Below are 57,335 nucleotides of genomic sequence, written 5' to 3'. Positions count from 1 at the left end.
GAGACGGGCGCGGCGACGGGAATAACGACACCCGCCATGGCGAGCGCTAGCAGAAGCTTGTTCATGACACTGTCCTCGTTGGAATTGTGTATCTTAGGACTAAACGTCTTTATGGCGATTGGCTGCGCAACACGGAATGAACCGTAAGACCTATCGCTTCCGGGTGCGACGAGGCGACGCTCAGTTGCGGTGAATGGAAAGTGCGGAATTGACGATGACGGCGATGAAACTCGATCTGGTGGATGTTTTCGCGGGAAGCCCGCTGCGCGGCAATCCGCTGGCCGTGGTGCGGGGTGGGGAAGCCCTCGATACCGAGCAGATGCAGTCGCTTACACGCTGGCTGGGGTTTTCGGAGACGACGTTCCTGCTGCCGCCGACCGATCCGGATGCCGATTATCGCGTTCGCATCTTCTACCCGGCCGGCGAACTGCCTTTCGCCGGGCATCCGACGCTGGGCACGGCGCATGCCTGGCTGGCAGCGGGCGGGGAGCCGAAGGTGCCAGGCAAGATCGTGCAGGAATGTGGGATCGGTCTTGTCGACGTGCGGCAGGAGGACGGCCTGCTGGCCTTCCGCGCCCCGCCGCTGCTGCGCGAGGGGCCGCTGGACGTGGCCGATCTGGCCGAAACGATCCGGCTGACCGGCGCGGACCCGGCCACGGTGATCTCCGCCGTTCACGCCGCGAACGGGCCGGGCTGGAAGCTGCTTCACCTGTCTAGCGCGGAGGCGGTGCTGGCGGCCGAGCCGGTGGCCAAGGCGCCCAAGGGCACCGACGTCGCGCTGTTGGGGCCTTGCGCGCCGGGCGGTCCGGCGCAGTTCGAGGTGCGCGCCTTCTTCGCCGATCCGCAGGGCCGCATGTGCGAGGATCCGGTTACCGGCAGCCTGAACGCGGCGGTGGCGCAGTATCTGTTCGGCGCCGGACTGGCCGAGGACAGCTACATCGCCGCGCAGGGCCGCAAGGTGGGCGCGGACGGTCTGGTCCACTGCACCCACGCGGCCGACGGATCGATCTGGATCGCCGGCCGCGTGGATACGGTGTCTTCGGGCGGTGCGCTGAGCGTTTAAAGCCGTTTTACGCACCGGCCGACCACCCATCAGGATACACTCGTGGGTGGTCGGGTGGGGGCGTGAGCCGGCGCCGCTTCCCGCCGTCAGGCGGGATTAGACGCCTTCTTTAAACCGCTTTCTTCGGCAGCGCGATTTCGGCGGTGCCGAGGCACATCTTCACGCCGCGCTGGTTGGTCATCAGGTGCTTGACGTGGACGAGGTGGCGCCCTTCGGCATCGACCGATTTTTCGACCACTTCGGCGGTCTGGATCGTCACGTCGCCGGTCAGCGCCGGGCCGCGATAGTTGGAGACCGAATGGACCAGCATGCCATGCTCGCCCGCCCAGCCGGAGAGGTAGTCGGTCACCCACGAACCCATCGACGCGCCGTAGCCATAGCCGCGCGGCATGCCGATGCGGCGGGCGTACTTGGGGAACAGATGCCCGCGTGAAGGGCCGTAGTAGGCGCCGTCGGTGAGGAAGGGGTTCACCTTCATCATGTCCGGATCGTTCTCGTACCCCGCCATCTCGCGCGTGAAGCCAAGGGCTTCCAGATCGTTCTTGCGCAAGTTCATCGTCCCCCAGGTGTTGACGATGTAGGCGCGCCATTCGGTGGCGAAGCTGGCCAGCGAATGGGGGCCGAACACGCGCTCCGGCAGCTGGTCGCCCACCTGCACGTCATCCCACCAGCGTTCCTTGTGGCCAAGATCGTGCAGCATCTGCACCCAGGCGAAGACGCGCGCCTCGATGTCTGCGATCGCCTCGTCCGACCAGTCGGGATCGGCGAAATCGTCCGGGTTTACCGCGGCGCCGCCGGCATGGGCATTGTAGCGCAAGGCGGTGGAGCGCTGCTTGGCGATCGGTTCGCCATTCTGATTGGTGTAGTTGTTGTCGCCGCGCTGAAAGCAGGTGGGGCCGAAGCCGGTTTCCTTGACGACGTAGTCGAACGGAATGCGCGTGTTGGTGATCACGTCGCCGGCCTTCACGCGGGTGTCGTGGAACCACCATTCGTCGCCCGCGAACAGCAGGTGCGAATTGGGAATGCAGCCGACGCAGGCCGGCGCGGCGCCGTGGCCGTCGTCCGTGGCGATCGCGAAGCTCTGCGGGGCGACAAGGGCGCCCCAGCGGCTGGCCGCCGCAAAGTCCGGATCGAAATGGACGAGGTTGGGGTAGTGCATCGCATGGACCCAGCGCCGGATGTCGTTGGCGGCGATCGGCTCGCGCAGGGGCGAGAAGTCCATGACTTTGCCGAGGTACTGGTCGATGTCCGAACAGTCGAGTGTGGCGGGGGCGGTAGTGGTGGCGTTCATTGGATATGTGTCCTCACGCAGCAGTTTGCCTGCCGCAGTTTTCCGGGATGGGTAAGCGGATCAGGTCGTGCGCAGGCCGGTCGCGTCGTCGGGCTTGAACACCGGGATTTCCGTATCGGCCTTCAGCATGACCAGCGGCAGCACCCGTTCGGTCGACTTCTGATAGTCGGCATAGAAAGGGTGGCAGTCGATGAAGAAGTCCCACACCTTCTGGCGCTCTGCACCCTCGGGCTCGCGCCAGGTGCCGCGGAAGGCCTGAGTGGCGATCTGGAATTCGATCTCCGGCGTGGCGACGATGTTGAGATACCACTGCGGGTGCGCATCGGCGCCGCCCTTGGATCCGCAGATCACCACTTCGCCGCCGATATCGGCGTAGCAGAGCGGGGTGATGAAGACCTTGCCGCTCTTGCGGCCGGTGTACTTGACCAGGCAGTGCGTTGCGAACTTGCGCCCGCCGACGGGGGTGATGTCCATGATATGGCCCTGCACGCCGCCGGAGCCGAGATACATGTCGCGATGCTCGGTCACCCAATCGCGCCTGACGGCGCTGATCGCCGCTGCCGTTTCGTCGCTCATGATGTGCTCCTCTCCACGATTTTCGGGCGGGAGGATCGCTAAGGTCGGGCGGCGGGTCCAGAAGCTATGCATTCTGGCCGGGAAGTATCACCGGGGCGTCGTTGAGGAGCAGGGCGTTGCGTTGGCCCACCCTGCTGCGACTAGGCAGCAAGCTGCCAAGTCTCGCTGCCCCTCCCGCTTGCGGGAGGGGAGGAAAGCGCATCAATTCGTGCGAGGCGCGATTACGCCCTCCGGCAAGCGGGAGGGCCGTGAGGCTTGGTGAGCCGCAGCGGGGTGGTCAGTCGCAACCTTCGCGTGAACCGCTAGAAGTGGAGCCCCGAAGCTTCGTCGGTGCCCGGCTCGCCCCTTCGACAAGCCGGGCGGCGTGTCAGGCATTCATCTGGCGGATCGGCGTGTTTTCATGCCAGTCGTCCATCCAGTCCAGCACGTCTTCATAGGGCATCGGGCGGCAGATGCCGTAGCCCTGGCCGTTGTGGCACCCCAGCGAGACCAGCAGGTCGCGGATTTCCTCGTTCTCCACGCCTTCGGCCACGAGCGGAATGCCCAGGCTGTCGCAGAGCACCACCAGGCTGTTGACCAGCGACTGGTCGAAGCGGCTTTCGGTGAAGCGCTGGATGAACGAGCGGTCGATCTTGATCTCGCTGATCGCGAAGTCCCGCAAGTAGCCGAACGAGGTGAAGCCGGCGCCGAAGTCGTCGATGGCCAGGGCGATGCCGTTGTCGCGCAGGCGCTCGACCACGCGGCGCGCTTGCGAGGGATTGGTGATCAGCGCCGTTTCGGTCAGTTCCAGCGTCACGCGCTTAGCGTCGATGCGGTGGCAGTCGACCATGTCCACCAGATCGTCGACGAAGCTGGGTCGTTCCAGCATCCGTGCGGAGAGGTTGATGGAGATAGAGGCGCCGTCCACCTTGTCCTGGATCTGCGCGAACTGCTCCAGCACCTTGTCGATGCACTGGTGGGTGAAGGTTTCCAGCAAGGGGCTGTGCTCCACCGCGCGGATCAGCTGATCGGCAGGGATATTGCCGATGCGCGGGTGATTCCAACGCACCAGCGCCTCGAACCCGAGCACGCGGCCGTCGCGCATGTCCACCTTGGGCTGCCAGTGCCATTGCAGGGTATCGTGGGCGATGGCGGCTTCCAGCTCGTCCAGCATGATCTTGGGATCGACCGGCGGGTGAGAGGGCATGCCTTCCTGCCAGGTGGCCAGCTTGGCAAGGCCGCGCTTGGCCTCGTACATGGCATCGTCCGCCGCCGAGAGCAGGCCGGCTGGCGAGAAGCCGCGCTGCGGGCAGAGCGCGATCCCCAGCGAGGCGCCGACGTGCATGACGCGGCTTTCGTGGACGATCGGCTGTTCGATCAGGCGCACCAGCTTGGCGGCGAGCGCGGCAGCGTTCTCCTCGTCATCCACGTCCTGAAGCAGCAGCGCGAACTCGTCTCCGCCCAGGCGTGCCACGGTGTCCACCTCGCGCAAGTGGCCGCGGAGGCGGCGGGCGACGGTGGTGAGGACGACATCGCCCACGGCATGGCCGAAGCTGTCGTTGATCTCCTTGAAGCGGTCGAGGTCGATCATCATCACCGCGAAGCTGTCGCCGGTGCGGCGGGCGCGGGCGCAGGACTGGCCGAGCCGGTCGAACAGCAGCGTGCGGTTGGGCAGGTCGGTCAGCGGATCGTGGAGGCTGCGATGGGTCAGCTCCTCCTCGGCGCGGCGCAGGTCCTGCCGGTACTTGCGCCAGGCGATCCCTTCCTCGACCGAGGCGGCGACGCGTTCGGGCGAAAGCGCGCGCTTGGTCAGGAACTCGGTCATGCCGGACTTGATGGAATCGGCGGCGATCTGCTCGTCCGAATTGCCGGTGACGGCCACGATCGGGCAGTCCGGATCGACTTCGGCGCGGATCGTCGGCACCAGGTCGCGCCCGTCGCCATCGCCCAGGCCGAAGTCCAGGAACACGATGTCGAACTGCGGTTCCGCCAGGCGGATCAGTTGCAGCGCTTCGGCCTGAGAGGCCGCCTCCATCACGTTGATGCGGCGCGGGCAGCGTTCCAGCATGCGGATCAGGCGTTCGCGATCCACGTCGTCGTCATCGATGACAAGGGCCTGAATGTCGTTCGTGCCGTTGTGCAGGTATTCCATGCGGATATGCCCTTCGGCCGGAGTGTTCTGGGAGGGAATCGGCAAGGAAGAGGAAGAAGGCTGATAAGTCATGACAATAGGGCCTCTCGTCAGGGGAGGTTCTGGGTGCAGGCGTATTTGGAAATGAACTGGGCAAGCTGGGAAAACTGCGGGCCGACCGCCGATTTCACCATGTAGCCGGCAACATGTTCGTCGTAGGCGCGCGACCGGTCCTGATCGCGGGCGCTGGTGGTCAGGATGAAGACCACCGTACGGGCAAGCGCGGGATCTCCGCGCAAGGCGTGAAGAAACTGGAAACCATCCATGTTAGGCATGTTCAGGTCCAGCAGGACGATCACCGGCGTCTCGACGTGCTTGGACGGGTGGCGGCCCTGCAGGATCAGCAGTGCCTCCGCCCCGTCACCGGCGGTCACTTGCGGGCAGGGCACCTGATGCCGTGCGAAGCTACGCAGCACGGCTTCCAGCGCGACGTCGTCGTCATCGACAACCATCACGGTGCAGTTCATGTCCTGCTCGGCGGGCTGCGCGGCCTCATTCATCGTCCATCTCCTTCAGGAGGACGCGCGGCCAGTGGATTTCGAAGCAGGCGCCGCCCAGTTCGCCGGGCGAGCGCACCGTGATCATACCGCCGTGGGCATTGATCATGCGCCGTGTGAAGGCGAGGCCCAGGCCTTCGCCGCTGGTACCGGGCGAGGCGCGGTGGAACAGCTTGAAGATGCGTTCCTCGTTGCCTTTCGCGATGCCGGGGCCGTCGTCGTCCACGGTGAACACGGTGTAGCGGCCGTTCTCGCCCACGGAGATGCGGATGTGGCCGTTCTCGCCGCCGTGATGCTTCACGGCATTGCCGATCAGGTTGCGCAGCGATGTCGCCAGCGGCGCGCGGGGCGCGCGGAACGGGCTGCCGCCTTCCTCGATTTCGACCTCCACCGTGAAGGATTCCGGCACAAGGGCAAGGCTGAGCGCCTCGTCCACCAGGTCGCAGGGGGTGACGATCTCGGTTTCCAGATCGCGGTTGCCGGCGCGGGCGTAGCTCAGCAGGTCGTCGATCATCTGCTCCGCCCGGTTGATGCGCAGGGCGATGCGGTCGAAATTGTGCTTCACTTCGGGCGTCATGTTCTCGTCGCCCAGATCCTCCCGGATCCAGGTCACGAGATCGGCGATCCCGCGCAAGGGGGAGCGCAAGTCGTGGCTGGCGACGTAGGTGAATTCTTCCAGCTGCGCGTTGGTCTGCTGCAGCGCTTCCTGCCCGCGCTTTCGCACGGTGATGTCGGTGACGATCGCCATGTAGAGCGGCTGTGCCATCGTCTCCAACCGCGTCAGCGCCACTTCCACGGGGATCTCGCGGCCCAGCCGGTGCAGCCCGGTCAGGTCGCTGCCCAGGCCCATCGATCGGGCGACCGGCGCGCGGGTATAGGCATCAATGTGGTGCTGGTGTTCGGTGCGGTAGCGCGGCGGCAGCAGCACATCGAGCGAGCGGCCCACCAGTTCCTCCCGCGAATAGCCGAACTGGTTGGCCAGCGCCTGGTTGAGCTGGACGATGCGCTGGCCCCCGTCGATGACGATCAGGCCCAGCGGCAGGTTCTCGAAGATCTGCGAAAAGCGCTTCTCCGCCGTGGCAAGGCGGACCAGATTGCGCACGTGCAGGATCGCGAACTGGTCGAACGCACCGGAGCAGGGGGCAAGGGTGATCTCGCCGGGCTGCTCGGCCCCGTCGATCCGCTTGAAGGTGGTCGGGCGGGTCCATGGCAGCCGTGCCTCGCCCGGCGTGGCGAAGTGGGACTGCAGCATCTGCAGCAAAGCCTCGCCGTCTTCCGGGTCCATCCAGAGGGTGACCAGCGCCAGGCGCAAGGCCGCAGGATCGGCTTCTCCCACGATCGAGGCGAAGGCGGGATTGGCCCAGGAGATAACCCCGGCGCGGTCCACCACCACCGCACCGATCGGTGCGTGCTGCAGCGCCGCATGAACTTCGGCAAGGCTATCGACTACGATCGACACGCAACCTCCCAGTACAGATGCAGGCCGCCTTCCCGGAATGGGAAAGGGTCCGGCGGGGCGACCGGGAGGGTCGTTTCGCGTTCATTCAATGACGCGGGTGGCGAACCTCCTGCGTCATACTTGGGCCATGGGGCGTTTGCGGCTTAACAAGGCGCCGCTCCGTCGAACCCCTTAGGAATGATCGACATTCAGTCCATAAAGGGCCGCAGAGCGCGATTTAGTCCGCTTTGGCGGCAAAGAACGGCCATGTCAGCCGCGCTTGCATGCGCGCAAATCATGCGTTTCGAGGGGGCGGTTCGCTTCCAGGAGCTGCCGGGAAGGAACACTCCCCGGCCAGCAAAAGTCAGATTTCCACGAACTTGCCGGCTTCGCGATCCTTGCGGACTTTCAGGCCGTTGAACACCGATCCGCTCATCGTGATCCACACGCCGGGCTGGGCAGCCTGGCAGCAGGCGAAGGCCATGCCGAGGTTGAACGTGGCGTCGCTTTCGGCAAAGCGGGCGGGGGCGAGGGCGCCGGTCAGCACCACGGTCTTGCCTTCCAGCCCGTCCAGCGCCTTGGCCGTTTCGGTCATGGTGTCGGTGCCGTGGGTGATAACGACGTGCGTTTCGGGCGCGGCGGCGATGGTGGCGCGGATCAGCGCGCGATCCTCGTCCGTGAGTTCGAGGCTGTCCTTGCGCAGTAGTTCCACCACGCGGAACGGATGGGCGACGCGCGAGGTCTTCAGCAGCTTTTCGATCACGCTTTCGGCGATCTGGTATTCGCTGAGGGCGTCGAAGTACTGCTTGTCGAAAGTGCCGCCAGTGGTGACGACGAGGATCGGGGGGAGGCTCATGCCCCGCCCTTTAAACCGGCGGGGGTGGTGCGGCAACTGTCAGCCGTTCTACGCCATCCGCTCCCACCACATCCTCCGGCATCAAACCCCGTCATCCCCGCGAAGGCGGGGATCCCGCTTCCTTCTGCAACGTCGTTAAGAAAAGCGGGGCCCCCGCCTGCGCGGGGGCGACGAGGTTGTTGTTGCGGATGCTATGCTTCGTCGATCTGAAGGTTGAGGCGACGGGGATTTACCTCTTCGCCATCTCGTTCAGCGTCACATAGTCCAGCTTGCCGGTGCCGAGCACGGGTAGGGCGTCCAGCACGCGGATATCGCGCGGGATCATCAGTTCGGCGATGCCGTTGGCGCGGCCCCATTCCTGAAGCGCCTTGTGATCGGCGCCCTTGGCAGTGGTGTAGAGCACCAGTTGCTCACCCTTCTTGGCATCGGGCCGGGTGACCACGGCGCTTTCCGCATCGGGCCAGACCTTGGCCGCATAGCCCTCCACCGCCGGTAGCGAGACCATCTCGCCCGCGATCTTGGCGAAGCGCTTGGCTCGGCCACGGATGGTGACGAAGCCGATATCATCGATGGTGACGATATCGCCGGTGTCGTGCCAACCCTCGACGGGCGGTTGGAGCACGCCGGGCTCGCTCGCCAGCAGGTAGCCGGCCATGACGTTCGGCCCGCGCACATAGAGGCGCCCGCCCTCGGTGATGCCGGGCATGTCCTCAAGCCGCGCTTCCATCGCCGGCAGCATGCGGCCGACGGTGCCCGCCTTGAAGTGCATCGGCGTGTTCACCGCGATCACCGGCGCGCACTCGGTGGCGCCATAGCCTTCCAGGATGCGCAGGCCGAACTTGTCTGCATACGTGCGCCGGGTTTCTTCGCGCACCTTCTCCGCGCCCGCGAAGATGTAGCGCAGCGAGTAGAAGTCATAGCTGTGCGCCATGCGGGCATAGCCGGAAAGGAATGTGTCGGTGCCGAACAAGATCGTGGCATTGGCGTCGTATGCCAGCGCGGGAACGATGCGGTAGTGCAGCGGGCTGGGGTAGAACACCGTGCGGATGCCGTTCAGCAGCGGCAGCAGTGTACCGCCAGTCAGCCCGAACGAGTGGAACACCGGCAGCGCATTCAGCACCACATCGGCGGGGTTGAAGTCGATCCGCGCGGCCAATTGCGCGCAGTTGGACAGCAGGTTGCGGTGGCTGAGCACCACGCCCTTGGGCGCGCCTTCCGATCCGGAGGTGAACAGGATCACTGCCGGAGCGTCGGGGGAGACCTTGCGGCGGGCATGGCGGCTGGCGGCCAAGCGGCCGGTCAACATGTGCCAGAGCTTGGCACCCGTGCCGATCTCCGCGGCCAGGTCTTCAAGGTAGAGTACCTTGCGCCCGTCCGCCTTCAGCGCGGCGATTACGGGTTCCAGCTTGCCCTGTTCGACGAAGGCGCGCGCGGTGACGACGGTGGCGATTTCAGCAGTGGCGCAAGCGGAAACGAGGCTGGCCTGGCCCACGGTGAAGTTCAGCATGGCGGGCACGCGGCCTTCGGCTTGCAGCGCGAAGAAGGCGAGGGCAACGCCGCTGACATTGGGCAGCAGCAGGCCAACGGCTTCTCCGGGTCGGGTGCGATAGGCAAGCCGCTCACCCAACAGTTCGGCGCCCAGGATCAGCCGGTCGTAGGCCAGCGGGGTGCGCTTGATGTCTTCCACTACCTTGGTCTTGCCGCCGTGGATCGCACGCGCTTCGCACAGGGCGGCGAACAGCGTGCTGTCCGTGTGGCTGGTGTCGAAGATCATCCGGCTCATCTCGTCATAGAGACGGCGGCCGGCGATGGCGCGGCGCTGGCGGGCAGTCATTTCGCCTTCGATGGAGAAGCGGCGCGCGGGCAGCACTTCGATCGTCACCTTGGGGAACCAGCGCTGGCGCACCTTGCCCTTGAGGTGGGAGAAGGGGGTGTACTGCGGGCCGTCCAGGCGGACGGGGATGATCGGCGCGTCGGCCTTGTCCGCCACCATGCCGGGGCCGTCGAACACTTTCATCAGTGCGCCGGTCACGGTGATGCGGCCCTCGGGGAAGATCACCAAGGTGCGGCCTTCCTTCACCGCGCGGACCATCGCCTTGGCCGCCATCGGGTTGGTGGGATCGACCGGGAAGGCGCGGAACAGCTTGAGGAAGGGCTGGATCCACCAGCTTTTTGCAATGGCGGTGTGGACCGCGAAAGTCGGCTTGCCGGGCAGGAACGCGCCCAGCAGCACGCCGTCGAGATAGGAGAGGTGGTTGACGACGACGACCGCCGGCTCACCGGGCTTGGGCATGTTCTCCATTCCGGTGACTTCCACGCGGTAGAGCATGCGCAGCACCGCACGGATCACCGCCTTGAACAGCGTTTCGGGCAGCAGCCAGATCGAGATCACCGCGACCACCAAAGTCGCGAAGCCCAGCACGCCGATGACGCCGGGCACGCTGACGCCGTTGCCCAGCAGCACCGCCACCACGCCCACGGCAGCCACGGTCATCCCCGCGTTGAGGATGTTGTTGGCGGCGATCACTTGCGAGCGTTCTTCGGGGGAGGAGCGGATCTGAAGGATCGCGTAGAGCGGCACGATGAACATCCCGCCCGAGAAGGCGATGATGACGAGGTCGGCAAAGATCTTCCAAGACTGCGGGTTGGACACGAACTGCGCCACCGTCGCGTCGATCACCGTGGGGGCGAAAGCGCGGGTGGAAAGCCAGAGGTCGATCAGGCCGATCGCCAGCATCAGGGCGCTGACCGGCACGTAGCGGGCGGAGACTTCGCCCTTCAGCAGCCGGTTCACCGTCATCGAGCCCAGCGCGATGACGACCGAGAAGACAACCAGGAACAGCGTCGCCACTTCCTTGCGCGCCTGAAGCGTGTCGGAGACGAGCGGGACGAACTCGGTCAGCAGGATCGCACCGGCCGTGAAGAACCAGCTGATGCCCAGCACGGCGAGCCAGACGCCGCGCCCGCGATGGGCGGCGACCAGCACGGCCCATGTACCGCGCGCGATATTCCAGTCGATCGGGTGCCCATCGCGGCTGGGCGGGGCGGCGGGGATAGCCTGCGCGGCCAGCCAGCCCAGCACCGCAAGGCCCATGGCGACCAGTCCGGCCTCCCACGGCACGACCTGTCCGGCCAGCAACTGGCCGCCCAGTATGGCAAGGAACGTGCCCGCCTCGATCAGGCCGGTGCCGCCCATGACCTCATGCTCGCCAAGGTGCTGCGGCAGGATCGAATACTTCACCGGGCCGAACACGGTGGAATGCAGGCCCATCAGGAACAGGCTGGCGAGCAGGACCGCGATCGATTCCCACGCGAAGCCGACAAGGGCGAGGCCCATGATCCCCACTTCGGCCAGCTTGATCCAGCGGACCAGTCTAGCCTTGTCGATCCGGTCGGCAATCTGGCCGGCGAGGGCGGAGAACAGGAAATAGGGCAGGATGAACAGCCCCGTCGCCAGTACCGACAGCATCCCCGCCTTATCCGGCGCATCGCGCAGCAGGCCGTAGTTGGCCAGCAGCAGCATCGCGTATTTCAGCAGGTTGTCGTTGAACGCGCCCAGGAATTGGACGCAGAACATCGGCGCAAAACGCCGCTTCGCTAGCAATGAAAAGTCTGGTGCCGCCACGCCCGTATCCCCGTCTGTGAATGTGCCGTTTGGCCTTCAACGCGTTTGCGGACGGTTAAACCACCGCCGATTCGCAATCGTCAGCTTTGGATTGCATAAAAATATACACCGTTCAATTTAAAAATAGACGGTGTTCAATTTTGCAGTGCGCGATGCCGGAGCGGACTTGCGGGCGCGGGATCAGGCGGCTTGGATTTGGGCCGGGGAGGGGCGCGGCCAGTCGATCAGGCCGATCACATTGTCCACGAATGCCTCATGGTCCTTCAGCGTCGGCTTGTCCGGGCGCATCAACACGTCGGACCTGTAACCAACCATCGCCGAGACGATCAGCAGCGTCAGCCGCTGGGCCTGCTCGTCGGTGAACTTGGTCGCGAAGAACTGGGCCACGCAATTGCGGAACTTGGAAGGGCCGCGCGCGTAGAACATCTCGTTGATTTCAGGGAAGCGCTGCCCTTCGCTCACCACCAGACGGAACAGTTGGACGGAATTCTCGCGCAGCAGGCAATCGAGGAAGCGCAGACAGGCGCGGCGGAGCGCGGCAAACGAGAAATTCTGCCCCGTAAGCACTTCGTCCACGTCCTTCGAGAAGGTCTCCACCTTGTTGTCGACCACGGCGGCGAACAGCTCTTCCTTGGAGGAGAAGTGCGCCCACAGCGTCGCCTTCGAGCCGCCCAGTTCATCCGCGATCGCAGACATGCTGGTGGCGCCGTAGCCACGGTCGAAGAAGGAGCGAGTCGCCACCTCGACGATCTCTGCCCGCTTCTTGGCCTTGTTGAGTTCTCTCTTACCTACGTTTGTCATCTCAGTACTGCACAGTACACTTTCCGATTGACAGAGGCAAGGTCGAGGTCGATAAAAACTGTACTGATGAGTACGATCCCGCTCCCCCGAGTCGCGGCAGCATCGATGCTGGCCGTCGGCCTTTCGCTATCCGCCTGCGCGGTGCCCGACCTTGGGCCGAAGCCGCAGTTGCGGGCCCCTTCAACGCTGGACAGCACGCAATCGCTGTCTTCACAGCAGGCCGATGCCCAGTGGCCGCAGCAGCAGTGGTGGACCGCCTATGGCGATCCGCAGCTGGATGCGCTGGTGGCCGAAGCCCTCGCAGGCTCGCCGGATGTCGCCTCCGCACAGGCGCGCATCATGCAGGCGCGCGGCGCAGCCCAGGTGGCCGGCGCCGCGACCCTGCCGAGCCTCAACGGGCAGGGCTCTGCCGGCATGGCCAAGCAGAGCTACAACAACGGCATTCCCGCCGATTTCGTCCCCCATGGCTGGAAAAGCACCGGCGACCTGGCGCTGTCGGGCGATTTCGACCTCGACCTGTGGGGCAAGAACCGCAAGCAGCTTGCCGCCGCCACATCGGAACGCATGGCCGCAGAGGCCGATGCCCGCCAGGCCGAGCTGATGATCTCGTCCAACGTCGTGTCTTCCTACTTCGACCTTGCCCGCCTGATCGCGCGGGGCGAAGCGCTGAAGGACGCGGTGAAGGCGCGCGAAACGCTGGTGGACCTTACCGGCCAGCGCGTGCGTCAGGGCCTCGATCAGGAAGCGCCGCTGCGCCAGTCCGAAGCGCTGGCCGCATCGGCACGCGTCGCGCTGTCGCAGAATGACGAACAGATCCTGCTGCGCCGCCATGCCCTGGCTGCGCTGCTGGGCACCGGCCCCGATCGCGGGCTGTCGATCACGCCGACCGCGATCACCGCGATCCCGGTGGCCACGGTTCCCGCCGATGCGGGGATCAACCTGCTCGGCCGCCGTCCCGACATCGTTGCCGCGCGACTTCGCGCCGAAGCGGCGGACAAGCGCATCGGTGCGGCCAAGGCCGCGTTCATGCCGGACATCTCGATCTCGGGCCTGATCGGCCTGCAGTCGCTGGGCCTGTCGAACCTGTTCAAGAGCGGGTCGACATACGGCAACGGCACCGGCGCGATCAGCCTGCCGATCTTCGAGGGCGGCCGCCTGAAGGGTGACTACACGCAGGCACGCGGCGGGTACGACCTTGCCGTGGCGGACTACAACTCCACCCTGATCGGTGCCTTGCAGGAAGTGGCTGACGCCCTGACAAGCCGCAATGCCGCGCAGGATCAGGAGCGCGCCTCTGCCGACGCGGCCTCCAAGTCCACCCGCGCGCAGGACCTTGCGTTCCAGCGCTATCACGGCGGCATCGGCAATTACCTCGATGCCCTGACCGCCCAGACCACCGCGCTCGATGCGCAGCAGCAGGCTGTCGACGCCCATTTCCGTACGCTTTCCGAAGACGTCGCGCTGAAGCGCGCGCTCGGCGGCGGTTACGAAGACAATTCCAGCAAGAAGGCCCCCGAAAATGACTGACGAAGCGCAGGGTTCGCCTGCTGAAAATGCTGGATCCGGCAGCGTGCTGGGCAAGGACCGCCGCAAACCGTTGCTGGTGGGTCTTGGCGTCGCCGTGGTTGTGGTCGCCGCGCTCTACGGCGCCTACGACTTCTTCATCGGCAGCCGTTCGGTTTCGACCGACAACGCCTATGTCGGGGCCGACAATGCGCAAGTGACGCCGCTCACTTCGGGCCGCGTGGTCGAAGTGCTCGTCACCGATACGCAGCCGGTGAAGAAGGGGCAGCTGCTGTTCCGGATCGAGGATGCGGACCAGCGGATCGCGCTGGAACAGGCCGAAGCGGAACTCGCCTCGGCACAGCGCACTTACGGCCAGTCGCTGGCCAACAACCGGGCGCTGGGCGCCTCGGCGGATGCCAGCGACGCGCAGATCAATTCCGCCAAGGCCAAGCTCGCCTCGGCACAGGCCACGCTGACCAAGGCGCAGGCCGATTACAGCCGCCGCGCCGCGCTGGTCGGTTCGGGTGCGGTTTCGGCCGAAGACCTGACCACCGCGCGTGAGGCGCTGGCTTCGGCCAAGGCTTCGCAGGGCGAGGCGACTGCCGCGCTGGCCCAGATGCAGGCCAATGCGATCAGCGCCCGCCGTCAGGAAGACGCATCGGTCGCGATCACCAAGGGCACCACGCTCGATACCGCACCGCAGATCCGCCAGGCCCAGGCCAAGGTCGATCAGGCCAAGCTGGACCTTGAACGCACCATCGTGCGGGCGCCGATCGACGGCGTGATCGCCAAGCGCGCCATCCAGGTCGGCCAGAAGGTCCAGATCGGCGCGGTTGCCATGACGGTGGTTCCGGTGAACCAGCTCTATGTCGATGCCAACTTCAAGGAAACGCAGCTGGGCAACGTGCGCCCCGGCCAGAACGCCACGCTGACTTCTGACTTCTATGGTTCGGGCGTGAAGTTCCACGGCAAGGTCGTGGGCTTCTCGGGCGGCACCGGCGCGGCGTTCTCGCTGATCCCGGCGCAGAACGCGACCGGCAACTGGATCAAGGTGGTGCAGCGCCTGCCGGTGCGCATCGAACTCGATCCCAAGGAACTGCAGCAGCATCCGCTGCGCGTCGGCCTGTCGATGGACGCTGAAGTCGATCTGACGGATGCCCGCTGATGGCCGGCGCTCCCCCCGGAGCCGGCACGACGGGATCGGGCGATAGCGGCACCTTCACCGGTGCAAAGCTGCTGGTCGCCGGCTTCCTGCTGGCGATGGCGAACTTCGTCGTCGTGCTGGACATGACGATCGCCAACGTCTCGATCCCTCATATTTCCGGCGGTCTTGGCGTCTCGGTGTCGAACGGCACCTGGGCGATCACCTCCTACGCAGTGGCGGAAGCGATCTGCGTGCCGCTTACGGGCTGGCTCGCCGGGCGCTTCGGCAGCTTGCGTGTGTTCCTGCTCTCGCTGATCGGGTTCGGCGTGTTTTCCGCGCTCTGCGGTATCGCGCATACGTTCCCGCTGCTGGTGCTGTTCCGTCTGGGCCAGGGCTTCTGCGGTGGCCCGCTGATGCCGCTGACGCAGACGCTGCTGCTGCGCATCTTCCCGAAGCACATGCATCCCCGCGCCATGGCGATGTGGGCGATGACGGTCGTTACCGCGCCGATCGCGGGCCCGATCGTCGGCGGCTACATCTCCGACAACTGGTCGTGGGAGTGGATCTTCTTCATCAACGTGCCGATCGTGGCGATCGTCTTCTTCGGCCTGTTCACGATTCTGCGCGGGATCGAGACGCCCACGCGCAAGCTGCCGATCGACGTCATCGGGCTGGGCCTGCTGATTGCCTGGGTAGCCGCGTTCCAGATGATGCTAGACCTCGGGCGTGAGCATGACTGGTTCGGTTCGCCCTTCATCGTGGCATTGGCCGTGATCGCGGTGATCTTCTTCATCGCTTTCGTGATCTGGGAACTGACCGAGGAACACCCGGTGGTGGACCTGAAAGTCTTCCGCCATCGCGGCTTTTCCGCGGCCACGTTCTCGCTGACGATCGCCTTCGGCACCTACTTCGCATCGGTCGTGGTGATCCCGCAGTGGTTGCAGACCTCGATGGGCTACACCGCGACACAGGCGGGTGAGGCGATGGCCTTCTCCGGCGTGCTGGCGGTGATCGCGTCGCCTTTCGTGCCCAAGCTGATGCAGCGCTTCGATCCGCGCCTGCTGGTGTTCCTGGGCATCTCGTGGATCGGCATCTGCGCGATCTTCCGCACCAGCTGGTCCACCGAGGTTCCGTTCTGGACCATCGCCTGGCCGCAGCTTGTGCAGGGTATCGGCGTGTCGCTGTTCATGGTGCCGTTGACGACCATCAGCCTTGCCTCGGTCAACCCGGACGAGACGGCCGGCGCGGCGGGTATCGCCAACTTCGGCCGTACCCTGGCCAGCGCCATCGCCACGGCTCTGGTGACGACGACCTGGGAAGACATGGGCCGTGCCAACGGGGCGGACATGGCAGCCTCTATGAACGGCGCGCAGCAGACGATGGATCAGTTGCAGGCCGCCGGCTTCTCGCTGGAGCAGGCGCGTCAGACGCTGGCCAACCTCGTCAATGCGCAGGGAACAGCGTTGGGCACGGTGCATGTCTTCGCACTCTGCGCGATCCTGCTGTTCATCGCCGCCTGCACCATCTGGATTGCACCGCGTCCCCCGCGTGGTGCGAAGCCGGCCTCCGGCGGGCACTAAACCGCCTTAGCCTGCCGACCGGCTAGCCGCCGACGCCTCCCCCCTCTATCCCTGGCGTCGGCGGCTTTTTTTGTCCGGTCTATGGCCGGAAGCGGCACCAGCCCACTCCCGTCCCGAAGAGCACGAAAAGGTCCGTGGGGCCTTTTCGCTGAGGGGGCCGACCTCCCAAGATTCTACCCCGTAGGGGAGGTCGGGTGGGGAGTGGGCCGGTGCCGCAGGAGAGGTGGGTGCTCAGGCGCTCTCAGTTTTACGTTTTACGTTTTATGCCTCGTCGTCCCCGCGAAGGCGGGGACCCCGCTTCCTTTTCTACCCCTCGGCCGAACCGCACTGCCCCAGCACATCGGCTGCCAGCTCTTCCAGCTTCAGTTCCGCATCCACCGCGCCGGCCTCCACCGCCGCCGCCGGAGCCTGAGGCACCGTCGCCGTGCCGCGATCCTGCGCCAAGGTACGACACCCCGCCGCCTGCAACAGCTTTAGGCCCTTGGCGCCATCCTCGCCCATGCCCGTCAGCACCGCGCCGATCGCGGGGAGTCCGCCGCGTGCGATCGTGCCGAACAGCAGCGTTGCGGAGGGGCGGAAGCCTTCCACCGGATCGCGCTCCACCATGCGCAGCTTCGCCGGGCTGCCGGGCTCCACGATCACGTGCTTGCCCGGATTGAAGGCGATGTGGACGATGCCCGGCGCCAGTTCCGCGCCATCCACCGCCGCCTTCACCGCGCAGGCGCAGTCCTTGTCGGCGCGGGCGATGAACATCTCTGCCAGCGCGGGTTCGGTCTGGAGGATGATTACGGTGGGCGGGCAGTTCTTGGGATAGTGGCCCAGCACCTCGGTCAGCGCATCCACGCCGCCCATCGATGTGCTGAACGCGGCGATCTTGCCGTTGGGTGCGTAGCCACCCGCGCCACCACTTTCCGCCTTCGGCCCGCGATGGCGGGGCCGGTCGCGCACGTTCGAATTGGCGGCGGCGATCACGATCTTGCCCAGCTTGCCCACCGTCTTGGCGAACTGTTCAGGGGTCGCCTTCAGCGGCTTGGGAAAGCATTCCACCGCGCCCAGTTCGAAGGCCTTCAGCGAGGTTTCCGTACCGCTTTGGGTGAGGGCGGAAAGCATCACCACCGGCATCGGGTTGGTGGTCATGATCTCTTCCAGGAACTCGATGCCGCTCATCCCCGGCATCTCCACGTCGAGCGTGACGACGTTGGGCCGCAGTTCGGCGATCTGGTCGCGGGCCTCCGCCGCGCTGGCGGCGGTGCCGACGACGACGACGTTCTTGGATTGCTCCAGCACGTCGCAGAACAGCGCGCGCATCGCGGCTGAATCGTCGACCACCAGGACGCGGGCGTCATGCATGAGGGGTTCGCCTTTTCGGAAGTGAGTCCGAAAACCCCGATAGCGCCTGCCTCGCGACCAATTCCCTTCGCCGCCCTACGGGCATCGCCTGAGTTTGCGGCAAACTCCGTGTTGGCATCACCGTGGATAGGACAGGCCGTTCACTGCGCCTTCCGGGGCGGAAACGGGGCCAATTCAAAACGGAGAACGCCATGTCCAGCATCACTTTGCCGGCGCGCTGCGACCGGGCCGCCGCCGAAGCGCTCTGGCCTGAACTCGTGGCTGCCGTGGGCGATTCGCCGACGCAGATCGACGGCACCGGCGTTGCCCATGTCGGGCAGGCGGTGCTGCAATTGCTGGTTTCCGCCCGGCGCAGCGGGGGAGGGGCGCGGATTGCCGCGTCGCCCGCGCTGGAGGAAGCGGCGCGGCTGACCGGCCTGATTACCGAACTGTTCGAGGATCCCGCGCTGTGAGCCCCGAGGAAATCCAGCAGATCTTCTTCGTCGAGTGCGAGGAATCGCTTGCCGCTGCCGAAGCGGGCCTGGCCGCCTGCCGCGCAGGCACGCAGGATGCCGATACCGTGAACGCCGTGTTTCGCGGCGTCCATTCGATCAAGGGCGGCGCCGGGGCCTTCGGATACATCGCGCTTCAGGCCTATACGCATACGTTCGAGACGCTGCTGTCCGACGTGCGCGAGGGGTTGGTGGCGATCGAGCCCAAGCTGGTGGACCTGCTGCTGCGCGCGCTCGATACCCTGTCCGACCATGTCGAGGCCGCGCGCGAAGGCGGCGCGCCGCCACCCGATGCGGCGCTGATAGCCGAGATGGAAGCGGCCATGGCGGTTGGCGGGGCCGGTTCCGCGCATGCCGCCGTTGCAGAGCCTGAACCCGAGCCCGAACCGGCGTCCGACGGAGCCGACGATTTCGGGCTCGACCTCGATGCCCTGCTGGACGATCTTACCGGCGGTTTCGACACAGCGGTTGTTGAGGACAAGCGCTGGAACGTCCATTTGCGCCCGCGTGCGGGTGCCATGCGCAACGGCAGCGAGCCGCTGCTGATGCTGCGCGAAATTCAGGCGCTGGGCGGGCAGGTCGAACGCTGCGACGCTGCGCCGGTGCCGCCGCTCGACGGTCTGGTGGTGTCGGAAGGCTATCTCGGCTGGACGTTTTCGATGCCCTCTGACGTTGCCGAGGACGCGGTGCGCGACATCTTCGATTTCATCGGTGACGATTGCGCGCTGGCTTTCGGTAAGGATGAGGGCATTCCCCTCGTCGAACTTTCCATGCTGGCGCCCGAACCCGCCAGCACGCCCGCCAAGCCGGAAGCGGCGTCCGCATCGCCGCCGGTTGCGCCGCCCGTGATCGCCGCCCCGACGCAGGCCCCCGCAGCAGCCGCCCAGTCGATCCGCATCGACCTGTTCAAGCTGGACCGGCTGATCGACCTTGTGGGCGAACTGGTGATCGCGCAGGCCATGCTTGACCAGCGGCTGGAAGGGGCGGGGGTGACCGCCACCGAGGAACTGTCGCTGCTCGAAAGCCTGACGCGGGATATTCAGGAAAGTGCGATGTCGATCCGCGCACAGCCGATCGGCAGCGTGTTCAGCCGGGTGCCGCGCATCCTGCGCGATCTGGCCGCCACCACCGGCAAGCATGTGAAGCTGGACGTCTTCGGAGAGAGCACCGAGCTGGACAAGACGGTGATCGAACGGCTGGGCGAACCGCTCACCCACCTGATCCGCAACGCCGTGGACCATGGCATCGAGACGGCCGAGGATCGCATCGCCGCCGGCAAGCCGCCCGAAGGCACGCTGACACTTTCGGCCGAGCATCGTTCGGGGCGCATCGTGATCTCGATCGGGGATGACGGTGCCGGGATCAACCGCGAACGCGTGCTCGCCAAGGCTATCGAAAAGGGCATCGTCGGCGCCGATGCACTGCTTTCCGCCGAGGAGATCGACAACCTGATCTTCGCCCCCGGCTTCTCCACCGCGCAAGTGGTGTCCAACATCTCCGGCCGGGGCGTGGGCATGGATGTGGTCCGCCAGAACGTGAAGGACCTGGGCGGCCGCATCACTATCGAAAGCACGCCCGGCAAGGGCACGACCTTCATCCTGACCCTGCCGCTGACCCTCGCGATTTCCGACGGCATGATCGTCAATGTGGGCGACCAGACCTTGGTGGTTCCGCTGGCCCATGTGGTGGAGAGCCTGCGGCCGGAGGAGGGGGCCGTGCAGGGGCTCGGCTCCAGCCAGGCCATGCTGAATGTGCGCGGGCGCTTCATTCCGGTGATCGCGCTGAAGGACGCACTGGGGTCTGCGCAGGGCGCGACTTCGCCCGAGGAAGGCGTGCTGGTCGTCGTCGACACCGAAAGCGCCGGACAGGCGGCGCTGCTGGTGGATGGCATTCAGGACCAGCGACAGTTCGTGATCAAGAGCCTGGCGACCAACTTCCGCGTGGTGGAAGGCGTGGCCGGCGCGACGATCCTGGGCGACGGGCGCGTGGCGCTGATCGTCGATGTGGACAGTCTGGTCGCCTGCGCATTGCCGCCGCAGGACCGGCCAACACACGATAGATCCGGCCAGGATCGATCCGGGCACGAAAGACATGCGGCGTGACCACACCCGCTCTTGCCATGGAACCGATCCCGGGAATCAGCCCGGACATCTACAGCGCGCGCGACTTCGCGGCGGTGTCGAAGATCGTCTACGACACGGTGGGCATCGTGCTGCCGCAGGGCAAGGCGATGCTGGTCTATTCACGCCTTGCCCCGCTGGTGCGCTCCACCGGATCGGTCAGCTTCGGGCGCTACATCGAACTGATGCGGATAGACGAGGCGGAACTGGCCCGTGCCGTGGCCGCGCTCACCACCAACCACACGTTCTTCTATCGGGAAGCGCACCACTTCGAACATCTGGAGAGCGAAGTGCGCCCGCATTTATTACGCAAGCTTCAGGCCCGGGAACCGGCGCGGTTGTGGTCGGCCGGCTGTTCCAGCGGTGAAGAGACATGGTCGATCGTCATGACCCTGCTGGGCCCCGATCGCGGGCAGGGGCTGGACATGGTCCGGCGGGATCTGGCGGTGCTGGCCAGCGATATCGCCCCTCATGCCTTGGACAAGGCGAAAGCGGCAACTTATGCGACCAAGGACCTCCAGCCAGTCCCGGCCGACTTGCGCACTGCGTGGACCACCACTCGGGGGGAAGAAACGATGGTGGCCGATCCGGCCCGCTCCATCGTTCGCTTCCGCCAGCTGAACCTGCTGGGCGAATGGCCGATGAAGGGCCGGTTCGATGTGATCTTCTGCCGCAACGTCATGATCTATTTCGACGGTCCCACCAACGAGCGGCTGGTGGCCCGCTATGCGCAGGCCCTGCTGCCGGGCGGCTATCTCTACATCGGCCATTCCGAACGCGTGACCGGCCCTGCCGCCACCATGCTGCGGCTGGTCGGCCCCACCATCTACAAGAGGAACGAGGCGTGAGCATCCGGGTTCTGATCGTAGACGATTCACCCACCATGCGGGCGATTCTGATGTCCCGCCTGGGCGAGCAGGACGATATCGAGGTGGTGGGCACCGCGTCCGACGCGGCGGAGGGCCGCGCGCTGATCAAGCGGCTCGATCCCGACGTGGTCACGCTGGATATCGAGATGCCGGGGATGAACGGCCTCGATTTCCTGGAAAAGATCATGACCCTGCGGCCGACGCCGGTGATCATCGTTTCCGGTGCCACGCATGAGGGGAACGACGTTACCGCCCGCGCGCTGGGGCTGGGGGCGGTCAACTGCTATTCGAAGTACGACCTTAGCGGCAGGCTGGCCTTGCAGGACGGTGGCGAGCTGGCCGAAATGATCCGTGATGCGGCGCAAGTGAAGTTCCGTGCCCCGGCCAAGACCGCGCCTGTGATGGCGGAGGAAAGCCGTCGTTCCATCCGGCGCGACACGCGGCTGATCGCCATCGGCGCTTCGACCGGGGGCGTGGAGGCATTGCAAGTGCTGTTGCGCGAATTCCCCGCCGACTGCCCGCCGACGCTGATCGTGCAGCATGTGAACCCGCGCTTTGCACCGGCGATCGCCCATACCCTGGATCAGGCCGGCCCGGCGCGGGTGCAGGTGGCGGCGCACGACATGCCGCTCCAGCCCGGCAACGTCTATCTGGCCGCCACGGCCGATCATCACCTGATGGTGCGTGGCGGCGGCAGCGCTCTGCTGGCCCGGCTGCGGCGCGGGCAGGCGGTCAGCGGCCATGTGCCCAGCGTCGATGCGCTGTTCGCCTCCGTGGCGGAGCAGGTGGGGCCGGCGGCGGTGGGCATCCTGCTTACCGGCATGGGGCAGGACGGCGCGCGCGGCCTGCTGGCGATGAGCGAGGCGGGCGCACACACCATCGCGCAGGATGAGCAGACCTGCATCGTGTTCGGCATGCCGCGCGCGGCGATCTCGCTGGGCGCGGCGCGGGTCGTCGCCCCGATCGGGCGCATCGCGCGCCATGCATTCAACAAGGCGGCCTGACGCGATGACCATGCCATCGGGACAGACCGGCCCATCCGGCACCGGCGAACCGGTGCGCCTTACAGTGCTGCAAGGGCAGTTCAAGGTCAGCGCCGGGCCGCGCGTGGAACTGAGCACCGTACTCGGCTCCTGCGTCGCCAGTTGCCTTTACGATCCGGTGGCGGAGCTGGGGGGGATGAACCACTTTCTACTCTCAGAACCACCGGCCAGCCATTCGCGGGGCGAGGTGGACGTGCACTACGGCGTCTACCTGATGGAGATGCTGATCAACGAGATGCTGTCCTATGGCGCGCGCAAGGATCGGCTGCGCGCACACTTGTACGGCGGCGCGAATATCCGCGTGGGAATGCAGCAGATCGGCACCGCCAATGCCGAATTCGCGCGTGGCTTCCTGGTACGAGAGCGGATCGAGCTAGTGAAGCAGGATCTTGGCGGCATCGGTGCCCGCCGCGTCGATTTCCGCCCCGCTTCCGGACTGGTGCGCTGCCGCACCGTCGCCGCGTCCGACGCGCCGGAGGCGATCGCTCAACCCGCCGCCCGCCTGGCACCAGCCCAACTGGCCCAGCGCGGCGAAGTCGAACTGTTCTGAAGGAAACGAGGCTTTCGATGTCCAAGACCACCCGTATCCTTACCGTTGACGACAGCGCCTCGATGCGGGCGCTGCTCAACCATGCGCTGTCCACCAACGGCTTCGACGTCGCGCAGGCGGACGATGGCATGTCCGCGCTGGAATGGCTGGCGGTGAACGAGGTGGATGTCGTCATTACCGACATCAACATGCCGCGCCTCGACGGGTTCGGCCTGATCGAACAAGTGCGCGGCGGCACCCGCCATCGCGACCGGCCGATCCTTGTCCTCACCACCGAGAGTTCGGACGAGAAGAAGGCCCGCGCCCGCGCCGCCGGGGCCACCGGGTGGATCGTCAAGCCGTTCGATACGGACAAGCTGGTCGCGGCCGTACGCCGCGTCGCGCATTGAGAGGGCTGAAGCCATGCACCGCGAACTGATCACTTTCGAAGTCGCCGGCCAGATCTTCGCGCTGGATATCATGTCCATCCGCGAGATCCGGGCATGGACCCCAGTAACGCCGATGCCGCGCGTGCCGCATTTCGTGGCGGGCGTGGTCAATCTGCGCGGCACCGTGCTGCCGGTGATCGACCTGGCGGCGCGGCTGGGCTGGAAGCCGACCGAGGCGACGCCGCGCCATGCGATCATCGTCTGCCAGGTGGAAGGCCAGAATCAGGCGCAAAATCAGGGGCACACGCAATCGCAGGGCCTGATCGTCGATTCGGTGTCGGACATCGTCGCGCTCAATTCGGATGCTCTTCAGGCCCCGCCCAGCACCGGCCGGGACGAAGTGATCCCGTTCCTGGAAGGGTTGGTGGCGATCGAGGACCGCATGGTCATGGTGCTCGACCTGCAATCGCTGTTCGCATCGGATGTGCCGGTGCTGGCGGCGTGATCCACGAGACCAAATTCCTGGCCCCCAAGTTCGTGGCGATGGCCGAAGTGCTGGTCGAACTCGGCGCGGAGATAGAGGCGCTGGGCGAAGTGCTCTGCCGGGACGAGGATTTTGCCGCGCGCCATGTGCGCGAACTTCAGGCGATAGACCTGATCGCGCAGAAGCAGCGCGCGCTGGCGGCCATCGTCGCGGCCGGGTTCAGCGCGGCAGAGATGCGGCGGATCAACCTAGAAGCGTTGCACTTGCGGTTCTGCGGTTTCCTAGACGACAGTGAGACGCTGTGCGAAGTGCCGCTCGATCCGCCGGAACCGGACGGGATGGACGCGCTGGGCCTGTGGGAGTGAAGTTCTTGTGGGAGTGAAAGGCCGTCGCTAACTCCTGCGGCATGTTCGATCTCCGCCGTATCGCACCCGCCACTGCCCGCAACCGTGATCCGATCCTCGATGTGCTGCGCGATGTGCTGCCTGGGTCCGGCACAGTGCTGGAAATCGCCAGCGGCACCGGAGAGCACGCCGTCCATTTCGCGCGCGGCCTGCCGCACCTCAATTGGCAGCCGAGCGACCCCGACGCGGATGCGCGCCTGTCCATTGCCGCGTGGCGAGAGGCGGAAGCGGTGCCCAATCTCAAGCCTCCGCTGGAACTCGACGCCGCTGCGCCCGACTGGCCGGTTGAGCACGCGGATGCCGTTGTCTGCATCAACATGATCCATATCAGCCCATGGGCCGCGACATTGGGGCTGATGGTGGGGGCAGGGCGCCTGCTTGCCTCCGGAGCGACGCTGGTGCTCTACGGCCCTTACCACCGCGAAGGTCAGGCGACTGCGCCGAGCAACGCCGCGTTCGACGAAGACTTGAGGCTCCGCAATCCGGCATGGGGCCTGCGTTTGCTGGAGGACGTTGTGCGCGAAGCCGACGGGCAGGGCTTCGATCTCGACCGCGTGGTGGAGATGCCGGCGAACAACCTGACGGTCGTTTTCAGGAAGCGCTGAAGCTCGCCCGCACCTTGCGGGGAAGAACGGCGAACTGGCTGGCCGCGCGGGCTACGAAGAACAGCACGAAGGCCGTCCACAGCCCGGCGTTGCCGAGCGGGTGGAGCAACCAGATCAGCGCGCCGTAGAGGGCCATGGACACGGCCATCGTCCCCAGCATCGCCCGCGTCCATCCGGCGCCGACGAACACCCCGTCCAGCACATAGGATGCATAGCCGGCCAGCGGCAGCACCATAACCCAGGGCACGAACTGCGCGGCGCGGGCTATCACTGCCGGGTCGGTGCTGAAGCGGGCGGCCAGTGCCTCTCCGCCAAGGACGTAGCCCAGACTCAGCACCAGCGCCGTCACGCCGCCCCATACCAGCGCGGAGCGGACGGCGGCGTTGAAGCGGGATCGCTCGCCCGCGCCCAGCGCCTCTCCGCAGAGCACTTGCGCGGCGCTTTCGAACCCGTCCAGAATCAGCGTCGCCAGCATGAACAGCTGGAACAGGATGCCGTTGGCCGCCAGCGTCACCGGCCCGCCTTGCGCGCCGGTGCGGGCGAACAGCAGCAGCACCGCCGTCAGCAGCAGGGTGCGCAGGAACAGGTCGCGATTGAGTGCGAATAGCGCGGCAAGATCGGCACGGCGCCATGTTACCCGTTGGCGCATCGCCGCGAAGGCTGCGCGCGCTGCGGGGCGGTTGAGCACGATCGCGGCCAGGACCAGGAACTTGAACCCTTCGCTTGTCAAAGTAGCCGTCGCCACGCCGGAAACGCCCCAGTGCATCACCAGCACCAGAAACAGGTCGAGCGCGATGTGGACGATGTTGGCAGCCACTTCCACCACCAGCACATGGCGCACCAGTCGCTGCCCGATCAGCCAGCCCACCAGCACGCAATTGCCCAGCCAGAGCGGCACGGCCCAATAGCGGATGGCGATGTAGTGCTGTGCACTCTCCCGCACGGCCGCCTTGGCGTCCAGCAGGTCCAACCCCAGCGGGATCGCCAGCGGCATGGCGGCAATCAGCAGCGTGCCGATCCCCAGCGCCACCGCCATCGCGCGGGCTAGGGTGGCCGCCTGCGCGTCGGCGTCACCGCGTCCCGCGCCTTGTGCGGTCAGCGCCACGGTGCTGGTGCGCAGGAAGTTGAAGACGTTGAGCAGCGCCATCATGAACTTGGCGCCCAGTTCCACCGCGCCTTGCGCCGGCGCGTCGCCCAGGCGCCCGATCGCCCACATGTCGGCCAGGCCGAACAGTGCGGTTGCCAGATTGGTCAGCATCGCGGGCAGGGCGATGGACCAGAGCAGGCGTGCCTGTGCAGTGTCGAGGCGGGAGATGCGGAGCAAGAAGGACCTGTCGGGTAGAGTGAAGCCGCCCGCCTATCCGACCATGTGGCGCACGGCAATCATCCCGAACACCGCGCCCACGCCCGCCGCGAAGCCGGGGGCGATGTCGTTGGGGCCGGACAGCGGCGCAGTACAGCCGCCAATGGCGTAGAGCCCCGGTATCGGCTGCTGATCTGTCCGCAGCACGCGCGCATGGGCATCGACCAGCACGCCGCCGCACGTGCCCAGGCTTTCGGCGCGCAGTGGGATCGCGAAGAACGGCGGGCGGGAGATCGGGCCCATGCAGGGATTGGGCCGGTGGCGCGGATCGCCGTGATAGCGGTTGTAGGCAGAGGCGCCCTTGCCGAAATCCTCATCCTCGCCCTCAGCGGCCAGCAGGTTCCAGCGCGCCACCGTCGCGTGGAGGCCGGCGGCGTCGATGCCGCATCGCTGGGCAAGCGCATCCAAGGTGCCGGCCTTGAACACGGTGCCGTCATGCAGCCGTTCGCGGATCAGACGGCCAGCGGGCAAGGGACCGAAGCGGTAATGCGTGCGGTGGCGGGCATCCAGAATGGCCCATGCAGCGGGCGCGCCATCTGCCATTGCCTCGCGGGCGAGGCAGGCGTGGGCCACTTCCATCGGCGGCGCGGCTTCGTTGACGAAGCGATTTCCTTGCGCATCCACCAGCACAAGGTGCGGCTTGGCCAATGCCGGCAGCACGATCACCGCCGGCGGCGCGCTGTCGGAGGCAAGGCGGACGAAGCGCCAGGCCGCGTGCATCCACGCAGTGCCGGCGCCGAGCCCGGTCATCGCGGCCACGGCATCGCCCACTCCGTCGCCCTCGCTGCCCTGCGATGCATTGGGGGCGACCCGGCCGCTGGCGACGATGACGCCGCGGCGCGCGCGGACGCGGCGGTGCCAGCTCTCGCAATCGATCATCGCGCCGGTTACCCGGCCCTGTTCGCTTTCGAGGCCCAGCAAGGCCGCGCGCGTGCGGATTTCGGCGCCGAGTTCCAGCGCAGCCATCAGCAGGCGGGCCTGAAGCGCCGCCCCTGCAGTGAACAGTTCCTGCGCGCGGACTTTGCCCGCAAGGCGCCGCCAGCGCAGCCGGGCGGATCCGAGGCGGCCCTCCCAGCTCGTGCCGATGCGGTTTAGCCGCGCCAGTTCCGATGCGCGGGCCGGGATCGGCAGGCTTTGCGGCCGGATGCGCCGCCGCCAGGTGCCAAGCCGTTCGGCATCGATTTGCGAGGTTTCCACCGCGCGCCCTTCCGCATGGCCGCCGGGCAGGGTGTCGTAGTGATCCGAATAGTCCTCGCACCGGTGGAGCGGAATTCCGCGCGCATCGTACAGCGCCACCAGAGGGGCCACGCCGTCGACAAAGGCCGCGCGGCGGTCAGAGGTAGACGCGGGATCGCCCTCGGCAACGAAATTGGCGAGGTAGTCGAGCGCCTCGCCGCGCGAATCATGTATGCGGTCATGGCGCTGCAACGGGCTGTTGGGCAGCCAGAGCATCCCGCTGGACAGCGAGGAGGGGCCGCCCACAAGCAGATCCTGTTCGATCACCAGCGTGTCGAGGCCGGCCATGCGTGCGGCGATTGCGGCGGTAAGGCCGCCGATGCCGCTGCCGACGATGAGCACGTCGCACTCGATATCGGGCATCTCGTCCAAGTCCGTTGAGCAGGCGATTCGAACCTCTTAGGCCCGCGAATCACTTGCCGTCTTTCGCTTATGCTTCAATCCGATACGACTTATGCTGCACTTGCGCAAAGATCGCCGGGAAGATGGCCCAACGAATTACGCCCCTGTCCGCATTTTCTGCGGGACAGGGGCGCCAATTCACGTTACCAAATCAATGCTGCACTTGCGAAGGTTTCGGCGCGCCGGAGAGTTTTTTACTCTCCCCGGCGCGCTCTCTCCCAACACCGGCAAGGCCGAGAACGGCCCTTCGCCTTGCACCTTGAAACATTTTTCCGGTTTCGCAAAGTCTGAATTTGCATGATCGATTAACTGGGCTGCCCTGTGACATTGCTGCAGCATGTTGTGCCGTCCAGCTCTGCGTATTCGCCCATTCGCCTCCGTTTCCGTCCGGTTAACCAGCCTCCGAACGCCGGGGCCTTGCGACCCAAGCCTTACGGAAAGCACGGATTGTCGGGCCGGGCAGTTGCACGATTTTGGACCAATCGAGCCTTTGCATCGACTTGGCCCGGTGCGATCCTGAGGGCCGGCTTCAGATAGTCCCGCTCTTAAAATGGCCGGCAGATCGCGATGACGGGCAAGATGACGGGCAAGGAGAGACAAGCCGGCCGACCTGTTCCGCTTCGCGACAGAGCACCGCGATGGCCGATTGGTGGGCAAGCCGGCCTGCGTTGCGCAGCAGGCGAAAGGATCAAATCGAACCAGTTCCGCCGGAGGGTCCTTCGTGGTCGCACGGGTCCCGGTGGACCGGAGGGGGCAGGGCATTCGCGCGTGGGGCGCGGATTGGCCCCGGCGGCGCAAGTCGGTCAAGGAGCTTGCGCCGCCGCCCTGTCCCGATGCTGCCGTCCCGGATCGGCAAGCCGGATCGGCGCCGGATCGCTAAGGCGAGCCCTGACGAAACGCCTGACGAAATGGGGGGGCGGGGCTGCAATGCCCCGGCCCCCCGGTCGATCTCTGGAAATCGCTGTACCTTGCTTGAGCGGCCTTACCAGACCAGCGGCACTTCCTCCGGCCCGATCACGCCGCCCGGACGGTACTCGATCTTGGTGCCGGGCTTCAGTTCGAAGTTCGGGATGCGCTTCAGCCATTCCTGCAGCGCGATCTTCACTTCCAGTCGGGCCAGGTGCCCGCCCATGCAACTGTGCACGCCCACGGTGAAGGCCAGAATGGTCTTGCGCGGACGGTCGAAATCGACGGTCAGCGGATCGGGGAAGACGTCCGGATCGAAGTTACAGGCCGGCAGGATGAAGGTGACGCGATCGCCCTTCTTCATCTGCACGCCGCGCATCTCGTGGTCCTTGTCGAGCACGCGGCCGGAGAAGGTGACCGACCAGCGGCGCAGCAGTTCCTCTACGATCTTGTCGATGTCCTGCGGGCGGTCGATGATCTCCTGCCGCTTTTCCGGGTTCTCGGCCAGCCAGGCCCAGATGTTGTTCAGCGTGGCGAACACGGTGTCCAGCCCGGCGATGAACAGGAAGCAGACGAAGCCGAAGATCTCCTTTTCGGACATCGGCACGCCGCCCGGCTGGGCATGGGCGATCAGGCTGACCACGCCGTCGTCCGGATTGGCCTGCTTCTCGGCGATCGCTTCCTTCAGATAGGCGGTGATGTTACGCATCGCCCCGCCCATGATCGCGCGGTCGTTCGAATGGAGCAGGTCCATCGCCCAGGAAACGAAAGTATCGCGCATGTCCTGCGGCAGGCCCATGATGTCCAAGAACACGGCCACCGGCAGCGGGCGGCCGAAATCCTCGGTAAATTCGCAGGTGCCGCCGGCGGCGACCTTGGCCTCGATCTCGTCGATCAGGGCGTTCGCACGCTCGCGGATCAGCTTTTCCAGCTTGAGCACGCCCTGCGGGCTGAACACCGGATCGACGATATTGCGGTACTTGCGGTGATGCGGCGGATCGATCTCGATCGGGATGAAGTAGAAATAGTCGTTCGGATCGCGCGGGAAGGGCGTGGCGCCTTCGTTCGAGAACACTTCCGGATGGCGCAGGCCGAACAGGGCATCCTCATGCTTGGTGAGGTGCCACATGTTGCCCATGGGGCTGACGTCGTAATAGATCGGCGGCTGCTTTTCGTGCAGCGCCGCCATGAAATCGTGCGGCGAGGCAAGGAAATCCGGCCCGAAAGTCAGCCCTACCTGGCGGACCAGTTCGGCCGGCACATGGTCGGGAACCTGGTCCATCCCGACATGGCGGGGGAAGCTGGGCGGAACGGGGTTTGCGGCGTCGATCGGCATCGTTTCTCTCCCTCTCGCCGCGCTTAGAACTGATGCTCGGGCAGGTGGACGACCAGCCCGTCCAGCGCCTCGGTCATGACCATCTGGCACGACAGGCGGCTGGTGGTCTTCACTTCGTCCGCTGCGGATTCCAGCAGTTCTTCCTCGGCCTGGGAGGCGGGGCCGCCCACTGCATCGGTCCATTCGTCATCGACGTAGCAGTGGCAGGTGGCGCAGGAGAGGCCGCCGCCGCATTCGCCGGTGATTCCGTCGATCCCGTTGTAAAGGGCTCCGCGCATGACGTTTTCGCCGGTTTCCACGTCCACCGTCGTCGCGTGGCCGGAATGGTCGACATAAGTGACCTTGGGCATCTTGCTCTCCTGAATTCCTGTCTGTCGCGTCGCTTTGAGAACGCTGTTCTCAGTTTTGTAGCGCGAAGGGCCCGGCGGAGTCAATCTTGGTCAACCGGCGCGCGGGAGTGGGCGGTTGGGGGCGGGACTGGACCGTGGGGCGGAGAGACGATAACCCTTCCCCGATGGCCACCACGAACCTGAGCCCGATCCTGCCCGCGGCCGTCGGCGATGCCGAGCAGGATCGCACCCGCCGGCTGATCGCGGCGGCGCACGAACTGCTCGACGAGGCGGGGCTGGAAGGGCTGACTATCCGCGCCGTGCTGGCGCGCACTGGGCTGGCGCGCCGGGCGTTCTACGAGCGATTTCAGGGTAAGGACGATTTGGTGCTGGCGGTGTTCGACGCCACGCTGCGCGCTGCTGCGCACCAGTTTCGGGCGATGACCACCGATGCCGCCGGCCCTGCCGAGGCGTTGGAAGGCGTGGTGCGCGGCATCGTCCTGGGCCAGGCGCAACTGGGGCAGATGCCGGTCGGCGGAGCGCACTTGCGCAGCGCCGCGCTCAGCCGGGAGCACTTGCGGCTGGCGCAGCAACGTCCCGCCGAATTGAAGGCGGCGCTGGAGCCGCTGCTGGACCTGATGTCGGGCTATATCGCTCAGGGGATGGAGGCGGGCGTATTCCGCAGGGCCGATCCGTCGCTTCAGGCGCGGCTGATCTACAACCTCGTCTCGACCACGGTGCACACGCTGCTGCTGGAGGAGGAAGGCCGCGCGCCGGACCGGGTGGAGCGGGAAGTGCTCGCGGAGGCGATCTGGTCGTTTTGTCTTAGGGCGATTGCGGTTTAGTCGGGCGCTGCGCTTTGCCTACCCCGCTGCAACTAGACAGCAAGCTGCCCAGTCCTTCCGCTTGCGGGAGAGGATGACAGCTCAAGGCTTAGAGGGCGGCGTTGTTACGCCCTCCCGCAAGCGGGAGGGCAGCGAGGCTTGGTGAGCCGAAGGCGAACCTAGCCGCAGCGGGGTGGGCAAGCGTACGCCCGCCGAAGCGAACCGCTTATTCGGCCTGTTCCACCGAAAAGAACTGCTGGATCACGTCACGCGCCAGACGGGCCGGGCGCAGCGTATCGGCATCCAGGCAGCACCAGCTCGACTTGACTTCGGCCAGCACTTCCTCGCCGCGCCGGATCACGGTTTCGTAGAAGGCCCGCGCGCCTTGCACCTTTTCCAGAAGGACGGTGGCGATCACGTCGTCCTCCAGGAAAGCGGGCTTGCGATAGGTAATCTCGTGCTTGATCGCGACCCACAAGTGCTGGGCGATCGCCTCCGTGGGAGCCAGCGCACGCCAGTGATCGAGCACGGCCGCCTGCACCCATTTCAGGTAGCTGGCATTGTTGACATGACCCATGAAGTCGATGTCTTCAGGATCGATGCCGATCGGGAAGCGGTGGGGAATCGCGTAGTTCACGTATACGTCAATACCACTTGCGTGCAGCGGTAGATAGCGCCTTTGGATCGACGTTCGCGGTTTTCACCAACCTCTGCAAATCGCGCAATTTTCCCGCGTCAGGCCGGTTCCGCCATGCCCAGCATGCGCTCGATATCGGCAGGACGGGCCAAGTCCGTCCCCGCGCGCAGTACCGCGGCGGAGCCGGCGGCAACGCCGATGCGGAACGCGGTGAGATCGTCGTCCCCCCGGCACAGTGCGTGGACCATGGCGGCCACGAAGCTATCGCCCGCGCCCACGGCGCTGGCCGCCTCGATCTTCAGCGCGGGCAGGAACGTCGTGCCTTCGGCATGGGCCAGCAAAGCGCCTTCGTGGCCCATGGTGACGGCGACGAGGCGCGCCTTGCCAGCCTCCACGATCGCCATTGCCGCTTTGCCGATCGCATCGTGGCTGTCGAGGGAGCGACCGGAATATTGCGCCAGTTCACCATGGCTTGGCTTCACCAGCAGTAGTTCGCCTTGCTCGATCCCTGCCGCCAGCGCGGCGCCGGACGTATCCAGCACGATCTCGATCCCCTTGGGCCGCAGCAGGCGGGTGACGCGGGCGTAGAAGTCGGTGGGTACGCCCGGGGGCAGCGATCCGCTCATCACCATGATATCGCAATCGGCCTCCGCCAGCACTTCCAGCGCGTGGGTCCACTCCGCCTCGCTCACGTGCGGGCCGGCGGGGGTGAAGCGGTATTCCTTGCTGGTATCGTGCTCCAGGATATCGGCGGCGATGCGGGTGGGGCCCTTGATCTCGATCCGCGTGCGGACAAGCTGGTGCAGGTCCACCAGCCCGTCGAGCGCCGGCCCGGTCGCCCCGCCGGAAAGGTAGTAGCTGCGCGCATTGCCGCCCAGGCGCACGAAGACCCGCGCCACGTTGATGCCGCCGCCGCCGGGCGCATAGTGCTCGTTGTCGGTGCGCATCTTGTGCGTGTGGCGAACCTTGCCGACGTCGTAGGACACGTCGATCGTCGGGTTCATGGTCAGCGTGGCGATGTTCTTCATCGAGGCGGCTCCGTGAAGGGGGGAGGGGAGTGCCGGTTGCTGGCGTGCGATCTGCGGGGAATCATGCCCGCCATCGCGAAGAGGCGTCAAGCCGCGTCGCGGCTGCCCGTGCTGCGGGTTTCGAAAGTGATGGTGCCGGCGGGGCCGGGGCGGCCGAACAGGAAGCCCTGGCCCTGCGTGCAGCCTTCGGTGCGCAAGTACTCGCGCTCCATCTCGCGCTCGATCCCTTCGGCGACGACGGCCACGCCCAGGCTCCGGCCCAGGCCGATCACGGCGCGGATCACCGCGCGCGAATTGGCTTCGCGCTGGAGGTTGAGGATGAACGACTTGTCGATCTTGATCTTGGTGAAAGGGTAATTGAGCAAGTAGCTGAGCGAGGAATAGCCCGTGCCGAAATCGTCCAGCGAGATGCCGATGCCGAAGGCGCGCAAGTTGCGGATGATCGCGGCGGGGCGGGGCCCGCGCTCCATCAGCACTGCCTCGGTGATTTCCAGCTCCAACCGCTCCGCCGAAAGGCCGGAGGCCGAAAGCGCGTTGATCACCGTGCTCAGCAGGTTGCCGTTACGGAATTGCAGCGGGGAGACATTGACCGACAGGCGCACTTGCTGCGGCCATTTCATCGCTTCCCGGCAGGCCGAATTGAGCACGAAGCGGCCGACCTGATCGATCAGGCCCAGTTCCTCCGCCAGCGGGATGAACACTTCGGGGGAGACCAGCCCGCGATCGCGATGATCCCAGCGCAGCAGCGCTTCGCAGCATTCGATCTCGCCGGTCTCCAGGTTGACCAGCGGCTGGTAGTGAACCTCCAGCCCGCCTTCCTGCACGGCCTTGCGCAAGTCCTTCTCAAGCCGGCTCTTGGCCTGCGCGGCCTCGTCCATCCGCGCTTCGAAGCCCCGGCACGAACCGCGCCGCTCGCCCTTGGCGGCGTAGAGCGCAAGGTCGGCATAGCGGAGCAGGGTCTGCGGATCGGTGGTGTCGTAAGGCGCGCTGGAAAAGCCGATGGTGGCGCCGATGTGCAGCATGTTGCCGTGCACGAAGAACGGTTCGCTCAGCGCAGTGATGATCGACTTGGAGACCAGTTCCGCCTGCGTCTGGCTGGAGCGGCGGAAGATGATCGCAAACTCGTCCCCCCCGATGCGGCAGAGCAGCGCGCCCGGCGGAATCAGTTCGCGCATGCGCCGGGCCGCGTCGGTCAGCAGCATGTCGCCGTAATGGTGGCCGTAAGTGTCGTTCACCGCCTTGAAGTGATCGAGGTCGACGAAGGCCAGCGTTACCGTGTCCGCCGGGGAGGCGTGTTCCAGCACCTGGCTCAGATATTCGCGGCAATGCGCGCGGTTGGCGAGGCCGGTCAGCTCGTCGTGCCGCGCCATGTGTGCCATGCGCTGTTCGATCCGGCGGCGCTCGGTCACGTCGACGATCGAGGCGATCGTCACTTCGTCACCCTCGAACTGCGAGAGGCGGGTGGAGACCATGGCCTCCACCGTGGCGCCATCGCGCCGGACGAGGCGCCAGCACGAATCACCTTCCGGGCAATCGGTGGCGAGCATCTGCAACGCGGCGTCGCGGTCGGCGACGGGAAACAGGCGTTCGGCCTCGATCCCGGCGATCAGGTCTGCCGGATAGCCGAACAGGCGGCAGGCGGCGTCGTTGGCGGAGCGGACCTGCCCGGTGGACGAATCGTAGACCAGCATGGCCAGCGGGTTCTGTTCGAACAGCAGGCGGAACGCTTCCTCGCGCTGCTTGATGTCGGTGATGTCTACCCGGATGCCGATGGTGCCGCCGCTGTCGGTCTTGCGTTCCTCGATCAGGATGTGGCGGCCGTCGGCCAGCCGCTGTTCGTGGCGGCTGCCGGTCTGGCGCAGCTTGGCAACGCGTTCCGCCAGCCATTCCTCCTCGCGCCCCTGCGATTCCGGATAATCCCCCCGGGCCACACCGATACGCAGGGTGTCTCCCAGCTTTTCGCCGCGTTTCAGCAGGTCGGCGGAGCGGCAGTAGATTTCCTCGTACCGGCGATTCCACAGCACATAGCGGTCATCCTCGTCGAGGATGACGATGCCTTGCGGCAGCGCTTCGATGGCTTCGCGCAGCAGGTGTTCGGCGCGGGACGCCGCTGCCAGGGCGGCCGCGAGCGATTCGTGTGCGTCTGCAACCGACGGATCGGCCGTTTCGCCGCCCGGTTGGTTAATTTCGCCTTTGAATTCGTCCCCAGGAATCAACATGGTGCCCCCAAAGCTGGCAGCTGGGGATATAGGCAAGCCGTTAATTTTCTTGTCAATGTACCTGCGACGAGTCGAGCGGCGCTTTCATGAGCCCGGAACGCGTGCGGCGGGCCGTGAATCGCCGGCGCTGCGCGGGCTACAGCCATCCGCTAGCGACCTCCCGCTTGAGGGGCGGCTAAACGCGCCATGTGGGATTATGCGGGGAGACGGCAAAATGCCCGCCGCACACAGGGTGCGACGGGCGGCTTTCCTCCCCAGGAAAGGTCTTGAGTGGCCCCGGCCCGTTCGTGGGAGCGGGCGGGGTTTCGGTGCCGGTTGATCGCCCGGCACCGTCATTCTTCATGTCTGATTGTCAGTTTCGCCCTCAGCGCCGGCCGGCGGTTCCCAGGCGATGGTAGAGGTTCGAGTACTGCGAGGAGATCGGATCGTCCTCGTGCGCGCGCATGTAGAACAGCACGGCTTCCTGCAGCAGCTTGAAATCCTGGTTCGAAAGCACCGCGCGGGCGCGGGCCGGTTCGGTGGTCATGGTGGTCATAGTACCTTCCTTTCCTTGCTTGGCGGCCCCGGACGATTCCCGGCGACCTTCGAAATTTGGTTAGGCAGCGAATTGGTTCCCCCGCTGCCTCAGGCAGCGAACTGGTTCATCGTGTTGTGCGTGCCGCCAGCCTTCAGGGCGGCCTCGCCGGCGAAGTATTCCTTGTGGTCGTCGCCGATGTCGGATCCGGCCATGTTCTGGTGCTTCACGCAGGCGATGCCCTGGCGGATTTCCTGACGCTGCACGCCCTTGACGTAGCCGAGCATGCCCGCCTCGCCGAAGTACTCCTTCGCCAGATTGTCGGTCGACAATGCGGCGGTGTGGTAGGTCGGCAGGGTGATGAGGTGGTGGAAGATTCCCGCCTCGCGCGCCGCGTCCTTCTGGAAGGTGCGGATACGCTCGTCGGCCTCATTGCCCAGCTCAGTGCCGTCATAGTCCACGCTCATCAGCTTCGCCCGGTCATAGGCGCTGGTGTCGCGGCCTTCCGCGGCCCAGGCATCGAAGACCTGTTGGCGGAAGTTCAGCGTCCAGTTGAAGCTGGGCGAGTTGTTATAGACCAGCTTGGCGTTCGGGATCACTTCGCGGATGCGGCTGACCATTCCGCCGATCTGGCCGATGTGCGGCTTTTCGGTTTCGATCCACAGCAGGTCCGCGCCGTTCTCCAGCGCATGGATGCAATCGAGCACACAGCGATCCTCGCCGGTTCCGCTGCGGAACTGGTAGAGGTTCGACGGCAACCGCTTCGGACGCATCAGGCGGCCCTCGCGGGTGATGAGAACCTCACCGTGGCCGACATCGCCCGCCGCGATCTCGTCGCAGTCGAGGAAGCTATTGTAGCGGTCGCCGATGTCGCCCGGCTGGCGAGTATAGGCGATCTGCTTGGTCAGCCCCGCGCCCAGCGAGTCGGTGCGCGCCACGATCAGGCCTTCGTCGACGCCCAGTTCCATGAAGGCGTAGCGGACGGCGCGGATCTTCGCGATGAAGTCCTCGTGCGGGACGGTGACCTTGCCGTCCTGATGGCCGCACTGCTTCTCGTCCGAGACCTGGTTCTCGATCTGGATGCAGCAGGCGCCGGCCTCGATGAACTTCTTGGCGAGCAGGTAGGTCGCCTCGGCATTGCCGAAGCCCGCGTCGATATCGGCGACGATCGGCACGACATGCGTTTCGTGGTTGTCGATCGCGTGTTCGAGCCGCTTGGCCTCGACCTCGTCACCAGCCTCGCGCGCCTTGTCCAGATCGCGGAACAGCATGCCCAGTTCGCGGGCATCGGCTTGGCGTAGGAACGTGTAGAGTTCCTCGACCAGTGCCGGAACCGAAGTCTTCTCGTGCATCGACTGGTCGGGCAGGGGGCCGAACTCGCTGCGCAGCGCCGCGACCATCCAGCCCGAGAGGTAGAGGTAGCGGCCCTTGGTCGTGCCGAAGTGCTTCTTGATGGAAATCATCTTCTGCTGGCCGATGAACCCATGCCAGCAGCCCAGCGACTGGGTGTAGTTGGCGGGGTCGCGGTCATAGGCGGCCATGTCCTCACGCATGATGCGCGCGGTGTAACGGGCGATGTCGAGGCCGGTGCGGAAGCGGTTCTGCAGGCGCATGCGCGCGACCGATTCCGGCTCGATGCCGTTCCAGTTGGGCTCGGTGCCGATGGTCTGGCCGGCTTCGGTGATCTTGCTCTGGTAGGTCACTGCCAAAAGTCCCCGTCGAAAAATGCGATTGGTTGATGACCTGGAGCTAAGCCCGATTTGTGCAGCGCGGAACGGGCTGCGAAGTCCGGTTGTCAAACTTTACAGATATTCCTTGTAAAGATGTGCAGGCATGACAAAGTGCTGAGCTATGGCGGAATCGAGACCTCTCTACCTTGGCCCTAGACTACGCCGCCTGCGCCGCGAACTGGGCCTGACGCAGCAGGCCATGGCGGACGATCTGGAGATTTCGCCCAGCTACGTCGCCTTGCTGGAGCGCAACCAGCGTCCGGTGACGGCGGACATGCTGCTGCGCCTTGCGCGGACCTATCGGCTGGACATTGCCGATATCGCCGGGGACGATGGCGAGGACTATGCCCGCCGCGTGGGCGACGTACTGCGCGATCCGCTCTTCGCCGATATCGACCTGCCGTCGCTGGAAATCGCCGACCTCGCGATGAGCTTTCCGGGCATTTCGGAAGCGCTGTTGCGACTCCACGGCGCGTATACCCGCGAAAGTCAGGCTCTGGCCGAGCAGCGCGCCTCCGGACCCGCTGCCGAAGAGAATGAGCCGGTGCGCGAGGCGCAGCGCTTCCTCGGGGCTTCGCGCAACTACTTCCACGCCATCGATGTGCGGGCGGAGGAACTGGCCACCGAGATCGAGCAGGCAGGTGGGGTAGTCGCATGGCTGGCCGCCAAAGGTGTGCGCGTACGCTTCCTGCCGCCGGACGTCATGGTCGATTCGCTGCGGCGTTTCGACCGGCACAACCAGCAATTGCTGATCGACGACACGCTCGGGGCCTCAAGTCGCGCGTTCCAGATCGCCACACACATCGCCCATACTGCGATGCGTAGCGATATCGTTGCCGTCGTGCGCGCCGCCGCTTTCGTGCAGACGACGACGGCGACTTTGGTGCGCCGCGCGCTGGCAGGCTACGCGGCGGCCGCGATCCTGATGCCCTACGCCAAGTTCGCCCGCGCGGCCGAGGCGCGGCGTTACGATATCGAGGCGCTCTGCGGGCTGTTCGGCACCAGTTTCGAGCAAGTCGCCCACCGCCTCACCACCCTGCATCGGCCGGGCGAGGAGCGCGTCGGCTTCTTCTTCCTGCGCGTGGACGAGGCGGGCAACGTCTCCAAGCGGCTGGACGGCGCGGGCTTTCCTTTCGCCGCGCATGGCGGCGGCTGCCCCTTGTGGTCGGTCCATCAGGTGTTCCGCTGGCCGGGCGAGGTGCGCACGCAGTGGCTGGAATTGCCGGACGGCCAACGCTTCTTCTCGATCGCACGCACTGTCACTTCGGGCGAGGGGCGGCATGGGCGTATGAAAGTCACCCGCGCGGTCGCGCTTGCCTGTGCGGCAGAAGAGGCGGCCAAGTTGGTCTATGCCACTGGCGACGAGCCGAAAGTCACCCCCATCGGCGTCACCTGCCGCCTGTGCCAGCGCGCCGATTGCGCTGCACGCTCGGTGCCGCCGATCGGACGGGACGTGCTGGCCGATGACTACCGCCGCGCCGCGCAGCCCTATACGTTCTCCGAAAGCTGATTGTTCTCCATTGTGAATTTAAGTTCGCAAATGTGACGATTCCGCCCCGGCGATGGAGGCGCGCAAATGCTTGCGATCACGGCTCTCGGCAAGCAGGATCGCGGCCTCACAGGGCAGAGACCCCGGCGAGAGGATTACCGCATTGAGCAGCGAAGGCACGCCGGGCGCGGCCCGGACCTTTCCCGAACTGATCCGCTCCGCCGCAGCGGCCTATGGCGATGCGGTGGCGATCACGCTGGAAACCGAAGTGGGCAGCGAAAGTGCCACTTTCGCAGAGCTTGATCGTCGCTCGGCCGAACTGGCGCGTGGGCTGTTGGCGCGTGGGGTAGGCAAGGGCGCCCGCGTCGGCTTCATCTTCGGCAACGGCCCGGGTTTCGCCGTGGCGCTGGCGGCCATCGCCCGCATCGGCGCGGTCGCGGTGCCGATCAGCACGATGATCCGCGCGGGCGAACTTGTCCGCGTGCTGCGGCAGAGCGACGTGCAGGGCCTGATCGTCCAGCGCGAAATGCTGGGCAAGGACCTCGTCGCGCGGCTGGTAGAGGCGCTGCCGGAATTGGCGGCACAGGCTTGCGGTGCGCTGCGCCTGACGCGGGCGCCCTATTTGCGCTGGATCGTTTCCAGCGGAGCAGGATTGCCTTCCGGCGTTGGGCCGGTCGCATGGCTGGCCGATGCTGGGGTGGACGTGAGCGAAGAACTGCTTGGAGAGGTGGAAGCCGAAGTCCATCCGACTGATCAGATGATCGAGATCTACACTTCCGGCTCGATGGCGCTGCCCAAGGGGGTGCGCCATCTCCACGGCGCGGTCATGGCGCGCAGCCATTGGCTGGTGGAGATGCTCGGCGTGCAAACCGGCGAGGAGCGACCGGCGCAATTGCCGATGTTTTGGGTCGGCGGGCTGATGCTGTATCTGCTGCCCGGTTGGGAGCGCGGTGCGGTTACCACCTGCACCGAACGCACGCTCAGCAACAGCCGTTTCGCAATGGGCTCCGTGCTGGCGGAGGAAGACCTCGAACGTATCCGGGGCCCGCAGCCGTGGTGGGGCCTGGGCATGAGCGAGACGCTGGGCCCCTATGGCTGGGGTGACGAGTTCCGCGTGCCCGGCCGCCCGGTCTGCGCGCCGATGGACCACTTCGCGCCCGGCTACGACATCCGCATCGCGGACGAGGACGGCCGCCCGGTGGGCAATGGCGAGATCGGCGAGATGCAGGTGCGCGGCCCCGCCGTGGCGCCGGCTCTCCATAAGATCGACCGTGCCGAGCATTACACGGCGGATGGCTATCTGCGCACCGGCGACCTCTGCCTTGTCGAGGATCGCGCCGATGGCCGCCGCATCCACTTTGTCGGGCGCGGAGGGGACATGATCAAGGTTTCTGGCTCCAACGTCTCACCCGCCGAGGTGGAGATGGAATTGCAGGCACTGGATGGCGTGCACAGCGCCTATGTCGTCGGCCTGCCGGATCGCGAGCGTGGGGCGCTGCTGGTGGCAGCGCTGGTGCCGCGCGATGGGGCCGTGCTCGATATGACCGCCATCGAGGCGCGGATGCGTGATAGCCTTTCCGGCTATAAAGTGCCGCGTGCCTGGGTGGAACTTGCGCGCGATGAGGTGCCGTTGCTCCATTCCAACAAAGTCGCCCGCCGAGATATCGCGCGGATCGTGGCAGAACGGTTGGAGGCGGAACGAGTCAGCAGCGATTAGCGGCACTCTATCGGCAGCAATCCAACCTCCAACTCTCAACCGTCATCCCCGCGAAGGCGGGGATCCCGCTTTCCTTGGCGAGCGTGGCAGAAGGAAGCGGGCCCCCCGCCTGCGCGGGGGCGACGGAGTTGTGTTGTGGAAGCTAGGTTTGTCCTCCCCGGGACGGCGAGGGGGACCGCCCGCAGGGTGGTGGAGGGGACTTTCGCCAGGACACTGCCGTAGCGTGAGGACGCGAATCCCCTCCGTCAGCGCTGCGCGCTGCCACCTCCCCGCATCGGGGAGGACTGGTGGGCATTGACGAACACCCTCTCGCCCCATTACCGACAGGCAATTCGAAATAGCGAAAGTGCCCATGTCGCGTTCCTCTCCCGGCGTCGCCCGCATGGCCGCCATCCTGAATTTCATCGCGGACCACCCGCGCCAGTCCTTCGCGCTGACCGATCTGGTGCGCGCGCTGAAGCTGAGCCGGGCGACCTGCCATGCCCTGCTGACCGGGTTGGTCGACGTGGGCTACCTCTACCGCACCGGCGACAAGACTTACGTGTTGGGCCCCGCGCTCGCGGCGATCGGGCGCACGGCGGCGGAGCACTTTTCGCCGCTGCAAGTCGCGCAGCCGGAAATGCGCAAGCTGGCGGACGATTTCGATGTGGTCTGCGGCGCCTACTTCCTGGAGGGTGACGTGATCCACCTGCGGGAGCGGGCGGCATCGGCCAGCCATGTGGGTTATCCTGTGCCGCTGGGCACGCGCATGCCACTGCGCTGGGTGCAGGCGCCTTCGTTCTTTGCCCGTAACCCGCGTGAGGCTGACGCCGCGCAGGCGCGCATCAATCCGGAGCCTACCGCCGATCAGATCGCGCAACTGCACGGTGGCATGGCCTTCGTGCGCGAGCATGGCTTCATCGCGCTGACCCGTCGGCCGGACAGCGTGCCCGGCGACAGCAGCATAGTGGTCGCCAGTCTGGACGATCCCCCGGTGCTTCCTGAAACCGATCTCGACGCCGGCCGGGCCTATCCGATCATGGCGATCATGGCGCCGATCTATGACGCGCGTGATCGCGTCTCGATCTCGCTGGTGATGGCGGGTTTCAACGGCGCGATGACCGGCGCGGAAATCCGCAAGGCGGGCGAGGCACTGGCCGAGGCCTGCACCCGCATCTCCCGCTTCCTGACCGGCCAACCCGAAGCGGCCTGATCTTCCCGCCGTCCGGGCGGTTTCGCCCCTTCCGCAAGCGTGCCAGCGCTTGACCATCCCTGCTTGCCGACATATCAAATAAGCGAAAATAAATTCGCGATTTGGAATAGTTATCGCGATCAAGCGGGAGAGTGATGGATGTCGGACGTGATCGTCGCGCCGGAAACCCGGAATCTTGAGGCGTTGGCGCAGGCGATGGCCCAATGGCTGGGCACGAAGATGCCCAATGCGGGTGAGATCAGCGTCCGCGATCTCGCCTATCCGCGCGGCGCGGGGCAGAGCCATGAGACGGTGCTGTTCGATGCGCATTGGCGCGAGGGCGGGGAAGCCTGCCACCAGGGCTGCGTGGTGCGGATCAAGCCGGGCGGTTTCACCGTGTTCCCCGACGATCTGTTCGATCAGCAATACGGGGTGATGAAGGCGTTGGCGGATGGCCGGCAGGTGCGCGTCGCTCGCCCGCTGTGGTTCGAGCATGACCCGTCCCTGCTGGGCAATCCGTTCTTCGTCATGGAGCGCAAGACCGGCCGGGTACCCGTCTCGATCCCTCCCTATGCGCGTGAGGGCTGGCTGAGGGACGCCGCGCCGGAACAGCGCCGCGTGCTCTGGCGCAATGCCGTCGGGCAACTGGCGGCGGTGCAGCGGGTGCCGCTCGATGGGCTGGACTTCCTCGCCGGGCCGCAGGGGGAACGCGGGCTGGAGCAGGAATGGGCCAAGTACGTCCGCTTCGCCCGCTGGTTGCAGGAGGTGGGGCCGCAGCCCGTGCTCGATGCGGCTCTGGACCGGCTGCGCGGGCTCTGGCCGGAGAACCAGCCTGAGGGCCTCGTCTGGGGCGATGCGCGGATTGGCAACATGATGTTCGATGAGAACTTCGATGTCGTCGCGGTGATGGACTGGGAGCAGCCCTCACTGGGCGGGGCGCTGCACGATCTGGCTTGGTTCTGCGTGATTGCGGACACGATGCACGGGCCTGCCTCGACTTACGGCGCGCCGCTGGAGGGCATGGGCAGCCGTGAGGAAACCGTGGCGCTTTGGGAGGAACTGACCGGTAAATCGCCCGCCGATCTGGAGTGGTACGAGGATTTCGCCAAGTTCAAGATGACCTGCACCGGCATTCGTCTCGGCCACTTGCGCGGCACGCGGATTATGGATGAGGCGGCGATGGCAAAGCGGTTGAAGGTCGGGTGAGGGCTGGCCGGGCGCTGTTGGGGCGACGGTAGAACCCACCCTTCACACGGGCGGGGTCGCTCCTAGCGCGACCGTTCGCCCGCAGGTTACGAGCACCCCGAATATCAACATTCCCCGTCATCCCCGCGAAGGCGGAGATCCCGCTTCTTCTTCTTGTTCGCTAAGGTCGCAAAAGAAAGCGGGGCCCCCGCCTACGCGGGGGCGACGGTGTGTGTGTTGCGGGAGTTTGGGTGGCGCGCGGACCTTTCGATCAGCTCAGGCCGAGTAATCTTCGGCAATTGTCGTGGATGATCGCCCGCACATCCGCCTCGGGCACGCCGGCAAAGTCGCGCAGGATCACTTCGCGCGATCGGGGGAAGGTCGTTTCCGAATGCGGGTAATCCGATGACCACATGATGTTGCGCCCACCCGGCTGGTCGCGGTTCAAAATGCCCGCGCGGTCCTGGATGAAGGAGCCGTAGACGTTGCGGTCCATGTAGTAGCTGGGCGGGTTCTTCAGCGGCGATTCCGTCCAATAGCGCTGCTTTTCCCAGGTGCGGTCGTTGTATTCGGCAAACCACGCGAACCAGCCCACGCCGGACTCCATCGATCCGATCTTCAGGTCCGGGAAGCGGTCGAACACGCCGTTGTAGATGAGGATGCCGATCGGCTCCGCCATGGCCAGCTTGCTCATCGGCATGTCGGCCAGGAAGTATTCCTTCTGCCCGAAGCGCGGCACTCGCGCGCCGAGGTGGAAGGTGACGACGATCCCCGCATCCACCACCGTCTTCCAAAGCGCGTCGAAGGCGGGGTTCGAATATTGCAGCGCGCCCTTGGGGTCGCCGGTGAGCGCCGAGACTTGCCCGTCCTTCAGCGCCTGCACGCCCGAAGTGGTCTTCCACGCCTCCGGGTTCTGGGGAAAGGCGGGCAGGTTGATCGCGCGGAAGCCCTTGGCGGCAAGGCGGCGGACGTGGCTGCATGTCTCCTCGATATCGCGCATCGGCACGTAGCCGACCGGATAGAGGCGGTCCGGCGCGGCCGAGCAGAAGTCCAGCACCCAGTTCTGATAGGCTTCGTAGCTGGCGATATAGAGTTCGTTGTCGAGCGATCCCAGTGGTCCGCCGCCGAACAGCAGCGCGGCATCCATGCCGTCCGCGTCCATGTCGGCCAGACGCGTGGCGGGCTCCCACACCTTGCGCTGGTCGGCCAGGCGGCCCTTCATCTTGAAGTTTTTGCCCTCTCGCCCGGCCTGATTGTTGATCATCATGAAGGGGCGGCGATTGCCTTCGAAGCAGATGTAGTCGCCGTCGTCGGCGTGCTCGATGAAGGGCGCGCGGTCCTTCAGATGGGCGGGCAGGTAATCCTTCCACATGTCATGCGGCGGATCGATGTGCGCGTCCGCATCGAAGATCGGCCCGTAGGTCCATTCGACTGCCGCATTGGCGCGGATGGCCGGATCAGCCTCGCTCATCTCCCAACTCCTCTCGTTCTTTAATTCGCTATTGTGAATATATTATCGTCATAACGAACTGAAAAAGTCAAGGAGACAACTCGGCGTCAGTCGCGCCGCAGGATCATCGCGCCGTATCCGAAGCCTCCGTTGGAAATCAGGCAGGTCCGCGCGTCGAGCACTTGCCGGCTGCCGCCCCGGTGCCAGAGTTGCACGCAAGCTTCATGGATGTGGCCGTAGCCATGTAGTCGCCCGGCCGAGAGCTGGCCGCCGCCGGTGTTGAGCGGCAGTTCGCCATCCATTGCGATGCGCGTGCCGCCCTCCGCGAAGCGGCAGGCCTCGCCCTGCGGCACCAACCCCAGCGCCTCCATCCAGAGCCATGTGTGGATCGAAAAGCCGTCGTAAATCTGCGCGCAGTCGAGGTCGGTTGGCCGCAGGCTGGTGCGGGACCAGAGCATCTCCCCCGCGCGGCGGGCGGCGGGCAGGCTGGTAAAGTCGCCCTCGTGCCGGCCGGCCCAGAGGCCGCCGACGGCCATGCCCATCGCCTCGATATGCAGCGGAGGATTGCGCAAGTCCTTCGCGGCGTCCTTGTGGGAGAGGACGATGGCAGTGGCGCCGTCGACATGGGCGTCGCAGTCGTAGAGCCGCAGGGGGGAGGAGATCACCCGCGATTGCAGGTAGTCGTCCAGCGTCAGCGGCGCCTTGTAGATCGCAGCCGGGTTGTGCGCGGCGTGGCGGCGCGCGTTGACGGCCAGCGCGCCGAGTTGCGCCTCGGTCGCGCCGTACTTGTCGAAATAGGCCTGGGCGTAGAGTGCGAACATGTTGATGGGGGAGAGCGCGTTGAACGGCACGGTCCAGGCGTTGGTGCCTTCCACCCGCGCGCCGCGTCCGCTCATCAGCGTGGAGGCGCGGGCCTGCGCGCGGGCGCTGGCCTGGGCGACGGTGCGGAACACCACAACGTGGCGGGCAAGGCCGCAGGCGATCGCGGTCACTGCGTTGAAGATCGGCGCCATGTGGCTGAACCCTTCGCCCGAGGCGAGGATCCAGCGCGGGTTGATGCCGAGCACGGCGGCTGCTTCAGATGTGCTGACCGGGGCGATGCCGCCGCCTTCCGCCGACTTGGGCGGATAGGTGGCGATGCCGTCGATCTCTCGCGGGGAAAGGCCGGCGTCGGCGATGGCGGCAAGGCAGGCGTCGGCGGTGAGTTGCAGGGCACTGCGTGATGAGGGGCGTGCCACTTCCGATTGCGCGGCGCCGGTCACGCAGACCTGCTTTTCGGCCAGCTTTTCGGGAAGCGCCGTCACAGCCCGTCCCCTGGCGTGAAGAAGGGTAGCCAGACGTCCTCGTGCTGTTCGAACCGCACGGAGACGGGCTGGCCGACATGCGCGGCAGTGACCGGGCCGTCGAGATTGGCGAGGACGTAGAGGCCCGTCTGCTCGGCGAGTACCACGGCCGCCAGCACGAAGGGCACCGGCAGCCCCGGAAGCCATGCCTCGTAATTGATCGTGTAGCTGGCGACGCGGCCCTTGCCGGAAACCGCTTCGGCCGTAAGCGTCTCGCTGCCGCACGTGGAGCAACGCGGCAGCGGCGGATGCTGCCATGTGCGGCACGCGCCGCAGCGCTGAATTCGCAGCAGGCCGTCGGCGCCGGAGGTCCAGAAGAAGGCAGTTTCCGGTTCCAGCACCGGCAGCTTGCGGGCTGGCGCCCCTTCGGATGCCATCAGAACACCACTCCCTGCACCTTCAGGTCGATCACGGCATCCTCGTCATAACCGAGTTCCGTGAGCACGGCATCGCTGTCCGCCCCCAGTTCGGGCGCGCGGGTGGAGGGCAGGGCCTTGCCTTCGAACAGCATGGGGCTGGCGACCATGGGGATCGTTTCGCCGTCCCCTGCGTCGATGCGGCGGAGGTACTGGTTGGCTTGGACTTGCGGATCGTCCTGCAATTCGCCCACGTCCTGCACCACGTCCCACTGGCCGTCCTGCCGGGCGAGAATGTCTTTCCACTCGCCCAGGGTTTTCGAGGTGAACAGGGCGGTCACTTCGGCATGGCATTCGGCCATGTTCGCGCGGCGAGCGATGTCGCCCGCGAAGCGAGGGTCGGCGGCGAGGTCCGGCCGGCCCGCCACCTCGCAGAAGCGCGCCCAGTAGCGGTCGGCTTGCAACATGCAGAGCGCGACAAAGCGGTGGTCAGCGGTGCGATAGTTTGCCACCAGTACATTGTGCGGCGGGCCCGACGGCCGCGGAAAACGCTGCACGCCGTCGGCCGTGGCTTGGCAGATCAGCCGCTGCTGCGACCACATCGCCGTGCCGAGCAGCGAGACATCGACTTCGCCTGCCTCTCCGGTCATGGCGCGCCGGGCGATGGCGGCGGCGATCGCGCCGGCCAGCATCGCTCCTGACAGCGTGTCGCCGAACGCGGGGCCGGGCGGGCCGACCGGGGCGGGTGCGTCATTCTCCGTGAGCGAGGAGGCGATGCCGCCGCGCGCCCAGAAGGTGATCGCGTCGTATCCGCCTTTCTCGCCATCGGGGCCATTGGGTCCGGTGCCGCTGCCGCTGGCGTAGATCAGGTTGGGAAAACGCGCGCGCAGGGTCTGGGCATCGATGCCCATGGACCGGCGAGCAGGCGGAAGCAGGCTGGTGAGGAAGACGTCGGCCTTCTCCAGCAGCCGGTCCAGCACCGCGCGGCCCGCCTCATGCCGCAAGTCCAGCGTGATCGAGCGCTTGCCCCGGTTATAGCTCTCCCACGACCAGTCGTAACGCGCCTCTGCGGAGCCAAGGCTGCCGATCTTCAACCCGCGCAGGGGATCGCCGCTGGGCGGCTCCACCTTGATGACCTCCGCGCCCAAGTCGGCAAGCATGCCTCCGCAGGCGGGAACGAAGGCCCACATCGCCACTTCGACAATCCGGATGCCTTCCAGCGGCTTGCCCATCGCGTTTCTCTCCTGTCCCGTACTCGTCGAGGTCTTGGTGCGACGGGTCGTGAACGACGATCGCGTGACCGATGAAATTCTCTATTGCGAATGATGTACCGAAATGGAGAATTGGGCAAGTCGACGAGAATGGGAGAAGCCGATGACGATCACCGCCGCCAAACCTGCGAATGCGCCAGTTGAGCGTGCCGGGCCGGTCCCCGCGACGCTGGCCGGGGTGCTCGATCCCTATTGGCTGGCGCCGGTGCTGGCGCATGTCTCCGGCGGCAAAAGTATCGCCTCAGTGGAGACGTTGGAGGTGATCCGCACGGTCGCCACCAAAGTCCGCTTCGCCGTTCGCTTTGATGGAGAGCAGGCCACGCACCAGTTCTGCATCAAGGGCTTGCTCGATGTGGACGAGGCGACGGCGCGCGGCGGCCCGACCTGCGTGTTGGAGGCGGACTTTTATAACCGCCTGGCGCCGGTGCTCGACCTGCGCGTGCCGCCTTGCGTTGCGACGGTGGTGGATCGCAGCGGGCAACAGGCGGTGACGGTGATGCGCGACCTGATTGCGCAAGGGGCGGTGTTCTGTTCGGCGCTCGATCCGTTCACCGCGGACGATGCGCTGGCCAGCCTGACGCAACTCGCCCGGCTCCATGCGCGGGCGGACTTGTTGGCCGACTGGATCGCCCCGCGCGCCGCCCAGCTGGCGCGGATGACCTACGTGACGCCGGAAGTGCTGCAAGACTTGCTCGACGGGCCACGGGGGGAGGGCATTGTGCCCGAAGTCCGCAATGCGGGCCGACTGGTCTTGGCCATGCGGGCACTGGCGGAGCGCGACGCCGCGCGGCCGCAATTCCTGCTGCATGGTGATGCCCATGCCGGCAATATTTACCGGACTCCGGAGGGCATGGGCTTGATCGATTGGCAGCTTCTCCAGCGCGGCGGCTGGGCGCTGGATCTGGCCTATCACCTGAACGCCGTGCTGCCGGTGGACATTGCCGAGGCGGAAGAACGCCGGCTGTTGGGCGAATACCTTGCCGTGATGCGCGGCCACGGCTGCGTCATGCCCGATCCCGAGGAGGCCTGGGCGCAGTACCGAGAGGCGGTTGTCTACGGCTATTACCTTTGGGCCATCACCCGCCGCGTCGATCCGCCGATTATCGAGACCTTCGTCGGCCGCCTCGGCCGTGCTGTTATGCGGCACGACAGCTTCGGTCTGCTGGGCGTCTGAAAGCCACGTTCCCCGAACGCGAAAGGGGCCGCACGCTCATGCGCGCGGCCCCTTCATTTACGCGTTGCTGCCGGCTCAGCCGCCGAAGTGATACTTCAGGCTGAAGCCATACATGCGCGGCGCGCCGACCGAGGCGGTTTCGAAACCGGTGCCGGTCGAAAGGCCCGGATAGAAGGTGTAGTACTTTTCCTTGGTCACGTTGGTCGCGAAGAATGCCGCGTCCACCGGCAGGCCTGCGATGTTGTCCCAATTGAGGTTGAGGTTCAGCAGGTCGGTCGACTTCAGGTTGGTCAGGCTCTGGATATAGGCGACGGTTGCCGGGTCGGACACCGATCCCACTTGGCAGTTCGGCATGTAGGTGTTGGCCGTGCCGTTGCAGCCCATGTAGAAGCGGTTGCCGGTGTTCGACAGCATCTTGTCGGTATGCGTGAAGGTCGCCCCAAACGAGATCTTGCCGATGCTGTCCGACAGCGGCAGCGTGTAGGTGCCCGTAACGGTAACCTTGTTCTTCGGGCTGAGCGCCAGCGGATCGCCGACCATGTACGTGCCCGAAAGCACATAGGGCGAGCCGGGTTCCAGCGCGAAGGTTTCAGCCGAGGTCAGCTTGGTGTTCAGGTAAGTGTAGCCCACCTGGAACAGCAGACCTTCGAACGGGCTGGCCGATGCGTCCACTTCGATACCCCAGATCCGCGACTTACCGGCGTTGACCGGGGCAGCGGTGGGCGAGACGGGCGCCGCGATGCAGGCGCCGGTGTCGGGATCGGTGAACTGGCAGGGGTTGGCATTGAAGCCCAGCTGCAGCTGCTGATTGCTGAACTTGTTGTAGAAGCCCGCAATGTTGAAGTTGCCGGGCACCGAGCCGCGCCAGCTGGTCTTTGCGCCCAGTTCGAAAGCGTCCACCTTTTCGGGGCCGAAGACCGCGAAGGCTGACGTCACGTTGGGAGCAATACCACCCGCGCGATAGCCCCGCGCGTACTTGCCATAGATGAGGACGTCCTGCGTGGGCGTGTAGTCCAGATCGATCAGCCAGGTCGGCTTCTGGGACTTCTGCTTGATGTCGCGGCGGCAGCCGTTGACTGCAGTGGGATCCTGCACCGGCGCGTCGGGATAGGTGCAATAGGTGAACAGCGGCCCGGCCGGGATCGGCTGGAAGGTCGGGAAGCTGAGCGGATAGCCGGTGATCGTCGTCGTCTGGACGCTGGTGTTGTTTTCCCGGTCCCAGGTGTAACGGAAACCGCCGGTAAGCTTGAGTTGATCGGTGAACTTGTAGGTCGCCTGGGCATAGAGGCCGACGTTGTGGAACGACGTGCGCCCTGCCGTGGTGTTGATCGCACCGGCATGCTGGGTTGGATCGAAGGTACCGCCGAAGAAAACCGGGGTGACGGCGGCCAGATAGCCCAGGATGTCATAGCACTGGCTGGCTGCCAGCGCTGCGGAATCCGCGCAGGACTGGATAACCGGGGACTTCGATCCCACCAGCGAAAGCGGCTGCACCGCTTCCAGATATACGCCGCTCTGCCAGTTCAGCTTGTCGTTGCTGCTGCGGCCCTGGATCTGGAACTCCTCGGTGAAGGTCGATTCCGCTGCCGTGTCGCGGCCGGGGAGCGGACGGCTGCTGGCGAAACCGAAGCGATAGCTGGGCAGGCCGATCTGCGTGATCGCGGGCGTCTCGAAGGCCGTGCCGAAGATCGGGTTGTTGAAGTTGTCCTTGAGTTCGCCGTAGCTGACGATGTTCTTGAAGGTCAGCGTATCGCTGGCATGCCAGGTGGTGGTGTTGATCACCTGCCAGACGGTGAGCAGCGAGCGGGCGTCGGGCACGTCCTGCGCGAAGTCGTAGAAGCCCGATCCCTGATAGTTCGAGCTGCCCGGCGTCAGCTGTTCGTCCGCGAAATGACCCAGGCTGTAGGCCGGATCGGCGGCGATCAGCTTCTGCGCGTCGCCATGCGTATCCGAACGCGAATACGTGGCGATCATGTAGTTTTCGAGATCGGGCGTCAGTTCCGCCACCACGCTGAGGCGGGCGGCCACGTAGTCGACGTCGTTGAAGTCCTTGGGGCCGACGCCGCTGTTGTTGTGCAGATAGCCGTCGCGCTTCATGCGGTCGACGCCGAGGCGGACCTTGAACGTATCGGCCAGCGGTATGTTGAGCACCGCCTGGAGGCGACGCATGTCGTAATTGCCGATCGAGCCCTGGATATAGCCTTCAAGCACGTCGGTCGGGCGCTGCGGCACCAGCAGCACGGCGCCGCCAGTGGTGTTGCGGCCGAAGAGCGTACCTTGTGGGCCCTTCAGGACCTGCACGTTCTGGAGGTCGAAGAACGAACCCGGGCCGGCACCGTCGCCGGAGGGCAGGCCGTTCGATGCGCCGCGCGGGGCCACGACGTCTGCGAAGTAGACGCCCACCGAAGGCGCGGTGCCCAGGTCCTGCACGAAACCGCGGATCGCGAACGATGAGTTCTGCGAACCGAAGTTGGTGTTGGCGGAAAGCGAAGGCGTGCTGGTGGCAAGGTCGGATGCGCTGACGACGTTGCGGTTGGTCAGCTGCTCCTGGTTGAACACGGTGATGGAGATCGGAACGTCCTGCAGGCGTTCCTCGGTACGCCGTGCGGTGACGATGATTTCACCGGGATTGACGGTGGCGTTGCCACGTCGCGAGGATTGCGGCGCCTGGGGCGCGGCCTGTGCGGCCTCGTCCTGCGCGAACGCGGGCGATGCGGCCATTCCTGCGCCTGCCCCCACAGCCGCGGCACCGATCATCAGCGAAGTCCTGAAATTCCTTGCAAGCATGCTCTTCCTCTCCTCCGGAAACCATGTTCTCGCCGCGGGCCGCCTCGTGTTCTGAGCGATGCGCGATGCCGGTTCTGGCCGGTCCACGGGCACCATTCGGTCGCGCCGAAATTCTTGGGAATCGACATCGTTGGGAAAGCTGCCGTGGCGGCCGGGGCCGGACAGCGGATCATGCCTTCCCAGTATTATGCTATTCGCTTTTCGGGATCCGGATTGTCCGGAACCGATCTCCCCACACTCTCCCGTGCCGACTCCGGCATCTTCTGGGCGGTATATTCCGCGCGCGCCTTGATTCTGCGCCTTTATGGAAAGTATCGCTACGCCCGGGACTGTGCAATTCGTCTGATGAGCCTCCTTCATTTCTTTTCGGAGAACAGTTGCCTCTGAGAGACATTCGGGGTGCGTTCAATCGCCAATAGTTTCGTTCAACAGGGCAATTGTTCCCTCCCAGGCAATGCGATGTGCCGTTCGGTCATAGACGATCCCCGGGGCGATACCGTCATGATCGGGATCGGTGAACGCGTGCGCGGCCTTCGCGAAGAGCGTCAATTGATAGTCCGCACCCGCCGCATCCAGTTCCGCGCAGAGCGCGTCTACATCCGCGCGCGGCGCATAGGGGTCTTCGCCCCCGGTCCATACGGCGATCCGGGCAGGTATTTTTCCTGGGATTGCGGGGGCATGCGTGCCCAACAGGCCATGGAAGCTGGTGACCGAGCGGACCGGTGCGCCGCTGCGCGCCAGTTCAAGCACGCACTTGCCGCCGAAGCAGTAGCCGATCGCCGCGATCCGTTCCGGGTCGACACCGGGCAGGGCGCGCACCGTTTCGAACCAGGTGAGCACGCGTTCGCGCAGCAGTTCCGGCGCGGCCATGAGCGCGGCGAAATAGTTGCCGGCGGCGGCATTGGTGGAGATGTCGGCGTCCTTCCCATACATGTCCGGCGCAACGACCAGCCTGCCGCTGGCGGCCAGTTCGCGCATGGCGGCGTAGAAACTGTCCGAAGACCCGGTCGCGCCGGGGAAGATCAGGATCGCGGCGCCGGAATGGCTCCCTTCCGGGCGAGCGACAAGCCCGCGCAGCGCCAGACCATGATGTTCGCATTCAAGGGATTCGAAGCCCTCCATGCGTGTGTCCCTCCCTCCGGTTCCCTCTGTCCACGTGACCGTGGCCGCGAATCGGTGTCGCATTGGGGAATAATGGTTCGAAAATGAGAATGATGCTCCAGGCCCTTGATGTCAAAGGGCCTGTTGCAGGCACGCCATGTCTGCATTGGCTTGCCAGCGATGCCCGGGCGGTGGCATCGCAAGGCATGGCACCGGTGACGAGAGGAACCGATTTCCGCCCCCGGCGGCCTATCCGGTGGGGCACGGCTGCGCTGGTGGCGGCGCTGCATTTCCTGGCGATCGTCGCGCTGGTGCATGCCTTCACGCCGGAATTCGCGGATACGGCTGTGCGGACGATGACGCATGCCTTCGATGTGCCGCTTTCTCCGCCGGATCGGCCGAAGCCCGAACCGAAACCGGCCGCCAGTCCGGAGCAGCCGCAGGCACAGGGCGCGGCGGGCACGGCAGGCAAGCGGGCGGTGCCGCGTGACGTTTCCGCGCCCCCGGCCCCGGTCGCGATCATGCCTACGCAGGCGCCTCAGGTGACGGGCGGCGGGCAGGACAACGCGGCGGGCGCCCGCGATTCCGGCCCGGGCACCGGCGCCGGCGGAGCAGGTATGGGGCTGGGCGCGGGTGCCGCTGGATCGGGCACGGGCGGGGGCGGTCTTGCCAGCAAGCCGGTGAAGATTGCCGGTGACATCAATTCCGCGCGCGATTACCCGCGGCAGAGTCGGGATCTGCGGCTAGGCCACGACGTCACGATCGTCCTGAGAGTGGGCATCGATGGAAGGGTGAAGTCCTGCCGCATAGTGCAGCCCAGCCCCGATGCGGATGCAGACCGGATCACCTGCCGTCTGGCCACAGAGCGCTTCCGCTTCCAGCCCGCGCGCGATGGTGCCGGAAACCCGGTCGAGGCCGACTACGGCTGGCGGCAGCGCTGGTTCGTCAGGGGGCAGGGCGAAGGCGCGCAATGACAGCGATCGTCATGAGGATCGTTGCATTGGCTTGAAGGCCCGGTATGGCGATTCGCATGTCTTCCGATTCCCGCGATGCATCGCGCTCCGAGCCCGCCTCCACGCCCACCATAGTCCCGGTTATCCTGTGCGGCGGCAGCGGCACGCGGCTGTGGCCGCGCAGCCGTGCGGCGCGCCCCAAGCCGTTCCTGCCGCTAGTTGGCGACAATACGCTGTTCGAGGCGAGCCTTGCCCGCTGCCCGGCGCATCTGGGCTTTGCTGCTCCGGTGGTGGTGACTGGCAGCAAACACCTCGAACACGTCGAAGCGCAGCTTGCGGGCGCGCCCGGCGCTACCGTGATCGTCGAGCCGGCCGCGCGCAACACGGCTGCCGCCATCGCGCTCGCCGCCTGCCGCTTGCCGGACGATGCGGTGATGCTGGTCTGCCCGAGCGACCACCACATCGGCCGTCCCGAAGTCTTTGCGGAGGCTGCCTGCGCCGCGGCGGCGCTTGCCACCGATGGCTGGCTGGTCTCGTTCGGCATCGAGGCGACCGCGCCCGAAACCGGCTTTGGTTATCTGAAGCGCGGCGAGGCGATCGCGGGTACGCCCGGCTATCGCACCGCGCAGTTCGTCGAGAAGCCCGATCTGGAGCGCGCCAGGAGCTTCCTGGAACACGGCGGTTATGCCTGGAACGGCGGCATTTTCGCCTTCCGCGTCGGCGACTTCATGGCCGAACTGGCCGCCCATCGTCCCGAGATCGCCGCCAAAGTGCGCGAGGCCGTGGCGAAGGGTGCCGAGGACGGCCACCGCTTCCACCCCGACGCCGCGACTTTCGCCGAAGTGCCCAGCGATTCGGTCGACTATGCGGTGATGGAAAACACCACGCGCGCGGCAATGGTGCCGGCGGACATGGAATGGTCCGACATCGGCAACTGGCAGGCGCTGCACGATGCGCTGACGCGCGACGAAAGCGGCAACTCCGTGCGCGGATCGGGCGAGGCGGAACTGGTCGATTGCAGCAATGTGCTGGTCGACAGCGATGGGCCGCGCGTCTCGGTAATCGGACTTTCCAACGTCATAGTTGTGGTCGACGGGAACGAGGTGCTGGTCACCACGGTTGAAGGTGTGCAGAAGGTCGGAAAGCTGCACGGCGCCGTAAACCAGTAATAGAGGACCTGTCATGACTGCCGCACTCGCGATCCGCGAAGTCGAGAAGCCCTGGGGCAAGGACGTCCTGCCCGCGCCTTTCGTCGCCCCGGAAGGTGAACGCATTGGCGAAGTCTGGTTCGAACCGCCTGCCGCGCTGCCGCAACTGCTGGTGAAGTACATCTTCACCAGCGAGAAACTCTCCGTGCAGGTGCACCCCACCGACGCGCAGACGATCGCCAAGGGCCTTGGCAAACAGGGCAAGGAAGAGTGCTGGCTGATCGTCGCGGCAGAGCCCGGCGCCACGCTGGGCATCGGCTTCGACGCGCCCATCTCGCATGAGGACATGCGCGCCGCCTCGCTGGACGGCAGCATCGAAAGCCTGATGACCTGGCACGAAGTGCAGCCGGGCGACTTCTTCTACATCCCGGCCAACACCGTTCACGCCATCGGCGAAGGCGTCAGCCTGATCGAAGTGCAGCAGAACAGCGATATCACCTATCGCCTCTACGACTACGGCCGCCCGCGCGAGCTTCATCTCGACGATGGCATCGCCGTTTCGAAGGGTGAGGTCTACGATCTGGCGCGCTGGCACAAGCGTGTACCTTCGGACGAAACGCAGGTGCTGGTGGACGGTCCGCTGTTCCTGCTGGATCAGGTGGCGGGCGAGCCCACGCCGGATATTGCCGCCCGCTATCCCGGCGCCTTGCTGGTGATCCCGCGCGAGGAATCGGTGAAGGTTGGAAACGATCTGATCGCGCCCGGTGGCTGCGGCCTGGCCACCTCCCTGGCCGAAGTCGCTTTTGCGGAAAATGGAGTATGCCTGCTGGCACGGGCCTGCGAAGCCTGATCCGTGTTCACCATCACCGATTCAACGATCGTCCAGACCATCCAACTGGCGCTGACGCCGGTGTTCGTGCTGGTTGCCATCGGCAATATCCTGAACATCCTCTCGACCCGCCTGGGCAGAGTGGTGGACCGTGCCCGCACGCTTCAGGAACGCCATAACGAGACCGAAGGCCCCGATCACGACATGGTCGTTCTGGAAATTCGGCTGGTCGACAAGCGCATCAACATCATCACCAATGCCATCCGCTTCATGGTGCTTTCGGCGCTGTGTATCGGCACGACGGTGGCGGTGCTGTTCCTTCAGGGACTGGCCGGCTTCGCCATGCACGGCATCGCTGCGATCATCTTCCTGGCCTCGATCGTGCTGCTGCTGGTGGCGCTGGTGCTGTTCCTGCGTGAGACGCAAGTGGCCAAACAAGCCCTGAGCATACCGCGCGATTATCTGGAACTGCACCGGACCATTTGATTTCGCGGGTATCGCACCCGCGATTGGCGATTTTCGCACATCGCTTAGGTTCTCTCTCAAGGGAGAGAACAGATGCACGCACCGGGTAGAACCGCGCCGGAACCGACCGGCCAGCGGGAGGAATGGCGGCGGGGTTGGCGGCTGGTGCTGGCCTCTGCCGTGGGCTTCTCGTTCTTCTCGGTACTGCTCGCGGGAACCGGGCTGTTCTTTGAGCCGCTGGGCAAGGAATTCGGCTGGAGCCGTTCGCTGCTGTCCGCCGGGCCGGGCATCGCCACGTTCGTCACGGCAATCCTGTCTCCGTTCTATGGCGCGCTGATCGATCGCATGGGGTCGCGCCGGCTGGCGCTGCCGGGGATCGTGCTGGTCATGGCCTCGATGAGTTCGTTTGCGCTGGCCAACGGTTCGGAAACGCAGTGGATCGTGCTGTGGGTGGTGTTCGGCATCCTTCTGACCTCAATCAAGTCGACTGTCTGGACCACCGCCGTCGCCGGCATGTTCGATAAAGGCAGGGGCCTTGCCTTGGGCATGACCGTGGCGGGTACGGCGGTGGCGCAGGCGGTAGTGCCGCCACTGGGCAATTTCCTGATCGAGCATACCGGTTGGCGCGGCGCCTTCGTCTGGTTCGGCCTGGGTTGGGGCGGGCTGACGCTGCTGCTCTGCACGCTGTTTCTCTACGACGTCCATGACCGCGCTCGGCGCGATGCGCTGAAGGCGGGCCAGGCCGCCGCCGCGCGCAGCACCTTGCACCTTCCGGGCCTTACCCCGCGACAGGCCTTGCGCAGCCGGGCGATCTGGCAACTGGCGGTATCGACTTTCATCGTCATGGTCTTGACCGTGGGGCTGGGCATCCACTTGTTCCCGATCCTGACCGAAGCCGGCGTCACCCGTGCCAATGCTGCGTGGTTGACCGCGCTGACCGGCGTTGCGGGGATCGTCGGCAAGCTCGTGACCGGCGCACTGATGGACCGTTACAAGCCGAACTGGATCGGCGGTGTGACCATGGCGGTGACTGCCGTGACATTTATCGTGCTGATCTGGTGGATCGATTCGACCGCAGCGGTGATCTTCGGGTTGCTGGTGAATGGCTATGCGGCGGGGACCAAGACGCAGATCTGTGCATTCCTGACGGCGGGCTACGCGGGAATGCGGCATTTCGGCGCGATCTACGGCGTGATGGCGGCGATGGTGGCCTTCGCTTCCGGACTGGGGCCGTGGTTGGCGGGTGTCGTTTACGACAAGTTCGGGGGGTACGGGCCGTTCCTTTGGGCCGGGGTGTTCGGGTGCGTGGTCAGCGGCGTGCTGCTGGTGACCTTGCCGCGTTATCCGGATTGGGAGGCGGGTGCGGCGGGTTGATACCGCAAAGCTGCAACCGTCCAACTCAAGTTCAGACCAAAAAAGCCCCGTCATCCCCGCGAAGGCGGGGATCCCGCTTCCTCCTTTGCAAAGCGCGCGGAGTTGTCGTGCTGAAACCTGCCTCTCTGCGTTAGTCGCAAGAAAAGCGGGGCCCCCGCCTTCGCGGG

Annotated in this window: 50 protein-coding genes (1 of these 50 running past the window's edge); 25 read left to right on the top strand and 25 right to left on the bottom strand. The window is 65.8% G+C overall.

From position 1 onward, the window contains the following. Positions 1–65, bottom strand: partial view of a glycine zipper 2TM domain-containing protein gene (locus WBP07_RS10070; protein ID WP_395390903.1) — the beginning only. Its footprint begins 325 nt before the window's first position; 65 of the gene's 390 nt are visible here — the first part of the coding sequence; it begins with the start codon at positions 63–65; the stop codon falls past the left edge of the window. A 158-nt stretch (positions 66–223) separates the two neighbouring features. Between WBP07_RS10070 and WBP07_RS10065 the strand changes: the two genes are divergently transcribed. Beyond that, a complete protein-coding gene (locus WBP07_RS10065; protein ID WP_395395766.1) occupies positions 224–1,063 on the top strand; it encodes a PhzF family phenazine biosynthesis protein in 840 nt (279 codons plus the stop codon). A 109-nt stretch (positions 1,064–1,172) separates the two neighbouring features. Here WBP07_RS10065 and WBP07_RS10060 read toward each other — a convergent pair whose 3' ends face one another. The 8 genes from WBP07_RS10060 to WBP07_RS10025 all read right to left on the bottom strand — a co-directional run bounded on the left by WBP07_RS10060 (position 1,173) and on the right by WBP07_RS10025 (position 12,317). Continuing rightward, positions 1,173–2,354: a MaoC family dehydratase N-terminal domain-containing protein gene (locus WBP07_RS10060; protein WP_395390902.1), complete on the bottom strand. Its 1,182-nt coding sequence runs from the start codon at positions 2,352–2,354 to the stop codon at positions 1,173–1,175. A gap of 60 nt (positions 2,355–2,414) precedes the next feature. Beyond that, the gene (locus WBP07_RS10055) at positions 2,415–2,930 is read right to left on the bottom strand and encodes a nitroreductase/quinone reductase family protein (RefSeq protein WP_395390901.1); all 516 of its coding nucleotides are present in this window, start codon (positions 2,928–2,930) and stop codon (positions 2,415–2,417) included. 367 nt (positions 2,931–3,297) lie between these two features. Then, the gene (locus WBP07_RS10050; RefSeq protein ID WP_395390899.1) at positions 3,298–5,106 is read right to left on the bottom strand and encodes a putative bifunctional diguanylate cyclase/phosphodiesterase; all 1,809 of its coding nucleotides are present in this window, start codon (positions 5,104–5,106) and stop codon (positions 3,298–3,300) included. A gap of 44 nt (positions 5,107–5,150) precedes the next feature. Further along, a complete protein-coding gene (locus WBP07_RS10045; RefSeq protein WP_395390898.1) occupies positions 5,151–5,600 on the bottom strand; it encodes a response regulator in 450 nt (149 codons plus the stop codon). After that, positions 5,593–7,056 carry a PAS domain S-box protein gene (locus WBP07_RS10040; RefSeq protein ID WP_395390897.1) on the bottom strand — a complete coding sequence of 488 codons (1,464 nt, stop codon included), beginning with the start codon at positions 7,054–7,056 and terminating at the stop codon, positions 5,593–5,595. Before WBP07_RS10040 ends, WBP07_RS10045 begins: the two co-directional genes overlap by 8 nt. Positions 7,057–7,399: 343 nt before the next feature. Beyond that, positions 7,400–7,891, bottom strand: a complete 492-nt coding sequence (locus WBP07_RS10035) for an asparaginase domain-containing protein (protein ID WP_395390896.1) — start codon at positions 7,889–7,891, stop codon at positions 7,400–7,402. Positions 7,892–8,120: 229 nt separating this feature from the next. Beyond that, positions 8,121–11,516, bottom strand: a complete 3,396-nt coding sequence (locus WBP07_RS10030) for an acyl-[ACP]--phospholipid O-acyltransferase (RefSeq protein ID WP_395390894.1) — start codon at positions 11,514–11,516, stop codon at positions 8,121–8,123. 180 nt (positions 11,517–11,696) lie between these two features. After that, positions 11,697–12,317 (bottom strand): TetR/AcrR family transcriptional regulator, encoded by a 621-nt coding sequence (locus tag WBP07_RS10025; RefSeq protein ID WP_395390893.1) that lies wholly within the window; start codon positions 12,315–12,317, stop codon positions 11,697–11,699. Between the two features lie 66 nt (positions 12,318–12,383). On the opposite strand from WBP07_RS10025, the gene WBP07_RS10020 reads away from it, so the two are divergent. From WBP07_RS10020 to WBP07_RS10010, 3 genes are read left to right on the top strand one after another with little or no spacing between them, the layout of a single operon-like run. Continuing rightward, positions 12,384–13,844 (top strand): efflux transporter outer membrane subunit, encoded by a 1,461-nt coding sequence (locus WBP07_RS10020; protein ID WP_395390891.1) that lies wholly within the window; start codon positions 12,384–12,386, stop codon positions 13,842–13,844. Continuing rightward, a complete protein-coding gene (locus tag WBP07_RS10015) occupies positions 13,837–14,988 on the top strand; it encodes an HlyD family efflux transporter periplasmic adaptor subunit (protein ID WP_395390890.1) in 1,152 nt (383 codons plus the stop codon). Before WBP07_RS10020 ends, WBP07_RS10015 begins: the two co-directional genes overlap by 8 nt. Next, the gene (locus tag WBP07_RS10010) at positions 14,988–16,547 is read left to right on the top strand and encodes a DHA2 family efflux MFS transporter permease subunit (protein WP_395390889.1); all 1,560 of its coding nucleotides are present in this window, start codon (positions 14,988–14,990) and stop codon (positions 16,545–16,547) included. Before WBP07_RS10015 ends, WBP07_RS10010 begins: the two co-directional genes overlap by 1 nt. A 306-nt stretch (positions 16,548–16,853) precedes the next feature. On the opposite strand, the gene WBP07_RS10005 is transcribed toward WBP07_RS10010, so the two are convergent. After that, positions 16,854–17,897, bottom strand: coding sequence for a chemotaxis protein CheB (locus WBP07_RS10005; protein WP_395390888.1), 1,044 nt, complete (start codon positions 17,895–17,897; stop codon positions 16,854–16,856). A gap of 191 nt (positions 17,898–18,088) precedes the next feature. Here WBP07_RS10005 and WBP07_RS10000 point away from each other — a divergent pair, with 191 nt between their 5' ends. Genes WBP07_RS10000 through WBP07_RS09960 form a run of 9 tightly spaced genes read left to right on the top strand, consistent with a single transcriptional unit; the run spans position 18,089 to position 24,831 of the window. Next, on the top strand, positions 18,089–18,349 hold the full coding sequence (locus WBP07_RS10000; protein WP_395390887.1) for an STAS domain-containing protein: 261 nt from the start codon (positions 18,089–18,091) through the stop codon (positions 18,347–18,349). After that, positions 18,346–20,490, top strand: coding sequence for a chemotaxis protein CheA (locus WBP07_RS09995; RefSeq protein WP_395390886.1), 2,145 nt, complete (start codon positions 18,346–18,348; stop codon positions 20,488–20,490). The genes WBP07_RS10000 and WBP07_RS09995 overlap by 4 nt, the downstream gene beginning before the upstream one ends. Next, a complete protein-coding gene (locus WBP07_RS09990) occupies positions 20,487–21,356 on the top strand; it encodes a CheR family methyltransferase (RefSeq protein WP_395390885.1) in 870 nt (289 codons plus the stop codon). The genes WBP07_RS09995 and WBP07_RS09990 overlap by 4 nt, the downstream gene beginning before the upstream one ends. Further along, positions 21,353–22,381: a chemotaxis-specific protein-glutamate methyltransferase CheB gene (cheB, locus tag WBP07_RS09985; RefSeq protein ID WP_395390884.1), complete on the top strand. Its 1,029-nt coding sequence runs from the start codon at positions 21,353–21,355 to the stop codon at positions 22,379–22,381. Before WBP07_RS09990 ends, cheB begins: the two co-directional genes overlap by 4 nt. A gap of 4 nt (positions 22,382–22,385) precedes the next feature. Then, positions 22,386–22,970 carry a chemotaxis protein CheD gene (locus tag WBP07_RS09980; protein ID WP_395390883.1) on the top strand — a complete coding sequence of 195 codons (585 nt, stop codon included), beginning with the start codon at positions 22,386–22,388 and terminating at the stop codon, positions 22,968–22,970. Between the two features lie 17 nt (positions 22,971–22,987). Further along, a complete protein-coding gene (locus tag WBP07_RS09975) occupies positions 22,988–23,359 on the top strand; it encodes a response regulator (RefSeq protein ID WP_395390882.1) in 372 nt (123 codons plus the stop codon). A 13-nt stretch (positions 23,360–23,372) separates the two neighbouring features. Next, positions 23,373–23,843: a chemotaxis protein CheW gene (locus WBP07_RS09970; protein WP_395390880.1), complete on the top strand. Its 471-nt coding sequence runs from the start codon at positions 23,373–23,375 to the stop codon at positions 23,841–23,843. Further along, complete coding sequence (locus tag WBP07_RS09965; protein WP_395390879.1) at positions 23,840–24,187, top strand: hypothetical protein; 348 nt, start codon at positions 23,840–23,842, stop codon at positions 24,185–24,187. Before WBP07_RS09970 ends, WBP07_RS09965 begins: the two co-directional genes overlap by 4 nt. A 41-nt stretch (positions 24,188–24,228) precedes the next feature. Further along, the gene (locus tag WBP07_RS09960) at positions 24,229–24,831 is read left to right on the top strand and encodes a DUF938 domain-containing protein (RefSeq protein WP_395390878.1); all 603 of its coding nucleotides are present in this window, start codon (positions 24,229–24,231) and stop codon (positions 24,829–24,831) included. On the opposite strand, the gene WBP07_RS09955 is transcribed toward WBP07_RS09960, so the two are convergent. The 4 genes from WBP07_RS09955 to WBP07_RS09940 all read right to left on the bottom strand — a co-directional run bounded on the left by WBP07_RS09955 (position 24,818) and on the right by WBP07_RS09940 (position 30,424). Beyond that, positions 24,818–26,155, bottom strand: coding sequence for an MATE family efflux transporter (locus WBP07_RS09955; RefSeq protein ID WP_395390877.1), 1,338 nt, complete (start codon positions 26,153–26,155; stop codon positions 24,818–24,820). The genes WBP07_RS09960 and WBP07_RS09955 overlap by 14 nt on opposite strands. A 33-nt stretch (positions 26,156–26,188) precedes the next feature. Further along, on the bottom strand, positions 26,189–27,793 hold the full coding sequence (locus WBP07_RS09950) for an FAD-dependent oxidoreductase (protein WP_395395765.1): 1,605 nt from the start codon (positions 27,791–27,793) through the stop codon (positions 26,189–26,191). A gap of 1,021 nt (positions 27,794–28,814) precedes the next feature. Beyond that, positions 28,815–30,074, bottom strand: coding sequence for a cytochrome P450 (locus WBP07_RS09945; RefSeq protein WP_395390876.1), 1,260 nt, complete (start codon positions 30,072–30,074; stop codon positions 28,815–28,817). Between the two features lie 23 nt (positions 30,075–30,097). Then, the gene (locus WBP07_RS09940; protein WP_395390875.1) at positions 30,098–30,424 is read right to left on the bottom strand and encodes a 2Fe-2S iron-sulfur cluster-binding protein; all 327 of its coding nucleotides are present in this window, start codon (positions 30,422–30,424) and stop codon (positions 30,098–30,100) included. Between the two features lie 164 nt (positions 30,425–30,588). Here WBP07_RS09940 and WBP07_RS09935 point away from each other — a divergent pair, with 164 nt between their 5' ends. Continuing rightward, entirely contained in the window at positions 30,589–31,248 is a 660-nt protein-coding gene (locus tag WBP07_RS09935; protein ID WP_395390873.1) for a TetR/AcrR family transcriptional regulator, read from the top strand. A gap of 205 nt (positions 31,249–31,453) precedes the next feature. Here the strand turns inward: WBP07_RS09935 and WBP07_RS09930 are convergent, their stop codons facing one another. The 5 genes from WBP07_RS09930 to WBP07_RS09910 all read right to left on the bottom strand — a co-directional run bounded on the left by WBP07_RS09930 (position 31,454) and on the right by WBP07_RS09910 (position 37,328). Further along, on the bottom strand, positions 31,454–31,864 hold the full coding sequence (locus WBP07_RS09930; RefSeq protein WP_395390872.1) for an acyl-CoA thioesterase: 411 nt from the start codon (positions 31,862–31,864) through the stop codon (positions 31,454–31,456). A 98-nt stretch (positions 31,865–31,962) separates the two neighbouring features. After that, positions 31,963–32,892: a 1-phosphofructokinase family hexose kinase gene (locus WBP07_RS09925; RefSeq protein ID WP_395390871.1), complete on the bottom strand. Its 930-nt coding sequence runs from the start codon at positions 32,890–32,892 to the stop codon at positions 31,963–31,965. 86 nt (positions 32,893–32,978) lie between these two features. Beyond that, positions 32,979–35,111 carry a putative bifunctional diguanylate cyclase/phosphodiesterase gene (locus WBP07_RS09920; protein ID WP_395390870.1) on the bottom strand — a complete coding sequence of 711 codons (2,133 nt, stop codon included), beginning with the start codon at positions 35,109–35,111 and terminating at the stop codon, positions 32,979–32,981. A 364-nt stretch (positions 35,112–35,475) separates the two neighbouring features. After that, on the bottom strand, positions 35,476–35,646 hold the full coding sequence (locus WBP07_RS09915; protein ID WP_395390869.1) for a hypothetical protein: 171 nt from the start codon (positions 35,644–35,646) through the stop codon (positions 35,476–35,478). Between the two features lie 89 nt (positions 35,647–35,735). Beyond that, entirely contained in the window at positions 35,736–37,328 is a 1,593-nt protein-coding gene (locus tag WBP07_RS09910; RefSeq protein ID WP_395390867.1) for an isocitrate lyase, read from the bottom strand. 148 nt (positions 37,329–37,476) lie between these two features. Here WBP07_RS09910 and WBP07_RS09905 point away from each other — a divergent pair, with 148 nt between their 5' ends. The 4 genes from WBP07_RS09905 to WBP07_RS09890 all read left to right on the top strand — a co-directional run bounded on the left by WBP07_RS09905 (position 37,477) and on the right by WBP07_RS09890 (position 42,938). Further along, positions 37,477–38,865: a short-chain fatty acyl-CoA regulator family protein gene (locus WBP07_RS09905; RefSeq protein ID WP_395390866.1), complete on the top strand. Its 1,389-nt coding sequence runs from the start codon at positions 37,477–37,479 to the stop codon at positions 38,863–38,865. Positions 38,866–39,007: 142 nt separating this feature from the next. Further along, complete coding sequence (locus WBP07_RS09900) at positions 39,008–40,561, top strand: class I adenylate-forming enzyme family protein (protein WP_395390865.1); 1,554 nt, start codon at positions 39,008–39,010, stop codon at positions 40,559–40,561. Positions 40,562–40,913: 352 nt separating this feature from the next. Continuing rightward, positions 40,914–41,753, top strand: a complete 840-nt coding sequence (locus WBP07_RS09895; protein ID WP_395390863.1) for an IclR family transcriptional regulator — start codon at positions 40,914–40,916, stop codon at positions 41,751–41,753. A 138-nt stretch (positions 41,754–41,891) separates the two neighbouring features. After that, positions 41,892–42,938 (top strand): phosphotransferase family protein, encoded by a 1,047-nt coding sequence (locus WBP07_RS09890; protein WP_395390862.1) that lies wholly within the window; start codon positions 41,892–41,894, stop codon positions 42,936–42,938. 250 nt (positions 42,939–43,188) lie between these two features. On the opposite strand, the gene WBP07_RS09885 is transcribed toward WBP07_RS09890, so the two are convergent. The 4 genes from WBP07_RS09885 to WBP07_RS09870 form a co-directional block, all read right to left on the bottom strand. Further along, a complete protein-coding gene (locus WBP07_RS09885) occupies positions 43,189–44,388 on the bottom strand; it encodes an amidohydrolase family protein (protein WP_395390860.1) in 1,200 nt (399 codons plus the stop codon). Between the two features lie 86 nt (positions 44,389–44,474). Beyond that, entirely contained in the window at positions 44,475–45,671 is a 1,197-nt protein-coding gene (locus WBP07_RS09880; RefSeq protein WP_395390859.1) for a thiolase family protein, read from the bottom strand. Further along, positions 45,668–46,087, bottom strand: coding sequence for a Zn-ribbon domain-containing OB-fold protein (locus WBP07_RS09875; RefSeq protein ID WP_395390858.1), 420 nt, complete (start codon positions 46,085–46,087; stop codon positions 45,668–45,670). Before WBP07_RS09875 ends, WBP07_RS09880 begins: the two co-directional genes overlap by 4 nt. Then, positions 46,087–47,298: a CaiB/BaiF CoA transferase family protein gene (locus tag WBP07_RS09870; RefSeq protein ID WP_395390856.1), complete on the bottom strand. Its 1,212-nt coding sequence runs from the start codon at positions 47,296–47,298 to the stop codon at positions 46,087–46,089. The genes WBP07_RS09875 and WBP07_RS09870 overlap by 1 nt, the downstream gene beginning before the upstream one ends. Positions 47,299–47,440: 142 nt before the next feature. On the opposite strand from WBP07_RS09870, the gene WBP07_RS09865 reads away from it, so the two are divergent. Then, positions 47,441–48,511, top strand: coding sequence for a phosphotransferase (locus tag WBP07_RS09865; RefSeq protein WP_395390855.1), 1,071 nt, complete (start codon positions 47,441–47,443; stop codon positions 48,509–48,511). Positions 48,512–48,586: 75 nt separating this feature from the next. Here the strand turns inward: WBP07_RS09865 and WBP07_RS09860 are convergent, their stop codons facing one another. Then, positions 48,587–51,298 (bottom strand): TonB-dependent receptor, encoded by a 2,712-nt coding sequence (locus WBP07_RS09860; protein ID WP_395390854.1) that lies wholly within the window; start codon positions 51,296–51,298, stop codon positions 48,587–48,589. Between the two features lie 114 nt (positions 51,299–51,412). On the opposite strand from WBP07_RS09860, the gene WBP07_RS09855 reads away from it, so the two are divergent. After that, a complete protein-coding gene (locus WBP07_RS09855) occupies positions 51,413–51,685 on the top strand; it encodes a hypothetical protein (RefSeq protein ID WP_395390853.1) in 273 nt (90 codons plus the stop codon). An 18-nt stretch (positions 51,686–51,703) separates the two neighbouring features. Here the strand turns inward: WBP07_RS09855 and WBP07_RS09850 are convergent, their stop codons facing one another. Next, on the bottom strand, positions 51,704–52,420 hold the full coding sequence (locus tag WBP07_RS09850) for a dienelactone hydrolase family protein (protein ID WP_395390852.1): 717 nt from the start codon (positions 52,418–52,420) through the stop codon (positions 51,704–51,706). A gap of 185 nt (positions 52,421–52,605) precedes the next feature. Here WBP07_RS09850 and WBP07_RS09845 point away from each other — a divergent pair, with 185 nt between their 5' ends. From WBP07_RS09845 to WBP07_RS09825, 5 genes are all read left to right on the top strand, one after another. Then, the gene (locus WBP07_RS09845; protein ID WP_395390851.1) at positions 52,606–53,373 is read left to right on the top strand and encodes a TonB family protein; all 768 of its coding nucleotides are present in this window, start codon (positions 52,606–52,608) and stop codon (positions 53,371–53,373) included. Positions 53,374–53,429: 56 nt separating this feature from the next. Further along, complete coding sequence (locus WBP07_RS09840) at positions 53,430–54,521, top strand: mannose-1-phosphate guanylyltransferase (RefSeq protein WP_395390850.1); 1,092 nt, start codon at positions 53,430–53,432, stop codon at positions 54,519–54,521. Positions 54,522–54,534: 13 nt separating this feature from the next. Beyond that, on the top strand, positions 54,535–55,350 hold the full coding sequence (locus tag WBP07_RS09835; protein ID WP_395390849.1) for a class I mannose-6-phosphate isomerase: 816 nt from the start codon (positions 54,535–54,537) through the stop codon (positions 55,348–55,350). A gap of 3 nt (positions 55,351–55,353) precedes the next feature. Next, the gene (locus WBP07_RS09830) at positions 55,354–55,815 is read left to right on the top strand and encodes a DUF2721 domain-containing protein (RefSeq protein ID WP_395390847.1); all 462 of its coding nucleotides are present in this window, start codon (positions 55,354–55,356) and stop codon (positions 55,813–55,815) included. 72 nt (positions 55,816–55,887) lie between these two features. Beyond that, the gene (locus WBP07_RS09825; RefSeq protein WP_395390846.1) at positions 55,888–57,168 is read left to right on the top strand and encodes an MFS transporter; all 1,281 of its coding nucleotides are present in this window, start codon (positions 55,888–55,890) and stop codon (positions 57,166–57,168) included. Positions 57,169–57,335 lie beyond the last annotated feature (167 nt).

The organism is Novosphingobium oxfordense (assembly GCF_044029435.1).
Taxonomy (GTDB): Bacteria; Pseudomonadota; Alphaproteobacteria; order Sphingomonadales; family Sphingomonadaceae; genus Novosphingobium.
Note: the sequence above shows the minus strand (reverse complement) of the source record. Positions and strands in the feature narration are given on the sequence as shown.

What these genes read in the sequence shown, in the direction of transcription:
- WBP07_RS09970 (WP_395390880.1), top strand. Translation starts at nt 23,373, where the DNA reads ATGCACCGCGAACTGATCACTTTCGAAGTCGCCGGCCAGATCTTCGCG.
- WBP07_RS10055 (WP_395390901.1), bottom strand. Translation starts at nt 2,930, where the DNA reads ATGAGCGACGAAACGGCAGCGGCGATCAGCGCCGTCAGGCGCGATTGG.
- WBP07_RS09940 (WP_395390875.1), bottom strand. Translation starts at nt 30,424, where the DNA reads ATGCCCAAGGTCACTTATGTCGACCATTCCGGCCACGCGACGACGGTG.
- WBP07_RS10005 (WP_395390888.1), bottom strand. Translation starts at nt 17,897, where the DNA reads ATGCATGACGCCCGCGTCCTGGTGGTCGACGATTCAGCCGCGATGCGC.
- WBP07_RS09860 (WP_395390854.1), bottom strand. Translation starts at nt 51,298, where the DNA reads ATGCTTGCAAGGAATTTCAGGACTTCGCTGATGATCGGTGCCGCGGCT.
- WBP07_RS10035 (WP_395390896.1), bottom strand. Translation starts at nt 7,891, where the DNA reads ATGAGCCTCCCCCCGATCCTCGTCGTCACCACTGGCGGCACTTTCGAC.
- WBP07_RS09915 (WP_395390869.1), bottom strand. Translation starts at nt 35,646, where the DNA reads ATGACCACCATGACCACCGAACCGGCCCGCGCCCGCGCGGTGCTTTCG.
- WBP07_RS10060 (WP_395390902.1), bottom strand. Translation starts at nt 2,354, where the DNA reads ATGAACGCCACCACTACCGCCCCCGCCACACTCGACTGTTCGGACATC.
- WBP07_RS10025 (WP_395390893.1), bottom strand. Translation starts at nt 12,317, where the DNA reads ATGACAAACGTAGGTAAGAGAGAACTCAACAAGGCCAAGAAGCGGGCA.
- WBP07_RS09835 (WP_395390849.1), top strand. Translation starts at nt 54,535, where the DNA reads ATGACTGCCGCACTCGCGATCCGCGAAGTCGAGAAGCCCTGGGGCAAG.
- WBP07_RS09905 (WP_395390866.1), top strand. Translation starts at nt 37,477, where the DNA reads ATGGCGGAATCGAGACCTCTCTACCTTGGCCCTAGACTACGCCGCCTG.
- WBP07_RS09975 (WP_395390882.1), top strand. Translation starts at nt 22,988, where the DNA reads ATGTCCAAGACCACCCGTATCCTTACCGTTGACGACAGCGCCTCGATG.
- WBP07_RS10020 (WP_395390891.1), top strand. Translation starts at nt 12,384, where the DNA reads ATGAGTACGATCCCGCTCCCCCGAGTCGCGGCAGCATCGATGCTGGCC.
- WBP07_RS09935 (WP_395390873.1), top strand. Translation starts at nt 30,589, where the DNA reads ATGGCCACCACGAACCTGAGCCCGATCCTGCCCGCGGCCGTCGGCGAT.
- WBP07_RS09885 (WP_395390860.1), bottom strand. Translation starts at nt 44,388, where the DNA reads ATGAGCGAGGCTGATCCGGCCATCCGCGCCAATGCGGCAGTCGAATGG.
- WBP07_RS10000 (WP_395390887.1), top strand. Translation starts at nt 18,089, where the DNA reads ATGTCCAGCATCACTTTGCCGGCGCGCTGCGACCGGGCCGCCGCCGAA.
- WBP07_RS09950 (WP_395395765.1), bottom strand. Translation starts at nt 27,793, where the DNA reads ATGCCCGATATCGAGTGCGACGTGCTCATCGTCGGCAGCGGCATCGGC.
- WBP07_RS09845 (WP_395390851.1), top strand. Translation starts at nt 52,606, where the DNA reads ATGGCACCGGTGACGAGAGGAACCGATTTCCGCCCCCGGCGGCCTATC.
- WBP07_RS09840 (WP_395390850.1), top strand. Translation starts at nt 53,430, where the DNA reads ATGTCTTCCGATTCCCGCGATGCATCGCGCTCCGAGCCCGCCTCCACG.
- WBP07_RS09980 (WP_395390883.1), top strand. Translation starts at nt 22,386, where the DNA reads ATGACCATGCCATCGGGACAGACCGGCCCATCCGGCACCGGCGAACCG.
- WBP07_RS09875 (WP_395390858.1), bottom strand. Translation starts at nt 46,087, where the DNA reads ATGGCATCCGAAGGGGCGCCAGCCCGCAAGCTGCCGGTGCTGGAACCG.
- WBP07_RS10045 (WP_395390898.1), bottom strand. Translation starts at nt 5,600, where the DNA reads ATGAATGAGGCCGCGCAGCCCGCCGAGCAGGACATGAACTGCACCGTG.
- WBP07_RS09920 (WP_395390870.1), bottom strand. Translation starts at nt 35,111, where the DNA reads ATGTTGATTCCTGGGGACGAATTCAAAGGCGAAATTAACCAACCGGGC.
- WBP07_RS09890 (WP_395390862.1), top strand. Translation starts at nt 41,892, where the DNA reads ATGTCGGACGTGATCGTCGCGCCGGAAACCCGGAATCTTGAGGCGTTG.
- WBP07_RS09865 (WP_395390855.1), top strand. Translation starts at nt 47,441, where the DNA reads ATGACGATCACCGCCGCCAAACCTGCGAATGCGCCAGTTGAGCGTGCC.
- WBP07_RS09895 (WP_395390863.1), top strand. Translation starts at nt 40,914, where the DNA reads ATGTCGCGTTCCTCTCCCGGCGTCGCCCGCATGGCCGCCATCCTGAAT.
- WBP07_RS09925 (WP_395390871.1), bottom strand. Translation starts at nt 32,892, where the DNA reads ATGAAGAACATCGCCACGCTGACCATGAACCCGACGATCGACGTGTCC.
- WBP07_RS09825 (WP_395390846.1), top strand. Translation starts at nt 55,888, where the DNA reads ATGCACGCACCGGGTAGAACCGCGCCGGAACCGACCGGCCAGCGGGAG.
- WBP07_RS10010 (WP_395390889.1), top strand. Translation starts at nt 14,988, where the DNA reads ATGGCCGGCGCTCCCCCCGGAGCCGGCACGACGGGATCGGGCGATAGC.
- WBP07_RS09870 (WP_395390856.1), bottom strand. Translation starts at nt 47,298, where the DNA reads ATGGGCAAGCCGCTGGAAGGCATCCGGATTGTCGAAGTGGCGATGTGG.
- WBP07_RS10015 (WP_395390890.1), top strand. Translation starts at nt 13,837, where the DNA reads ATGACTGACGAAGCGCAGGGTTCGCCTGCTGAAAATGCTGGATCCGGC.
- WBP07_RS09945 (WP_395390876.1), bottom strand. Translation starts at nt 30,074, where the DNA reads ATGCCGATCGACGCCGCAAACCCCGTTCCGCCCAGCTTCCCCCGCCAT.
- WBP07_RS09850 (WP_395390852.1), bottom strand. Translation starts at nt 52,420, where the DNA reads ATGGAGGGCTTCGAATCCCTTGAATGCGAACATCATGGTCTGGCGCTG.
- WBP07_RS10065 (WP_395395766.1), top strand. Translation starts at nt 224, where the DNA reads ATGAAACTCGATCTGGTGGATGTTTTCGCGGGAAGCCCGCTGCGCGGC.
- WBP07_RS09960 (WP_395390878.1), top strand. Translation starts at nt 24,229, where the DNA reads ATGTTCGATCTCCGCCGTATCGCACCCGCCACTGCCCGCAACCGTGAT.